General features: G+C 41.9%; 54 protein-coding genes and 1 pseudogene (1 of these 55 running past the window's edge). 27 read left to right on the top strand and 28 right to left on the bottom strand.

Going from position 1 to position 57,671, the window contains the following annotated elements:
• The 6 genes in view from CHJ_RS17040 to CHJ_RS17065 are tightly spaced (at most 7 nt apart) and all read left to right on the top strand, a layout consistent with a single transcriptional unit that may run on beyond the window.
• Nucleotides 1-188, top strand: partial view of an AAA family ATPase gene (locus tag CHJ_RS17040; RefSeq protein ID WP_317918394.1) — the final stretch only. 769 nt of this gene lie to the left of the window's left edge; only the last 188 of its 957 coding nucleotides appear in the window; the start codon falls outside the window, past its left edge; its stop codon occupies nt 186-188.
• A 7-nt stretch (nt 189-195) separates the two neighbouring features.
• Nucleotides 196-1,128, top strand: coding sequence for a DUF58 domain-containing protein (locus CHJ_RS17045; RefSeq protein WP_171754419.1), 933 nt, complete (start codon nt 196-198; stop codon nt 1,126-1,128).
• On the top strand, nt 1,125-1,607 hold the full coding sequence (locus CHJ_RS17050) for a DUF4381 domain-containing protein (RefSeq protein ID WP_171754420.1): 483 nt from the start codon (nt 1,125-1,127) through the stop codon (nt 1,605-1,607). The genes CHJ_RS17045 and CHJ_RS17050 overlap by 4 nt, the downstream gene beginning before the upstream one ends.
• A gap of 1 nt (nt 1,608) precedes the next feature.
• Entirely contained in the window at nt 1,609-2,577 is a 969-nt protein-coding gene (locus tag CHJ_RS17055; protein WP_317919204.1) for a VWA domain-containing protein, read from the top strand.
• Nucleotides 2,570-4,462, top strand: coding sequence for a VWA domain-containing protein (locus CHJ_RS17060; RefSeq protein WP_317918395.1), 1,893 nt, complete (start codon nt 2,570-2,572; stop codon nt 4,460-4,462). The genes CHJ_RS17055 and CHJ_RS17060 overlap by 8 nt, the downstream gene beginning before the upstream one ends.
• A 2-nt stretch (nt 4,463-4,464) precedes the next feature.
• Complete coding sequence (locus CHJ_RS17065; protein WP_317918396.1) at nt 4,465-6,123, top strand: BatD family protein; 1,659 nt, start codon at nt 4,465-4,467, stop codon at nt 6,121-6,123.
• A 102-nt stretch (nt 6,124-6,225) separates the two neighbouring features.
• Here CHJ_RS17065 and CHJ_RS17070 read toward each other — a convergent pair whose 3' ends face one another.
• From CHJ_RS17070 to CHJ_RS17110, 9 genes and pseudogenes are all read right to left on the bottom strand, one after another.
• Entirely contained in the window at nt 6,226-7,488 is a 1,263-nt protein-coding gene (locus CHJ_RS17070; protein WP_317918397.1) for a RidA family protein, read from the bottom strand.
• Nucleotides 7,489-7,546: 58 nt separating this feature from the next.
• Nucleotides 7,547-8,485, bottom strand: a complete 939-nt coding sequence (locus CHJ_RS17075; RefSeq protein ID WP_317918398.1) for a carbamate kinase — start codon at nt 8,483-8,485, stop codon at nt 7,547-7,549.
• Nucleotides 8,486-8,539: 54 nt separating this feature from the next.
• Nucleotides 8,540-9,652 (bottom strand): agmatine deiminase, encoded by a 1,113-nt coding sequence (gene aguA / locus CHJ_RS17080; protein WP_317918399.1) that lies wholly within the window; start codon nt 9,650-9,652, stop codon nt 8,540-8,542.
• A gap of 160 nt (nt 9,653-9,812) precedes the next feature.
• Nucleotides 9,813-10,910, bottom strand: a complete 1,098-nt coding sequence (locus CHJ_RS17085; protein WP_317918400.1) for a putrescine carbamoyltransferase — start codon at nt 10,908-10,910, stop codon at nt 9,813-9,815.
• A 49-nt stretch (nt 10,911-10,959) separates the two neighbouring features.
• Entirely contained in the window at nt 10,960-12,348 is a 1,389-nt protein-coding gene (locus tag CHJ_RS17090) for an APC family permease (protein WP_317918401.1), read from the bottom strand.
• Between the two features lie 62 nt (nt 12,349-12,410).
• Nucleotides 12,411-13,052 carry an ornithine carbamoyltransferase gene (locus CHJ_RS17095; protein WP_411861588.1) on the bottom strand — a complete coding sequence of 214 codons (642 nt, stop codon included), beginning with the start codon at nt 13,050-13,052 and terminating at the stop codon, nt 12,411-12,413.
• Between the two features lie 3 nt (nt 13,053-13,055).
• Nucleotides 13,056-13,423: pseudogene (locus tag CHJ_RS17100) on the bottom strand (ornithine carbamoyltransferase); the annotation flags it as partial.
• A gap of 15 nt (nt 13,424-13,438) precedes the next feature.
• Complete coding sequence (aguA, locus tag CHJ_RS17105) at nt 13,439-14,530, bottom strand: agmatine deiminase (RefSeq protein ID WP_317918404.1); 1,092 nt, start codon at nt 14,528-14,530, stop codon at nt 13,439-13,441.
• 76 nt (nt 14,531-14,606) lie between these two features.
• Entirely contained in the window at nt 14,607-15,209 is a 603-nt protein-coding gene (locus CHJ_RS17110) for a TetR/AcrR family transcriptional regulator (protein ID WP_317918405.1), read from the bottom strand.
• 350 nt (nt 15,210-15,559) lie between these two features.
• Between CHJ_RS17110 and CHJ_RS17115 the strand changes: the two genes are divergently transcribed.
• Entirely contained in the window at nt 15,560-15,943 is a 384-nt protein-coding gene (locus tag CHJ_RS17115; RefSeq protein WP_171754429.1) for a VOC family protein, read from the top strand.
• Here CHJ_RS17115 and CHJ_RS17120 read toward each other — a convergent pair.
• Nucleotides 15,940-16,569 (bottom strand): helix-turn-helix transcriptional regulator, encoded by a 630-nt coding sequence (locus tag CHJ_RS17120; protein ID WP_317918406.1) that lies wholly within the window; start codon nt 16,567-16,569, stop codon nt 15,940-15,942. The genes CHJ_RS17115 and CHJ_RS17120 overlap by 4 nt on opposite strands.
• A 214-nt stretch (nt 16,570-16,783) precedes the next feature.
• On the opposite strand from CHJ_RS17120, the gene CHJ_RS17125 reads away from it, so the two are divergent.
• On the top strand, nt 16,784-17,302 hold the full coding sequence (locus CHJ_RS17125) for an RNA methyltransferase (protein WP_317918407.1): 519 nt from the start codon (nt 16,784-16,786) through the stop codon (nt 17,300-17,302).
• A 119-nt stretch (nt 17,303-17,421) separates the two neighbouring features.
• Here CHJ_RS17125 and CHJ_RS17130 read toward each other — a convergent pair whose 3' ends face one another.
• On the bottom strand, nt 17,422-17,979 hold the full coding sequence (locus tag CHJ_RS17130; protein WP_317918408.1) for a TetR/AcrR family transcriptional regulator: 558 nt from the start codon (nt 17,977-17,979) through the stop codon (nt 17,422-17,424).
• Between the two features lie 206 nt (nt 17,980-18,185).
• Between CHJ_RS17130 and CHJ_RS17135 the strand changes: the two genes are divergently transcribed.
• The 4 genes from CHJ_RS17135 to CHJ_RS17150 all read left to right on the top strand — a co-directional run bounded on the left by CHJ_RS17135 (nt 18,186) and on the right by CHJ_RS17150 (nt 20,692).
• Nucleotides 18,186-18,803 carry a hypothetical protein gene (locus tag CHJ_RS17135; protein ID WP_317918409.1) on the top strand — a complete coding sequence of 206 codons (618 nt, stop codon included), beginning with the start codon at nt 18,186-18,188 and terminating at the stop codon, nt 18,801-18,803.
• A gap of 24 nt (nt 18,804-18,827) precedes the next feature.
• Nucleotides 18,828-19,700 carry an SDR family oxidoreductase gene (locus tag CHJ_RS17140; RefSeq protein WP_317918410.1) on the top strand — a complete coding sequence of 291 codons (873 nt, stop codon included), beginning with the start codon at nt 18,828-18,830 and terminating at the stop codon, nt 19,698-19,700.
• 93 nt (nt 19,701-19,793) lie between these two features.
• Complete coding sequence (locus CHJ_RS17145) at nt 19,794-20,180, top strand: VOC family protein (RefSeq protein WP_317918411.1); 387 nt, start codon at nt 19,794-19,796, stop codon at nt 20,178-20,180.
• A gap of 116 nt (nt 20,181-20,296) precedes the next feature.
• A complete protein-coding gene (locus tag CHJ_RS17150; protein WP_317918412.1) occupies nt 20,297-20,692 on the top strand; it encodes a helix-turn-helix domain-containing protein in 396 nt (131 codons plus the stop codon).
• 19 nt (nt 20,693-20,711) lie between these two features.
• Here CHJ_RS17150 and CHJ_RS17155 read toward each other — a convergent pair whose 3' ends face one another.
• Together CHJ_RS17155 and CHJ_RS17160 are read right to left on the bottom strand one after the other, a co-directional pair.
• Nucleotides 20,712-21,323 (bottom strand): LysE family translocator, encoded by a 612-nt coding sequence (locus CHJ_RS17155; RefSeq protein WP_317918413.1) that lies wholly within the window; start codon nt 21,321-21,323, stop codon nt 20,712-20,714.
• 80 nt (nt 21,324-21,403) lie between these two features.
• Nucleotides 21,404-22,603 (bottom strand): NADH:flavin oxidoreductase/NADH oxidase family protein, encoded by a 1,200-nt coding sequence (locus tag CHJ_RS17160; RefSeq protein ID WP_317918414.1) that lies wholly within the window; start codon nt 22,601-22,603, stop codon nt 21,404-21,406.
• 123 nt (nt 22,604-22,726) lie between these two features.
• Here CHJ_RS17160 and CHJ_RS17165 point away from each other — a divergent pair, with 123 nt between their 5' ends.
• The gene (locus CHJ_RS17165) at nt 22,727-23,644 is read left to right on the top strand and encodes a LysR family transcriptional regulator (protein WP_317918415.1); all 918 of its coding nucleotides are present in this window, start codon (nt 22,727-22,729) and stop codon (nt 23,642-23,644) included.
• Between the two features lie 7 nt (nt 23,645-23,651).
• Here the strand turns inward: CHJ_RS17165 and CHJ_RS17170 are convergent, their stop codons facing one another.
• The gene (locus tag CHJ_RS17170) at nt 23,652-24,320 is read right to left on the bottom strand and encodes a hypothetical protein (protein WP_317918416.1); all 669 of its coding nucleotides are present in this window, start codon (nt 24,318-24,320) and stop codon (nt 23,652-23,654) included.
• Nucleotides 24,321-24,337: 17 nt separating this feature from the next.
• Nucleotides 24,338-25,216 (bottom strand): ArgP/LysG family DNA-binding transcriptional regulator, encoded by an 879-nt coding sequence (locus tag CHJ_RS17175; protein WP_317918417.1) that lies wholly within the window; start codon nt 25,214-25,216, stop codon nt 24,338-24,340.
• Between the two features lie 149 nt (nt 25,217-25,365).
• Here CHJ_RS17175 and CHJ_RS17180 point away from each other — a divergent pair, with 149 nt between their 5' ends.
• Entirely contained in the window at nt 25,366-26,331 is a 966-nt protein-coding gene (locus tag CHJ_RS17180; protein WP_317918418.1) for an agmatinase, read from the top strand.
• Between the two features lie 170 nt (nt 26,332-26,501).
• On the opposite strand, the gene CHJ_RS17185 is transcribed toward CHJ_RS17180, so the two are convergent.
• The 7 genes from CHJ_RS17185 to CHJ_RS17215 form a co-directional block, all read right to left on the bottom strand.
• The gene (locus tag CHJ_RS17185) at nt 26,502-26,846 is read right to left on the bottom strand and encodes a RidA family protein (protein ID WP_171753296.1); all 345 of its coding nucleotides are present in this window, start codon (nt 26,844-26,846) and stop codon (nt 26,502-26,504) included.
• Between the two features lie 130 nt (nt 26,847-26,976).
• Nucleotides 26,977-28,083, bottom strand: coding sequence for a GGDEF domain-containing protein (locus CHJ_RS17190; protein WP_171753297.1), 1,107 nt, complete (start codon nt 28,081-28,083; stop codon nt 26,977-26,979).
• Complete coding sequence (locus CHJ_RS17195; RefSeq protein WP_171753298.1) at nt 28,076-28,543, bottom strand: oxidoreductase; 468 nt, start codon at nt 28,541-28,543, stop codon at nt 28,076-28,078. The genes CHJ_RS17190 and CHJ_RS17195 overlap by 8 nt, the downstream gene beginning before the upstream one ends.
• Nucleotides 28,544-28,707: 164 nt before the next feature.
• On the bottom strand, nt 28,708-30,006 hold the full coding sequence (locus tag CHJ_RS17200; protein ID WP_171753299.1) for a TRAP transporter large permease: 1,299 nt from the start codon (nt 30,004-30,006) through the stop codon (nt 28,708-28,710).
• On the bottom strand, nt 30,003-30,527 hold the full coding sequence (locus CHJ_RS17205; protein ID WP_171753300.1) for a TRAP transporter small permease: 525 nt from the start codon (nt 30,525-30,527) through the stop codon (nt 30,003-30,005). The genes CHJ_RS17200 and CHJ_RS17205 overlap by 4 nt, the downstream gene beginning before the upstream one ends.
• 5 nt (nt 30,528-30,532) lie before the next feature.
• Nucleotides 30,533-31,558 carry a TRAP transporter substrate-binding protein gene (locus CHJ_RS17210; RefSeq protein ID WP_171753301.1) on the bottom strand — a complete coding sequence of 342 codons (1,026 nt, stop codon included), beginning with the start codon at nt 31,556-31,558 and terminating at the stop codon, nt 30,533-30,535.
• 257 nt (nt 31,559-31,815) lie between these two features.
• On the bottom strand, nt 31,816-32,985 hold the full coding sequence (locus tag CHJ_RS17215) for a p-hydroxyphenylacetate 3-hydroxylase oxygenase component (protein ID WP_171753302.1): 1,170 nt from the start codon (nt 32,983-32,985) through the stop codon (nt 31,816-31,818).
• A gap of 236 nt (nt 32,986-33,221) precedes the next feature.
• On the opposite strand from CHJ_RS17215, the gene hpaA reads away from it, so the two are divergent.
• The 10 genes from hpaA (at nt 33,222) to nhaD (ending at nt 45,181) form a co-directional block, all read left to right on the top strand.
• Complete coding sequence (hpaA, locus tag CHJ_RS17220) at nt 33,222-34,112, top strand: 4-hydroxyphenylacetate catabolism regulatory protein HpaA (protein ID WP_411861570.1); 891 nt, start codon at nt 33,222-33,224, stop codon at nt 34,110-34,112.
• 40 nt (nt 34,113-34,152) lie between these two features.
• Nucleotides 34,153-34,578 carry a homoprotocatechuate degradation operon regulator HpaR gene (gene hpaR / locus CHJ_RS17225; RefSeq protein ID WP_171753304.1) on the top strand — a complete coding sequence of 142 codons (426 nt, stop codon included), beginning with the start codon at nt 34,153-34,155 and terminating at the stop codon, nt 34,576-34,578.
• Nucleotides 34,579-35,010: 432 nt separating this feature from the next.
• Nucleotides 35,011-35,721 carry a purine-nucleoside phosphorylase gene (gene deoD, locus CHJ_RS17230; protein ID WP_171753305.1) on the top strand — a complete coding sequence of 237 codons (711 nt, stop codon included), beginning with the start codon at nt 35,011-35,013 and terminating at the stop codon, nt 35,719-35,721.
• A gap of 57 nt (nt 35,722-35,778) precedes the next feature.
• On the top strand, nt 35,779-37,248 hold the full coding sequence (locus CHJ_RS17235; protein WP_317918419.1) for a lactate dehydrogenase: 1,470 nt from the start codon (nt 35,779-35,781) through the stop codon (nt 37,246-37,248).
• A gap of 141 nt (nt 37,249-37,389) precedes the next feature.
• Nucleotides 37,390-38,871, top strand: a complete 1,482-nt coding sequence (locus CHJ_RS17240; RefSeq protein WP_171753307.1) for a hypothetical protein — start codon at nt 37,390-37,392, stop codon at nt 38,869-38,871.
• A complete protein-coding gene (locus CHJ_RS17245) occupies nt 38,864-40,447 on the top strand; it encodes a sensor domain-containing diguanylate cyclase (RefSeq protein ID WP_171753308.1) in 1,584 nt (527 codons plus the stop codon). Before CHJ_RS17240 ends, CHJ_RS17245 begins: the two co-directional genes overlap by 8 nt.
• A gap of 208 nt (nt 40,448-40,655) precedes the next feature.
• Entirely contained in the window at nt 40,656-41,042 is a 387-nt protein-coding gene (locus CHJ_RS17250) for a DUF3302 domain-containing protein (RefSeq protein ID WP_317918420.1), read from the top strand.
• Complete coding sequence (locus tag CHJ_RS17255; RefSeq protein WP_171753310.1) at nt 41,042-42,172, top strand: HlyD family secretion protein; 1,131 nt, start codon at nt 41,042-41,044, stop codon at nt 42,170-42,172. The genes CHJ_RS17250 and CHJ_RS17255 overlap by 1 nt, the downstream gene beginning before the upstream one ends.
• A gap of 234 nt (nt 42,173-42,406) precedes the next feature.
• The gene (locus CHJ_RS17260; protein WP_317918421.1) at nt 42,407-43,429 is read left to right on the top strand and encodes a GGDEF domain-containing protein; all 1,023 of its coding nucleotides are present in this window, start codon (nt 42,407-42,409) and stop codon (nt 43,427-43,429) included.
• 309 nt (nt 43,430-43,738) lie between these two features.
• Nucleotides 43,739-45,181, top strand: coding sequence for a sodium:proton antiporter NhaD (nhaD, locus tag CHJ_RS17265; protein ID WP_171753312.1), 1,443 nt, complete (start codon nt 43,739-43,741; stop codon nt 45,179-45,181).
• A 77-nt stretch (nt 45,182-45,258) separates the two neighbouring features.
• Here nhaD and CHJ_RS17270 read toward each other — a convergent pair whose 3' ends face one another.
• Nucleotides 45,259-45,510, bottom strand: coding sequence for a DUF3081 domain-containing protein (locus tag CHJ_RS17270; protein WP_171753313.1), 252 nt, complete (start codon nt 45,508-45,510; stop codon nt 45,259-45,261).
• A gap of 291 nt (nt 45,511-45,801) precedes the next feature.
• Between CHJ_RS17270 and CHJ_RS17275 the strand changes: the two genes are divergently transcribed.
• Complete coding sequence (locus CHJ_RS17275) at nt 45,802-46,659, top strand: glycerol kinase (RefSeq protein ID WP_317919205.1); 858 nt, start codon at nt 45,802-45,804, stop codon at nt 46,657-46,659.
• Nucleotides 46,660-46,762: 103 nt separating this feature from the next.
• Here CHJ_RS17275 and CHJ_RS17280 read toward each other — a convergent pair whose 3' ends face one another.
• Entirely contained in the window at nt 46,763-47,119 is a 357-nt protein-coding gene (locus tag CHJ_RS17280; RefSeq protein ID WP_171753315.1) for a YibL family ribosome-associated protein, read from the bottom strand.
• 272 nt (nt 47,120-47,391) lie between these two features.
• Between CHJ_RS17280 and CHJ_RS17285 the strand changes: the two genes are divergently transcribed.
• Nucleotides 47,392-49,056 (top strand): methyl-accepting chemotaxis protein, encoded by a 1,665-nt coding sequence (locus tag CHJ_RS17285; RefSeq protein WP_317918422.1) that lies wholly within the window; start codon nt 47,392-47,394, stop codon nt 49,054-49,056.
• A 721-nt stretch (nt 49,057-49,777) separates the two neighbouring features.
• Here CHJ_RS17285 and putP read toward each other — a convergent pair.
• From putP to CHJ_RS17305, 4 genes are all read right to left on the bottom strand, one after another.
• Entirely contained in the window at nt 49,778-51,271 is a 1,494-nt protein-coding gene (gene putP / locus CHJ_RS17290; protein ID WP_171753317.1) for a sodium/proline symporter PutP, read from the bottom strand.
• 65 nt (nt 51,272-51,336) lie between these two features.
• Nucleotides 51,337-52,026: a 1-pyrroline-5-carboxylate dehydrogenase gene (locus CHJ_RS17295; RefSeq protein WP_317918423.1), complete on the bottom strand. Its 690-nt coding sequence runs from the start codon at nt 52,024-52,026 to the stop codon at nt 51,337-51,339.
• Entirely contained in the window at nt 52,026-55,154 is a 3,129-nt protein-coding gene (gene putA, locus CHJ_RS17300) for a bifunctional proline dehydrogenase/L-glutamate gamma-semialdehyde dehydrogenase PutA (RefSeq protein WP_317918424.1), read from the bottom strand. Before putA ends, CHJ_RS17295 begins: the two co-directional genes overlap by 1 nt.
• Before the next feature lie 174 nt (nt 55,155-55,328).
• On the bottom strand, nt 55,329-56,177 hold the full coding sequence (locus CHJ_RS17305; protein WP_411861571.1) for a helix-turn-helix domain-containing protein: 849 nt from the start codon (nt 56,175-56,177) through the stop codon (nt 55,329-55,331).
• Between the two features lie 302 nt (nt 56,178-56,479).
• Here CHJ_RS17305 and CHJ_RS17310 point away from each other — a divergent pair, with 302 nt between their 5' ends.
• A complete protein-coding gene (locus CHJ_RS17310; protein WP_171753320.1) occupies nt 56,480-57,580 on the top strand; it encodes a PEGA domain-containing protein in 1,101 nt (366 codons plus the stop codon).
• Nucleotides 57,581-57,671: the final 91 nt, after the last annotated feature.

A 57,671-nucleotide genomic window follows, 5' to 3' on the forward strand; every position in this document is an offset into this window, starting at 1 on the left:
CGTTAGATAGATGTGCAAGGGCTCATGCCTGGTTAGCGGGTCGAGACTATGTTACCCCTGATGATGTCCAAAAAATGGCCTTTCCTGTACTTCGCCATCGTCTGCTATTGAGTTATCAGGCTCAGGCAGAAAATATCCACCCGAATCAGGTGATTTCTCAACTGATCACAACCGTGGGTAGCGCATAAATCTGTCATGAAGATCGATTTACCTAGCAACGCCAATGGCGTGACACTCTGTCTAGATGAGCTTTTGCCTTATAAGAGTCAAACGGTTCGATGGCTTGCACCCGCTAAAAGTTTATGGTCTCAACTTAACGGTCAACATCAGAGTGGCCAACAGGGACGAGGAATGAACTTTGCCGAGGTGAGAAAATATCAAGCCGGTGACGACATTCGCGCCATCGACTGGCGAGTAACCGCAAGAACCGGGAAAGCCCACACCAAATTATTTACTGAAGAGCGTGAAAAACCCGTCATGCTCTACCTTGATTTCAGTCGAACCATGAGGTTTGGCTCCCAATACCTATTAAAGTCGGTTCAAATGGCACACATGGCCAGTTTAATCAGTTGGTTAGCGGTAGAACAGAAAGATCGTATAGGCGCCGTGTTAGACAGCGGTACAGAGTTATTTGAGCTAAAACCCACCTCACGAAATCGAGGCCCATTACAGTTACTAAGTAAATTGATTGAAATGCATAATGGCGCATTGTATAACCACGCATTACATAGTGCTGAGCAATCATTGCAAAATGGGCTTTATACTTTAAATCGACTGTGCCCAAAAGGAAGTGAAATCGTTATTTGTAGTGACTTTACCCGTTTTGATGAGCAGAGAGACAGAGCCATTATAACCAAGCTTAGGCAGCACAACCGTGTTCAAATGATTCAATTTTTTGATCCACTAGAGCATGGGCAAACCTCATTCAGAGGAACAGAAAAAGTAACCAATGGAAAACAGAGCATCTGGCTAAACTTTTCCAATAAAAAAACCAAACAACAACTGGAAAGCGCTTTTCATATAGAACAGCAGAAAATTAAATCTCTATGCCAATCATTGGCGATTCCATACTATTCACTATCAAGTGCAGAGCCACTTATTAACCAAATTGCCGGGACGCAGTCATGACAGAAACAACAACAAATATAAGTCATCCCCTTTCTCTTCAATCTATTCATTTACCTGAGCCTCCCACATTTTGGCCAGTTGCATGGGGTTGGTGGAGTCTACTTGCCGCCGCCATATTACTCATATTGGTGATTGTTGGGACATGGCGTTGGCGAAAAAACCGACTGCGAGCTAAAAAAGCAGCATTAGCCCTGCTTACTTTAGAGAAAAGCACCCTAACACCGTCTGGTGCCATGGAAATCGTCCGCCAAGCGGTTTTAAGCTATTACCCTCGCTCCCGTGTTGCTCATTTATCTGGAGACAAATGGTTGCAGTTCTTAGATTCTCAAGTTAGCAGTGCCATATTTAGCAGCAATCAGAGTCAGTGGTTAGAAGCCTTGTATCAAAAAGAGAGCCATTTTGACCGAGAAGAGATGATCAAACAGTGTGATCACTGGCTTACTACCGCGTTGCCACCCAAACGAGGCGGTCGTGGATAGTTTGTTTAACATCAGTTTATTATGGTGGTGGATGCTGTTTCTGCTGCCATTGCCCGTTTTAGTCTATTATTTTACACCTGCAGTCAATACCACAGCAGCCGTTACCTTACCCTACTTGCCTCAGCAAGCTGCGGAAACCAAGTCGCGATTCTCTTTAAGCCAAATTATTGCTGGGCTCATCTGGCTGTTACTTGTCACCGCTAGCGCACGACTCGTTTGGTATGGGGAGCCCATCGCACACCAACCTAAACACCGCGATATGATGCTGGTGGTGGATTTGTCCGGTTCAATGGAACAGAAAGATATGCTATCGGGTGACGAGTATATTGACCGACTGTCAGCGGTAAAGCAGGTCCTATCCGACTTTATTTTGCAGCGAACAGGGGACCGTCTTGGCCTGATTCTTTTTGCTGATCACGCTTATTTACAAACACCGCTTACTAGAGATAGACAAACTATTTCAGAGCAACTTAATCGCACAGTGCTTGGGCTGGTTGGCAAAAAAACCGCCATTGGTGAAGGGATAGGACTGGCAACCAAAACATTTATTGATAGTGACGCCCCTCAACGGGTCATAATATTACTTAGCGACGGTTCAAATACCGCTGGCGTGTTAGACCCGATTAAAGCCGCACAGATAGCAAAAAAATATCGCACCACCATTTATACCGTAGGTGTTGGCGCAGGGGAGATGGTCGTGAATGATTTTTTCATGTCACGAAAAGTGAATACCGCGAGAGATCTGGATGAAAAAAGTCTGAGCAAAATTGCAGAAATAACCGGAGGGCAATATTTTAGAGCTAGAGATCAGCAACAGTTACAAAGTATCTATCAAACCATAAATGAGTTAGAGCCTATAGCAACAGATAAACAGATTTTGCGTCCACAAACCGAATGGTTTAAATACCCACTTTCCCTTGCGTTGATTCTATCTGTTGTACTTTTTGTTATGAGAAAAAACCATGGTTGATTTTGTATTTATTGCCCCTTTATGGTTGCTCGCCATTGTGCCTTTGGCACTCCTTCTCATCTATTTTTCTAGAGGAAGTCGCTCCACAAGCTTGATCGCTTCTCATATTGCGACAGGACTACAACTGGCACGGCATAAAAACCATCGCTCTCTCTATTATCTTGTTGGCCTGTTTTGGTTTTTGTCGATTCTCGCACTGGCAGCACCAAGCCTACAAAAGCAGACTTTACCTGTCTATAACAACAGCAATGCACGGGTGCTTATGCTGGATATGTCCCGCTCTCTATATGCTCAAGACATAAAGCCAAATCGATTAACTCAGGTAAAATATAAAGCCCTTGATCTACTCCCCGCATGGCAAGAAGGCACAACAGGGTTAGTCGCTTATGCCGGAGATGCTTATACCATCAGCCCATTAACCAGTGATGCCGCCACATTAGTTAACCAAATCACCAATTTGTCACCGAGTATTATGCCCTACCCCGGAGCGAATGCTGGCGCGGCAGTAAAACTGGCGATATCGATGTTGACACAAGCGGGGTTCCATCAAGGAGACCTTGTTTTAATCAGCGATGACATTGATAACAATGAAAGGAAAACAATAGAGGCGCTACTTGCAGACACGCAATGGCGGTTATCTATTTTAGCAGTGGCCTCTGAAGCGGGTGCACCAATCCCTCTACAAGACGGAACTCTACTAACTAACTCAACGGACACCACTATTATCGCTAAACCGAATATCGATAATATGATTGCACTCAGTCAACGTTCGGCCGGCGTATTTGCCTTGAGCCAAAATGATAACGCTGATGTAGAGCTGATTGCCAGCGCCACCAGCAACGCAATACTAAACAACGTACTAAGCAAAGATCAACAGCTTGAAAAACGGCTAAATAACGGTATTTGGTTACTGCCTTTATTGCTGCCTTTGGCGCTATTGCTCTTTCGTCGTGGCGTACTACTGGGGTTACTGGTGATGGTTGGCAGCCTTAGCCAATCTCAGCCTGCATTTGCTTCCCCTTGGCAAACCGATGATCAACAAGCTTTCGCCGCTTATAAAAAAGGGGATTTCAATGCCGCAGCAGAGCAATTTGTTGATGCCAAATGGCAAGCGGCCGCAGCCTATCAAGCCGGACAATACCAACGAGCTGCGGATCTACTGCAAGAGTATCAAGATGTGGAGTCTCGCTATAATCTTGCCAATGCTTTGGCTCAGAAAGGGGAACTGGCGCAAGCAGAGCAGATTTACCAAGATATCTTAAAAAATAACCCAGATTTTGACGACGCTAAAAAGAACTTAGACATTGTAAAAAACGCAATGAAGCAACAGCAACAGCAACAGCAACAGCAACAGCAACAGCAACAGCAACAGCAACAGCAACAGCAACAGCAACAGCAACAGCAACAGCAACAAAAATCTGACAGCAGTAACAATCAATCTCAACAAGATTTAAAAGGTAAACAGCAAAAAACGTCCAGTAATAACGACTCTTCTACTCAAAAAGAGGGATCAGACCTACAACCTGAAAGCTCAGATAACAAGTTCGAAAATAAGTCCAAAAATAAGTCCGAAAATAAGTCCGAAAATAAAGACTCTCAGTCCACCGAGCCTTCTAAAAATGAGTCGCAAAATAACCAAGAGACTCAACAGAAACAAACGGCACAGAAGCAAGATAACAAGAATGATGACGCAAAAGCTGAGCCTGCCAATACCCCACTCGATAGCGAGATCAACAGCAACGACAATAGTAAAAGTGTCGATGCGGAGTTGAGAAAACTTGAACAGGTTGAAAGTGCTAGAGATGGCAATTTACTACTTAGAAATCAGATGATACTGCAGGCCAGAGAAAAACCTGCCCCTGTTAACAATGGAAAAACGTGGTAACCATGAACACATTTCACTTAACTTATCGTCGTTATATACCTCTATTTCTTGGGCTAATATTAGCGCTAGTAAGTGAGTATTCACTTGCATCATTAACTGCGACGGTTTCTAAAAACAAGGTAGCGAAAGGCGAAGTTTTTCAGCTTAAAGTGGTCGCTGACGAGCGCCTTTCATCCGATGACATTGATTTTTCTGTTCTAGAGCAAGATTTTTTTATTGGCAGACCAAATTTTGCCATGTCAGTTAACTCCTTCAATGGTAAAAGCGCCATCAGAAGTGAATGGAACCTCTCCCTTGCCGCTCTTCGCGCAGGCGTTCTCTCAATACCAAGTTTCACCGTCGGCGGCAACCAGACTGACACGCTTTACATCACCTCTACCGTTGACCCCAATGAAACAACCCAAGACGAATTGATCGAATACCAGAGCCAGCTGAACAAGAGCCAACTGTACCCTGAAGAGATAGCCAAACTCGATACTCGCCTCATTATCAAAACGAACCTAAGGCGATTACAAAATCCGCAAATCACGCCCCCACAAGCAACCCAAGGGATAGATTTAGAAGCCATTGGCGAATCAAAGCAGTACCAAAAGGTCATCGACGGTGTAGAAGTCACCATTGTTGATCAAAGCTACCAAGTAAGTGGCTCTCAGTCAGGTCAATTTGTGATAACAGGCCCTTCATTAACAGGCACCATTATTGAGAGAAACCCACAAAATGGTGCCAATAAGCTGGTCTCCATTAATACCCATGCTAATGAAATAGCCGTGACAATATTAGCAAAACCTGACAACTTTCAAGGCCACTGGTTGCCAAGCACTCGCGTGAACCTAGTACAGACATGGCAAGATGAAGAAGGAAACAGCATTGATGAACAAAATGCCTTCTCCACCCGTGTTGGAGCACCTATTACACGTACAGTTACATTAGAAGTAGCAGGTGTTGCTCCATCTCAACTTCCTGATATTGAGCTAAATTACCCTGACTCTATTCGTCTCTACCCTGAACAGGCAAAATTTCAGCAACTGGATGACCGAGTGGTGATGACGGTTAAACACGTCATTATAGCCAAAACAGAAGGCTCAATAGAGTTACCCGCAATTGCCATTAATTGGTGGAACACCTCGACAAAACAACTCGCCTCCGCTTCCGTTAGTGGCCTAACTCTCCAAGTTGAGCAAGGAGAACAGCAATCAACGGCGTTACTTAGCAACCCGTTAAACCCCCTTCCTCCACAAGATGAGAAGGTGGTGGAAGTTATCGTCACTGATGCAGGGTTATGGCCTTATCTCAGCGCTTTTTTTGCTCTGCTCTGGTTACTATTTATGGCCTTGTGGCTGAAAGCGAAAAAGGCAACCACAACACAACCTGTAAACACGCTTACCGAAAAAGATAACAACATTATTAAACAGTTAGACTCAGTAATTGCACAAAACGATGGTATTAAATTGCAAACTTTAGTCACGCAATGGCTAGCAGAAAATCAAGATATTGATGAGAAAATCAAAGCTGACATTGAACAAGAAATGAAGGCCATTATGAAGGCGATTTATACGCCTGACGGCCAATCATGGGATAAAAAAACGATACGGAAATTACTGAAAAAAGCCAATAAACAGAAAGTGAACAAACCTGATGAATCAGGATTAGCTGAGCTGTAGTGACTTAATGGCTTAGCGGTTTAACTGCAAAAAACACTGGCTAAAATGAAATGATGAGTTGAGATAATTTCGTTATAGCCAGTGTCGATCGTCGAGACTATCCTACAGTTCTGGAGAAGTACCTTCACCGTTTGAAAGAATGGCATCGATCTGTACCGATGCTCCCATTGGAATATCAGCCACTCCGATTACTGTTCTAGCCGGCATATCCCCTTTGAAGTAAGTCGGGTAAATCTCGTCTACAGAATCAAGATCTGCAACATCTTTTAGCTGAATGTTGATCTTAACAATATCATCCATTTCATGGCCGATACTCTCTACAATTAACTGAATATTCTTTAAACACTGCCCTGCCTGTTCTTTTGCACTACCTACAACCACCGTCCCCGTAACGGCATCAACTGGAAGTTGAGCAGAAACATTATTGTAGTGAGAAAAAGCCACAGTCTGGGTTGATAGAGAGTTCTTCGGTGCTGAGTCGGTATTATTGGCTTTAATAACGATACCATGTCTATCTTCAACCGCTTGTGGAGGTGTACCGTCACCATGTGACACCGTGGCATCAATCTGAACCATAGCCCCCATTGGTAAGCCAGACGTAACAACAATTGAACGAGCAGGCATATAACCTGCCGCTCTTGCAATAGATGAGTCTGGAAAGAAACTTGTGTAGGTTTCGTTCACAGCATCTAAATCCTCAAGGTTTTGCAGGTGTATGTTGATTTTCACAATATCATCAAATGGCACATCTACATCTTCCATTATGGCTTTGATATTCTTTAGACATTGAGCCGTCTGTTCCTTAGCTCCTCCCACAACGATATTGCCTGTTCTTGGGTCAACAGGTAACTGAGCTGAAATATGATTATAGTGAGAGAAAGCCACAGAATGGGTAGACACAGAGCATACTGGTGCTCTTTCAGAGTTTCTTACCAGTTTTACGAGATCACAAGGCGGCTGAGTACCAGAACCTTCACCGTTAGAGATAACCGCATCCATTTGTACCAAAGCTCCTTCCATCGGAAGTGCATCAACAGCTAATACAGTACGGGTCGGAAGATAACCAAGAAAGAAAGAGGAGTAAACTTCATTGATAGCATCAATATCCATGATATTTTTCATATAAATATTGATACGAACTACATCAGTCATAGTGTGGTCGATGCTTTCTACTATGGCTTTAATATTTCTTAGACACTGTGTCGCCTGCTCTTTGACGCCACCTTCCACCATAGCACCTATTTTTGGATCAAGCGGAAGTTGCGCTGAGATATTGTTGTAGTGAGAAAACGCAACGGTTTGGGTTGATGCTGAACTTTCTGGGGCATTACCGGTGTTTCTGGAATTCTTTATGATACCACTCATGTCGATATGTCTCCTGATTGATTTTAATTTGATAATTTGATTGTCTGAAACATCATATTTATAGGTAATAAGTTAATTCCGCACGGTCTGTAATATGCGTTCCTGCTTCACCGCGTAGAATTTCGTCTAGCTCAAACAACGAACCTATCGCAGCGCTTCTCGAAGTCTTATCAACAAAATCGCAGACAGCATCAACCTTTGGCCCCATCGAACCCGCAGGGAAATCATAAGTTTTTAGTTCTGTAGAAGAGATCTTCTGGATAGCACGCTGACTTGGTTTTCCAAAATCTTCGTATACCGCACCATCAGTAAGAATGATAAACATATCAGCGTCCAATAGCTTGGACATCAGACAAGCGGTAGAATCCTTATCGATTACGCACTCTACACCTGTAAGTTCTATACCTTTTGAATCATAGGCCACTGGAACACCACCACCACCACCAGCGATCACAATACTTTTCTGCTTAAGTAGTGCTTCAATCTGGTAAAGCTCGATAATATTGTGAGGAGTTGGAGAAGCAACAACACGACGATAATATTCACCGTCAGCCTTAAACATCACACCGGTATCAGCCATGATCTCTTCAGCACGCTCCTTGGAATAAACAGGCCCGACAAATTTAGTAGGATTATTGAACGCTTCATCTTCCTTATTGACGACCGTTTGTGTCAAAAGACTAACCACACCAAGACAGCTATCGACATTAAGCAGTTCTTTTTGCAGCATATAACCAACCATGCCACAAGTTTGCGCACCCAATACATCCATAGGATAAGGTGTCGTCTCTGGTGAAACTTCATTGTAAGCAGCATTTTGTTCCATTAATAGCCCCACCTGAGGACCATTACCATGAACAATCACAAGCTCGTTATTTTTCGCAATCTTAGCGATGCTTGCAGCCGCCTTTTTAATGTTATTCAACTGATTTTCCGCGGTAAGTGCCTCACCACGCTCTAACAGGGCATTTCCACCCAAAGCAAGTACAATTCTCATTATTCGTCTCTTTCTTTTTAAAGGGTCATCTACAACTGTTGATGACCTGATGATTTATTTGGTTTGTTCCGCAGGCTGCTCATGAGTAATACAATGAACAATGCCACCACCGATGGCTATTTCTCGAGCGTTTTCGAGTTGGATAACTTGTCTGTCTGGGAAGCAAGATTGAAGTGTTTCAGCCGCCAAATCATCATTTGGATCGTTATAACTTGGTACAAGAATCACCCCATTACCGATTAAGAAATTGATGTAAGAACCTACTTGTTCAAAACCGTCTTCTATCTCAAGGTTATATTCAGCAAGGTCGTAGTTCTGCGCTTCCTCTTCTGTAATAATAATTGGGTTTTGAGGCGCCATCATTTTCACGATGTCTAACTTACGACCTTTAGCATCTGTTTCTGTTGAAAGGATGTCGTATGAACGACGGACTGTGTCATAGTTTTCACTGCTCTCATCATCCGTCCATTGAAGGATCACTTTGCCAGGCGCTACCCAGCAAGCAAGGTCATCAATATGCCCCCCCGTACAATCGGTTGGTAGACCTTCCGGTAGCCAAATCACTTTCTCAATACCGCAGTACTCTTTAAGGTGGTTTTCTACTTGTTGTTTTGTAAATTGAGGATTACGGTTACTGTTGCAAAGTACTGCCTCGGTTGTCATCAAAGTACCTTCGCCATCAGTATGAATCGCGCCACCTTCAACAACGATTGGAGCCTGATAATAGTCCATCCACTCACTTTCACAGATCTTGCCCGCCACTTGCTCTGTTTTGTCCCACGGGAAATAATGTCCATCTTCTAAGCCACCATAAGCGTTATATCCCCAATCTACACCGCGAACCTCTCCGGTCTTATCGTTAATAACAAAGCTAGGGGCTGAATCTCGTGCCCAGGAATCGTTAATCGACATCTCGATGACACGAACTTGAGGTGGAAGCATATAGCGCGCCGTTTTATATTGCTCACAGCTTGCGATTACCGTCACAGGCTGAAACTCGGAGATTTTGGTACAAATATCCACCCATACACGTTGAGCAGGCTTAGCACCGCTATGCCAGTTATTTGCATGCTCAGGCCAAATCATCCAAAGTTGTTTTTGTGTTTCCCACTCTGCTACAAGACGGAAGCCATCTTTTTTTGGAGTCGTGTTTAATACATTCGCCATTACTATTCCTTACGATTTAATACATCGTATTAAATAAATATTGTGTAGAACTCACATGCAAAGACCCTACACGCAATAAATAGAGTGCATGATAGTGGTATAAATAATTACAATGTGAGTTCTGGTTAATTTAAATATTAATTAAATAGGACAGAGATTATTAATTGAATATTTTATTCATTAGATCTTCAGTTCTTTCTTTATAATATTCGATGTCTTCTTCTTTTGGCTCCACTTTATGTGGATGTGCGTAATAGGTTAATAATGCCATCATCGCACTTAGGCGGTTTTCTGCTTCATCAAATACAACAGAGCGACCACTTTCCATCACTTCTCTAGTCACTTCTTTGTGCTCTTCCCACTGAGTATGTCCTGCGTTTGCAGGTAATACATGCATAAACTTAGTTTCTGCTCCTGCCTTTTTAAGTAGCTCCATCGTAGTAACATAACCGCCTTCACCAAAAATGACATCACGCTTAAGAACCTCTTTTGCATCACGTCCCCAACACCACTCTTCAGCCTGAACAAAGTCTGCACCTTTAATCGCTTCTACATCTGAAGTAATGATAAGTTCACCACCAGAAACCGTATTGTTTTCATTTGCAATATCGATCACTTGTTGAGGCAAATTGTAGCCTTCTGGGCTAATTACTTTCATTGTCATACCCAGCTTTGAAGTCGCATAAGCAAGGGATGCTGTTGGTGTTGACGCATCACCAATAACCACGACCACTGCATCTTCCAGCTTCTTGCCTTCTGGTAAATGCTCTTTTATGGTCAATAAATCGGCTAAACATTGAGTTGGGTGATTACCGCAATCATCACCATACACGTCACAACTCATCGCATTAATAACGGGAACGGTAGAGGCAGCAGCATATTTCTCAATATCTGAATACAGGTCGTCACGAATCATCACCACATCACACATTCGGGCAATAACACGCGATGTATCTTCCAACGTCTCTTTAGTATTTAGGTGAATATCTCTTGGTGACAAAAAGAGTGCATGTCCTCCTAATAATGTCGCTGCTGTTTCAAAAGAAACACGAGTACGCGTAGATGACTGCTGAAAAATCATACCAAGAGATTTATCTTTGAATGTTTGAGGCAAAGCATTTTTTGCTCTGGCATCTTTCAGTACTTCCATTAATTCAATCCAGTTTAAAATTTCTTCTTTGCTGAACTGATTCATATTCATAAAATGCGTTAAATTATTTTTATTTAAATTAGTGGCACTTGAACTAGGAGTTCTCATTTTTATTTTCCTTTAATTTAATAACATCTATTTTCTTAAGTTAAATAACTTAATTTGCTTTTGAATCTACTGTGTAATTAACTTGCTTTTTAAGACAATGATTAACCATACGGGAACCAAAACCAATAACGACTAAACATCCTATCGATATAGAACCAAGATATATTGGATCCACAGGCTCTCCAGGGGGCAGTAATAAGAACCAAATACATGCGCAAATCACAACAAAAGGAGATGTAGCAATTAATCTGACCGTAAAATCGCCACCAGGCACTTTAAATGGTCTCTCTGTTTCACCATCAATACTGCGTAAACGAATAAAAGTGACAAACATAACCAGATACGGCAGGAAAAAGATTATGGTAGAAAACGCAAGTAGAACCCAGAACAACTCTTCGGCATCCTTAGCCATAAATCCATATAGCACAACCTCTGCTATCGCTACTGCACCGCCCAATAACGCCGCACCAATTGGCGCATGAGTTTTAGGGTGTATCTTTGCAAACACGCTAGGGAGCTCACCTTCCTGACCCGCAGCCATCGCGGCTTCATTGGCAGCCATGCACCAAGTTACATTATTAGTAAAGAAAGTGAACATCAGCATACAGCCTAAAGCATAGACAATGAGATCATTATTGCTGCCGAAAATCACTAAGAATGTATCAACAAAGCCATTGATTAATCCCAGCTCTTCGACTGGAACTGAAACCAAAATTCCTGTTGTTGCGAACAAGTACATGACAATCACAACAACACCGGCAATCGCGAAGCTTTTTGGAATGGTTTTAGCTGGATCTTTAATGTGACGAGACATACAAGCGATGGTATCCCAGCCACTTACATTAAACACAACCATAGCAAGAAAGCCAATGCCCGCTCCCCACTGGGGTAACATGGTCTCTCTAGTGATTGTGGTCGCCGACCCTTGAGTCATTGCGACATAAATGCCACCCACAGAGATAACTACGATGAAGAGTAATTTTAAGATAGCACCGATGTTCGGTAACCACTTGGCAAACTTCATATCCATACAAAGAACCATCGTCATCAATACAATAAGGCTAATGCAAATTGAAGCTTGACCGATATACGTCATATCTGGGAAAAATAGCTGTGAGAAGATACCAGAAAATAATAAGAATGCTGTAGGAACAAACAACATCATATTAATCCAATATAACCATGAAACATTAGCGGCTGCTCTTGAACCAAAACCTCGTTTTATCCAGTCGTAAATCCCACCTTCATAAGGATAAGCGGTTGCCAATTCAGTAACGACAAGAATGTAAGGAACAACATAAATGACCGCAATTGCAATCCACCAGAAATAAACTTGAGCGCCAACGCTTGCTGCTGCTGTTAACTGATCAAGAAATAGTAGTGCTGATATAACATAAAGAACTACATCGAATGTACCCATGCTTTTGTTATTAGACATAACTGCCTCCTAAAAGCGTTGAAAAGAATAGGCCACTAAACCGTAATGTGGCCTAACTTAGATTAAATTTCACTCTGCGTGATAAATTCTTTAACGGCGTTTTCTGCATATGCTTTTAACGTCGATTTATCTTCACTTTCGATAAGAGATACCAGCAAAGCCATTTCTGAGTACATACGATTTTCAGCTTGATCAAAAATCACACTACGCTCGTGATCCATAATTCCATCAGTCACTTCGGCATTACGAATGGCTGGCAAGTAATGCATAAATTTCATGTGTTCAGGACCTTTAGCGAAGATCTCTTCATTAACTTGGAAATTAGGAATGAATATTTGCTTACGACGCTCCGCGTCGTCCTCTTGTCCGTGATACCAAAGAGTACCGGTATAAACGAAGTCAGCATTTTTAATCGCTTGTTCAGCATCTTCAGTAACAATAAATTGACCACCGCCTACTTCCGCAGCATTAACTGCGCGATCCAAGTTCTCTCCTGTCAATCGGAACCCTTCAGGTGATACGTGGTACAAGGTAATTCCAAAGCGAGTCAGAAACTGAGCATGATTATTCGCAACACATTCATAATCAGAGGTATCGCCAATCCATGCTACCGTCAGATCTGATAACTTCTTGTCCTTTGGTTTATGTTCAAGGATTGTACAAAGATCAGATAACACCTGACACGGATGAAGTGTCCAGGTCATAGCATTGATTAGAGGGATGTCGATATGTTTTGCAAATTCCAGCATATCATCATGCTCATGCACACGAGCACATACTATGTCACAGAAGCGCGAGATAACTTTTGCTGTGTCATAAAGGGACTCATAGCCAGTTCCCATATGAATTTCACCCGGACGCAAATACAAAGCGTGCCCCCCAGCTTTGTCATCGCTACCTCAAATGAAATACGAGTTCTGGTCGATGACTCTTCAAATATCATCCCTAAAGATTTACCCTTAAGTAATTCAGGGCATGCTCCCATTTTATCAAAACGTTTTAACATCAAGGACAGTTCAGCTAAGTCTAATAATTGCTGATTTGTAAAATCGATTGGATCTATAAAGTTCTTCATTATAAGTTACCTAATTTATTTTGGTTGTTGCTGTGTAATGCAATGAATATTTCCACCGCCAAGAATAATTTCTCTAGCGTAAATACCGATAATTTCTCGTGTTGGAAAATATTCAGAAAGAATTTGTTTGACTACTTCATCATTTTTATCATTAAATGTTGGGTAAACAACGACATTATTACCAATATAAAAATTCAAATAAGTTGCCCCTGTTCTATCACCTGGGCAGCGAGGTTCTGCATATTCATCTAGATCGATACCAAAACACTCTTCTTCTGTATAAATAATAGGTTTTGGCTGTGGAAACTTAACAACCTTTAATTTATTTCCTTTTGCGTCAGTTTCTGATTGTAATATTTCCAGACATCGCTTAGATATTTCATATTGCGGATCACTTTCATCATCTGTCCAAGCCAACGCCACAACACCCGGCGCTAAGAAACAACAAATATTATCTACATGACCATTGGTTTCATCTTCAAATAGCCCTTGTTCAAGCCAAATAACCTTTGTCACGTTCACGTAATCTTTTAAATATTTTTCAACTTCTTCTTTAGTAAGATCAGGATTTCTGTTTGGGTGAAGTAAGCACTCCTCTGTAGTAACCAAAGTACCTTGTCCGTCTACATGAATGCTTCCACCTTCAAGAATAATTGACGGACGGTATCTGTCTGCTCTCTCTACTTCTAATATTTTTTGGGCAGCGAGTTCACAATTGTCCCAAGGGAAATGTAGTCCTTCTTCCAATCCGCCATACGCATTAAATCCCCAGTCTACTCCCCGTAAACCACCTTGATCGTTAACCAAAAAGGTAGGGCCTGCATCTCGTGCCCAAGCGTCCTTGTGGGCTAACTCTACTAGTCGAATTTCCTCTGGCAACTTTGCTCTGGCATTACGATATTGCTGAGATGTGACACACATGGTAACGGGCTCATATTTGACAATTGCACTCGCCACCTCGACAAATTTTTGTTGAACAGGTTTAGCTCCCATTCTCCAATTGTCGGCATTTTCTGGCCAAATTAACCAACACCCAGAATGTGGTTCCCATTCTGCAGGCATACGATATCCATCCTCTACAGGTATAGAGGTTAAAATTCTAGACATTTTAATTTCCTTAATTTCTATAGTTACAGTTATTCCTCAGCACATAATGCGCCGATATAACTTTATTAAATTATTTCTATTCTATTTTTGGTAGATATTCAGGAAGATAATAACTCAAGTATCTTTCTGTTAATATTCTGGCCTCATGTATTATTTCATTAGAAACTGGCTTACCTTCTTCATTATGAGAAAAATATAAGCTATCACCCGCTTCTAAAGCGACAATGAAAATATTAATGTGTGTAGGAAGAGTGGGAAGTTTAAAGTTATTCCTATATAAATTTTCTATTTCTTGACCTAAAATCAAGTCGTTTTTTTTTGCTGCTTCCTGTATAGACAAATAGGGATGTTGAGAATATAAAATCTTTTTAGCTAATGGATGAGAATCACAATACTCAATGAGAGATGATTCTACCTCTCTATTAATATCACGCCAATGCTGAACATCCACTCCACTAAGACAGTTTCTAACAACCGAGATAAAATCACTGAAAACATTTTCCATCATTTCATATAGCAATACTTCAACGTTTGGATAGTGATGATATATCGTTGAAGAGGACATTCGAGCTTCTGAGGCAATATCATAAATAGATAATTTATTAATATTGGAATGTTGAGATAACGAGGTCATTGCATCCTTAATTCTCGCAACAGTCTCTTCTTTCGATTGTCTCATCTTCGCTTACCTACTGTTGTATCTATAACGTCAATACAGCCAATTTACTCCATTGCTGCCTCAGTTTCTTGATATGTATCAATTCTCTAATATGGCCGAACTCAATGATTTAAATACTGGTGCCTAGTCACACAAAAAGTAACTAAACAGGAACAAACTGATACAGATCAATTTTCGTAGTCAACATGAGCTCACTCCTTATCTCCATCACAATATGCCAAGATTAAAGTAATAAACAATCTACCGTAGTAACCATATGTATCTCTGTATTTTTCGTCCCCCTGTCGCATATCTTCAATACAGCTATCTCCTTCTTTCCTATTCTTTGGTCATTTACTAAGGAGACAAAAATGAAGCTTAAATACACCATTTTGTATGTAGACAACGTGGCAGAAACATTGGCATTTTATGAGCAGGCATTTTCCATGAAGGTTGCTACCCTTCATGAAAGCGGCGATTACGGAGAGCTGAATACAGGCACAACATCACTCTCTTTTTCGTCTCTAGAGCTGATGGCACAGTTAGGCAAAGGAGCGGTAGCACCTGTTGCTGGCTCGCCTTGCTTTGAGATTGCTTTTGAAACAAACGATGTGGCTTTAGCGCTGGATAAGGCGCTGGCTGCAGGGGCAAGTCTGGTTCAGGATGTTGAGGAAATGCCATGGGGACAAACCACCGCCTATGTACATGATATCAACGGTTTCCTGATTGAGCTATGCAGCCCTGTCCGGGGTTAATAGGCGGGCCAGAAAAGTTGCTCGGTTAAATCCTCGCGCTTTAACAGTTGCGAGGGTGTAACCCCAAACCAGTGCTTTATTTCACGGCACATATGAGCTTGGTCGGCATAATGATACTGATAAGCGATTTCATTATGTAATCCGCTGTTAACCAACTCTTTGGCACACTGCCTCGCCCTCGCGAGGCGCAGCCAGTATGACGGCGTTCCGGACGTGTGGGCAGAGAGCAAACGTTGCAGGGTTCTGGTGCTGACACCCAGCTGTTTAGCGCAAAACTCTATCGTTTGTCCATTGCTCCGGATACAGGCCAGTGCTTCTGAAACCCTATCGTCGGTATGAGTTGCCCCTTCTATTTGGTCCGTGAGCGCACCAACAGAGCTGATGGACGACAGTAAGCCCGTGCTATCCATATCCTTTACGTTACATCCGGGATGAAGGCGAAATCCCATCATAAAAGTATTCGCTGCCAGCTCGACTTTTATGGTCGTATTGTAAAGTGGGGAGAGATAGACAAAGGGAGCGTCATTTGGTTTCTGAACAAAGATAATATCCTGACAGCCATCAGGGATTACAAAGCTCTCTCTGTGCTCTGTTGGTTCCGATGTCCAGTTCTCAAGGATATTCATATTTAATAGTATCTGTAATGGTTAAAAGTATTCTACCAGTATGACCAAGTTTGTGGGGTGGTTGCAATGTTTCAGGTTTTTAAAACCAATGTTCACTCAATTGGAATCAAACCTTTCAGTATGCAATACAAAAGCAGGTCAACTTTTTATAACAAGTTTGTTAGAATGCCGCCCCTATTTACACCGCTGTATTAATTTGAAAACGAGAAAAGCAATGAAAGCAAACCATGTCACAATTGGTCTAACCAACCCTAAGAGCCCAACAAATGTTGGTGCGGTAATGCGTGCAGCAGGTTGCTTTCAGGTTAATGAAGTAAAGTACACTGGCCTAAGATACGAAAAATCCGCTAAATTTCATACAGATACCAAAAGTGTCACTCGCAAAATTCCTTTGACGGCCGTCGACTCATTTCTTGATGACCTTGATCCTGAAACAGAGATCGTTTGTGTAGAACTCGCCGAGGGCGCAACCCCGCTTCCACGCTTTCAACACCCTAAAAAAGCAATGTATATCTTTGGACCTGAAGACGGTTCGATCAGTCAAGAGGTTGCAGACAAAGCTCATCATGTTGTTTATATACCGACCATTGGTTGTATGAACCTAGCTGCAACCGTCAACGTCTTACTCTATGATCGCTTAGCGAAATCGGGCAGCATGGATGAAAGTGAAGACTTGATCCGAAGCAGTCGTGACAATCGTAATCACCTAAAAGTGAAAACAACAGCCCTTTGAGCTTGAGTTATTTAAAGACCTATGACTGCGTTTATTCATGCTCAGACGCACTACAACTGACACCTTTAGCTTCAGTCATGTCCTTTCAGATTTGGCACCTCAATTAGCGGTGCCATCTTTTAGTTTGAGACTTTCACATCCTGCTCAGAGAGTTGGAGGATCCAAGAAGCTATCTCTTCAATTTTGGTTTGGTTGCCACTGAGTAACCTGGTCATCAAACCACCAAGTAACAACGCATAAGCTTGATTGGCATTCTCTCTGCCTACAATTTTATTTAGTTCTGCTAAGAATTTACTATCGGCCATTTTTAGAAGCTTATCATTGGCTATATCTTGACTGTCCCGATTTTTAACATAGTCCAATAACACCGTCATTTCTCCCTTAAAACGGCTATCCAAGGTCTCTATCAATTGAACTAAGGCTTGCTTGCTGTCTTCTGGTAAAGGTGAATGACTCTCTACGCCATAGAGTGAGTGTGGCTCTAGCACAAACTCTGTACAAGCGGTAAATAACTCTTCTTTGCTTGAAAAGTAATGATAAAGAGCGCTTTTAGATACACCCAGTGCTTCAGCAATGCCTCGCATTCCTAATCCGTTCAGCCCGTGCTCTGAAAAAATATCAACGGCTTTGGCAATTAATTCACTGCGGTATGCTTCTCGATCAACAATTTTTGGCATGGTTTCATCTCTTTAAAGTCCACATGGACTATATTTTCATTTGCTTTAAAAGTCCACTGGACGATCTAAACTGACACTTAATAGACCACTTGGACCAAAAACCATTGACAGACTCAACGTTGATCGGCTAATCTTATTTAGACCAATCGGACTAAATAAGATTGCATTATTGCTTATCGGTAATAATTTCAAATGAAGGGGACAACATGACTACAGATCAATTCACCATAAAAGATGCACCTATTAACTGGCAATGCAACGGCAAGTTCAATTTCACAACAGGCTATGGTGCCACTAAAGCTGAAAGTGTCATTGCAAATTATGCTGCATTCATCGCACCTGTAATCCTATACTTTTTTGCTTGGAAATCGCTTGATTGGAGTGTATTGCAAGTCGTCGTAGCAGCGCTTTTGACCTTAGATATGATTGGTGGAGTGCTAACAAACTCACTTGGGTCAATGAAGCGATACCTTTATACCGACCAAAATCTAGATGTAAATTGGCTGGGAAAACTGGTTGGAAGCAAGTTCCTCTTTCCAGCTATCCATTTTCAATTGTTTGCGATTCCACTCTGTTTTGACATCGCATGGTCTTATGCCTTCTTTTGGTATGGCATGATGATGGTATCAATTGTGATTGTTCATTTTACCCCCTTGTATCTACAACGCCCTATTGCGTTATTGATCGTAATGCTATCGATCATTCTTGCTCAGCTTATCGCTTCCCCTGTGGGTCTGGAGTGGATAGCGCCCATTTTCATGATTAAGTTAGTACTTTCTCATGGCGTGAGAGAAGAACCGTACCGCCGTACACTAGCAGAGTAACTAGCCGTAAAAGGTAAGGAAAATATGATGACATCGAAAAAAGTTCTAGTCGTGGGGGCAACTGGCTACTTAGGCCTGCATATCATTAAACAACTACAAAAACATCGGCTGGATTTTGTTGCACTGGCTCGAAACAGACAAAAGTTATTAGTAAACGGCGTAAATGAAGCACAAATTATTGAGGCGCAGGTGACGAGTCAGCAACAACTTGAAGGCGTTTGCAATAGTGTCGATGTCGTTATCTCTTGCTTAGGTATTACTCGACAACAAGATGGTTTGAAATACATGGATATCGACTACCAAGCCAATCTAAACATTTTGCTAGAGGCAGAAAAAGCAGGCGTTGAGAAATTTATCTATATTTCAGCACTCAATGCAGCAAAATATTCCAATGTTCGCATGTTGAAAGCTAAAGAGAGGTTTTCTACCCGCCTACTCAACTCAAAAAGGCTACAACCATGTGTAATTAGACCCAGTGGCTTCTTCTCTGATTTGGAAGAAATTTATCACATGGCAAGCAAAGGGCATGTCTACTTGTTTGGCTCTTCATCGAAAAAGTTAAACCCAATTCATGGTGAAGACCTCGCTGAATTTTGTATTGAAGCTATTCACTCCAACGTGAAAGAACTAGACATTGGTGGCCCTGAAGTATTAACCACGAGTCAAATTGCACAGTTTGCGTTTGAAGCACAATATAAAGAAGTGAGTATTGTCCGATTACCTGATTGGTTAAGACGTTTAACTTTGTGTTTAATGAAGCAGCTACCTGAAAAGTGGGGGGGAGCTGCTGAGTTTTTCCTAACGGTTATGGGAGATGATTTTACAGCTCCAACCTATGGAAAGCATAAAATTAAAGATTACTACGCAGAAGTGTATAAGGTGATAAACAAGTCATAATGATAAGGAGCTTAAAAAAGCAATCTAGAATAAGTTTTGCTGCCTCGCTTTGACTATCATTTATTTACTCCGAACAAACAAAAGTGATGACGAATGAAAATCTGTATAACAAGTGTTCCTGTTGAGGACCAAGATAAAGCGTTGGATTTCTATACCAATGTTTTAGGTTTTATCAAGAAAACGGAAGTACCTCTTGGTGAATATAAATGGCTAACGGTTGTCTCTCCACAGGAACAATCAGGGGTTGAGTTGTTGCTTGAACCTATGGCGTTCGAGCCGGCTAGGCAGTACCAAACTAGCTTGAAAGAAGCGGGGATACCTTGGACATCATTCTCTGTTGATGACATTAACGAAGAATACGAAAGGCTGTGCAAGCTTGGTGTACAGTTCTCAGTAACTCCTAAGCCAGCTGGAAATGTCATCATTGCAGTATTCGATGACACCTGCGGTAATTACATCCAAATAATGCAGCTACTATAAAAGCCTTGTAACGCAGTCGTGTTTTCAGGTGGCATGAGAAATGATGCCTGAAATATACGCCATTGCTTGTTCAGTGCTAGTATAAAACATATTCATCTAATAACCGCAGGCGTAAAATGCCATCCGCACCAAAAACTTTCTATGAAAAAGAACTTGAGCGTTTGTACAATGATATCTCACTTCCAGATAAACAGTACACGCTTATTCGTCAATCGAAAGCGTATATGGAGAAGAATTACTCTGAACGAGTTGAATTAGATGACTTAGCTAAAGCCGCATTTATGTCTCGATTCCACTACGTCCGAATGTTCAAACAATTATATGGGGTAACACCTAGAAACTACTTGCGAGATATGCGTATATCAAAAGCTAAGGAGCTACTCAAGCGAGGTCACTCCATAACAGACACGTGCTTTGACGTAGGCTATGAAAGCTTGGCTACGTTCTCTACCACATTTAAGAAATGTACCGGTTACTCTCCAAGGGCGTTTCAGAACTATCACAAAGGATAGCGCTATACCCCATCAGCATTTACATCAAAATTGGATTGTTAACGATCAGTCCAAAAGAGACTAAAATCAGACAACCAGCATAAAATAGGTTCAAACCTTTCGCGTAGTTTTCACTACTGCTAATTTTTGACAACCAAAAACCCATCTTCACCCACAGCAAATGCACGGAGATATTCAATATCGCCAGCCAGATGACTAAAACCCAAATACCTTGCTCTCCAAATGCACTCTGAGCTTGTTTGCTAAAAAGAGAGAACATAAGAAAGACCATCAACCAACCTTTGCTGTTAAGAAGCTGAACGAGCAAACCATCGGTAAAACTAAATACTTTCTGTTGCTCTTTTGAAGTGTTAGCTGTGCTTTTTAAAAAGCCAATACCTAAATAAATCAAGTAACTGGCTCCAATTAACTGGACAACATTCATCAAACTTGAGTAGTTCTGCACTGCTTGACCTAAACCAAAGCCGATAATTAATGACTTAATAATAAAAACAAGATCGATTCCAGCCAAAAGTGGTAATGACTTTCTCACCCCAACTCTGGCACCTGAGGCAGCAAAAACGATGTTTGCAGGGCCCGGACTGAATACCAGAGGAAACATCACACCTAACCAAATTAAAAACAGACTCATAGCTAACTCCTAATCAGTACTGGAGAAAGAGTGACTTATTAGTATTAAAGTTTCTTGCACAATATTGCATCCCATCGAAATCATTGATATTTAGCCAGCCACTTGCTAATGCGGGCCTTATCGCGCTTATCGTAAGCCACCATTGCTGACAATAGATCTAGCGGAAATTCGCCTTCGCTGTCATTCGCTATTGCGGTGAGCAGCATGGTGTACCAAGCTGTGACGCCACCTTGAGGCGGTGCGTCAAATTTAGGAAACTCAGGGACAACGTCCTGTCCACTTAGCCAGCTTTTTGCTAAGTCCGGATTGAGTGCCAATGCACGTCCCAACCCAATGAAATCAACTATCCCAGTAGATAAATTCTCCACGGCCTGATCTCGGGTTTTAAATCCCCCCGTAACCACCAGCGGAATGCGAGTTAATGCCTTAGCCTTGTTGGCAAAATCAACGAAATATGGGCCATTTGACGCGCTGTCAGAACTCGGGGTCGCTCCTGGAAAATACGAACCTCCGCTTATCTCAATCAAATCAAGCGATGTTTTATCCAAAATACCAATCACTTCTAAGGCTTCTTCTTGACTTAAGCCACCCTCTAACTGATCAGAAGAGTTGATCTTAATTCCGATAGGAAACGCACAGCCAACCGCACACCGAACTCTCTCAATAATATTTACAATGATTCGGCTACGAGCTTCTATAGAACCACCGTACGGATCATTTCGACGATTAAATAACGGAGACAAAAACTGACTAAGAAGAAAGCCATGGCCGGCATGTATCTGCACACCAGTAAACCCAGCTTGCTTTGCCACTATTGCGGCTTTAGCGTATCTGTCTGTTAACTTAAGTATTTCTCCCACTGACATTTCCGAACATTGAAAGCTGCCGATATTTAACGCCGATGGCCCTGTAGGGTTGCTTAATGGCAAATAAGAGAGTCCACCAGCATGGCCGAGCTGAGGCCATATGTGAGCACCATTGACCGATGCCCGAGAGGTTAATCGCTGCAAATCCTTCAAGTTTGAATGAGCACCTAAAACTAAGTTTCCAGGTTTTTCTGGAAATCTGGGGTCAACTTGTACTTCGCCCACTACCGATAATCCAACTCCTCCTTCTGCCCATCGTTCATAAAGCCGAACCTGAGCATCAGTAGGATTTCCTGCACCATCCGCCAGTGAATCCGACATGGCTGATTTTACCAGTCGATTGTTAATAACAGCACCACATGGAAGCGTTAATGGATAGTCGAGTATCTGAGCGGGAACTTGCTGTTCAATCATATCTACCTCTTAAATATTGATATTTTTACGCGCAGTAACAAAAAGCGGTAGAGACATTATCGTTACTTTTTACTAAACTAAAAACACACTAATGATTTAAATACTATTAAAAATAATTTAATAATGAACATATCTGATCTAAAACTATTCATTCGCATTATAGAAACAGGAAGCATTACAGAAACGGCTAAGCAATTAAGTCTCACTCCTGCGGCAGTAAGCTCTGCCCTCAAAAGACTAGAACACCAGTTAGATGTACAACTGATTATCAGAACAACCAGACAGTTAAGGATCACTCCACAAGGGGAGCAGTTCTTGTTTCATTGTCGCCAAGCGTTAGAGAGTTTGGAGCAAGGTCGAATAGCCGCTCATCAAACTCAAGGAACCGTCAGTGGAAAACTGCGTTTATCAGTGTCGTCCGACTTAGGGCGCAATACGCTTCTGCCTTGGATCGAAGAGTTGCTCGATCTGCATCCTTTACTGTCAATCGAGTTAACTGTTGGTGATTCCCTCTCTGACTTTTTTTTAGATCAAGTTGATATGGCGTTGCGCTATGGAAAGCCTGAAGACTCAACCATGATTTCATTTCATATTGCAACGATGAGTAGAATCACCTGTGCGTCCCCCGCCTATCTCTCTAAGTTCGGAGCACCTACACACCCTGAAGACTTAGTAGAACACAACTGCTTACTTCACCGATTAGCAGGGCGTTTATTTAACCATTGGCAGTACATGGATAGTTCAGAAACATACAAGATTAAAGTGGAGAGCAATCGAGTATGTAATGATACCGATATTGTTAGACGCTGGGCGGTTAATGGAAAAGGGATTGCGTACCGATCTCAGATAGACGTCTTTTCAGATCTAGCTAGCGGCAAACTGGTGCAAATTTTACCAGACTATCAATCCCCTCCTGTTGAGCTGCATTTAATTTGCCCGAGCAGAGAGCAAGTTAGCCCAGCAGTGATAGCATTTCGGGAGCTATTAAGGGAAAAAACCGCACAAATCGTGTCAAGTGAGAATAACGGCCTACCAATATGACTGGCAATTAATGATCAGCCATGGTTAAGCTCGTTGCAGTCACCTTAATAAACTGGTCAACGGTTTTATTCGCCCGCTCAGCCATACTCTGCCCTTCGCCATGCTCCAGATATCGCAAAGACAAACGAGAAGAGACATCAAAAGGTTCATCCGTTGCTAATGATTCAATGATAACTCTGTCACCGATAAATAGAGTGTCTAGCTGCTCCATACGCCATTGCTTGGTATTGAGATTAAACAGCCCCAAATAGTAGAAAACACCACTTCCCTGATTAGACACAGTAAAGGGCACCACAAACACCATCTGGTCATCACGGTTGCTCAAATTAAGTGGGGTTATTTTGCTATAGTCCACAGCGACCTGACCAACCTCTTCTCCATCTCGATAGTTTCCAATCGCCACAGGCGGCGCACTATCCTGACGAATATCCATTAAAGTAACCGCCACTTGAGATTGCGCTTGATAAGAATGCGGCAGCGTAATTCGCCATTGATTGTCTGTTTCGACACCAAATAACGTCAGCATCACCTTTTTATTATCAATGGCATCATACTTCACCACTTGACCGTCTGATTGCTCAACATAGATATCGTCATTGGTTACATTAAATCGATAAATGCCAGCGAGCACGACCGTTATCAATAATAGCAATACCAGCAAACCGAGCTTCTTCATAACACACCTTTATTTTTCTACGCTAGCAACTTTTCGGCTGCAACAGACAACAAAACATTCTCAACATCAGCAATAATATCAGACACTTGATCCCATGTGTTCCAATATAAATCAACATATAAAGGGGACTCTTCCATGACCACCAGTGAGCTACTATGTTTATTAAGTAGCCCACGAGGCAACATTGTCCAACCCAACCCCTTTATTGCCGCGTCCATCAACACATGAGAACTCGGGATATAGTGCGTTTTTTCAGGCTGAGCATCAATATTCCGCGAGGCAAGATAACGTTCAATTAAATGGTCGTCTCTATCATAAACCACCACAGGGGCCTTACTATATTGCGCCTTAGCCATACTTGAGTTGAAATAACGTTGATAGAACGAACGCGAGCAGACTGCCACATATTCCAGTTTACCCAGATAGCGCGTTTTGCATCCCGCTACTTGGCTATTACACGAGGTTATAGCGGCAACGACATCACCATTTTTTAACTGTTTTTGTGTATCCACCGTGTTAGACGTACGAACATCAAAAGAGAGGTGGGTGTTATCTTTCAGCCTATTTATTACCTCCAAAAACCAACAACTTAAAGAGTCATGGTTAACGGCGATGGTTAGCGGCAACGTACCTTCTTGCGCGTGGTGATGCAGAGCGATATCCATTTCGTTATGAATTAACAGCAAACGACGTGCGTAACTCAATACTTGCAAGCCTGTCGTCGTAGGCTTAGGAGGCGTACTCCGAATCAATACCGCACTGCCGATGCGGTTTTCTAATGATTTTATCCGTTGCGATACGGCCCCAGCAGAGACATTTAACTGACGAGCGGCATGGTCAAAACTCTGGCCATCAACAATTGCGACCAAGGTTTCCAGCTCTTTATGATCAAACATTTTCAATCCATGTTTAGTTTACCTAAAGATAGTTTAGTTTTTTTAGTTTTATTTAACAGCATTAGTTTCTTACTCTTTGAACCACTTCTTATTGCAACCATGGCTTCAACCTCTGCAAATCCACTACAACTATATTATTAGGATCAGATATGAGTAACCCTTTAACCCAAGCCCCGACAACAACTCCTCAAACATTTCTTAACTTTCCATTACTGGACAACGTCGACAATCTGTCTGCTGACATCGCGATTTTAGGTGTGCCTTTTGGTATGTCTTATAGTGTTGATGGCCAAGCTAACGATCAAAGCACTGCACCTGATCATATAAGAAACTGGTCCACTTTCAGTGAAATAGAGATGACGCTCAATCATTACGATTTTGATTTGGGAGGCACTCTGCTAGACGGCAAAGAAATTCGAGTTGTTGATTGTGGCAATGTTAAAGCTAATTTGGCCAATCCAGAACAACATTATGATGATGCGGAGAAAATCGCTCGGTCTGTCTTTGCTTCCAACGCGACCTTAATTACCTTAGGAGGCGATCACGGTGTTCCCATTCCAATAATGAAAGCCCTAGACGTTCTACAAAAAGATATTGTGCTTATTCACATAGATGCCCACTTAGATTGGCGGGACAGTATCAACGGCGAGAAGAATGGCTACTCAAGTGTCATACGTCGAGCCTCAGAGCTTGATCACATCACTGCTATTCATCAAATTGGTTTACGCGGTATTGGCAGCGCCAAAACGGAAGAAGTAAATGATGCGATTGCGCACGGCTGTTCGATTACAACGGCTTATCAGCTACATGATCTCGGGATGAACGAAGTTCTTAAATCCATACCTGATAACGCAACCTACTATCTCACGATTGATGCGGACGGTATTGACCCTACCATCATGCCTGCGGTTCTCGCGCAAACTCCGGGAGGTCTTAACTGGATTCAGCTGCACAAGTTAATACATGGCTTGGTAAACAAAGGACGTGTCGTCGGTATGGATCTGGTTGAAATCACCCCGAGCTGCGACGTTGGGAATATCTCGATGATTCATGCAGAGCGACTTCTGTGTAACTTTATCGGAGCCACCATTCGCGCTGGCTATTACCAAAAGTAACAGATACTTGCTTAATGGTACTCAAAAAGGCCGTTGTTGATTTAATTAGCAATTAGCACGACAGGACTTAAATAAACAACCCGCTATAAAAAAGCCTATCCAGTTATGGGATAGGCTCATTAAGCTTAGCACTGAGGAGTTATCCCCCAAGGCTGTTCTTGCTGTTTAATTTAAACCGCAGCAACGACTGAAATTTCGACTAACAGCTCTTCTCTCGCCATTTGTGCTTGTACACAAGCACGAGCAGGAGCGTGACCTTCTGGAACCCAGTTGTCCCACACTTCATTCATACCTGCAAAATCATCCATTGTTTTTACATAGATGGTTGCAGACAATAGTTTTTCGCGAGATGAACCAACACTTTCAAGTAGCTCGTCTACTTTCTCAAGCATGGTTTCAGTCTGCTCTTTAATGCCTTTGGTAGAATCTTTTGCAACCTGACCGCAAAAATAAACAGTGTTGTTATGAATAACAGCACGGCTCATGCGCTGTTTTGTTTCTCTTCTTTCAATCATTTTACTATTCCGTATTATCATGCACCTATTGATGCACTAAGGATCAAAGTGGCAAGCCACTGGTTTTGGCGGAATTTTAACGGTTAAGTCGCGTGGTTACCAGCATACTTTTGTGTGTTAATCGCTATTTTTAAGCTTGTTGAGATTCACGTTTCATTTGGTACATTCTTCTATCCGCTATCTGCACTAAATCATCGATGTTTTTGCTGTCTTGAGGGAAGTTTGCACAACCGATACTGGCAGAAAAAGAGAGGTCAACATCATTGTGGTTAAATGACAGGCCAAACTGGTTGAGCACGTCGCAGCAAAACTGGTCAATTTCTCCTTGCTGGCACACCGACTTTTTCAATACAAGTGCAAACTCATCACCGCCGATTCTAAACACCAAACACTGCTGCTGAAAATGGGACTGTAACCGACGAGCAACTTCAATAAGCACGGCATCACCCGCTTGATGACCAAAGTCATCATTGATCTGTTTAAAGCCATTAAGATCAAGTAAACATAGGGTGTAATCCTGAGCGTCGTTGTCATAGTTTTCTAGTAAGCTAAACAGTGCCAGTCGATTAAATAAGCCTGTAAGCGGGTCGGTAAGTGCTAACTTCTTTATGTAAACAGACTCTTTATAGAGCACATAAAACAGTAAGCATATGCACACCACAATACCCAACACTAAATAGAAGTCTGCGGTTGCTAATGCCCGCGCTTTTTTCCTCTGCTCTTCATACAATGGGCTGGCTACACGAAAGTTTTGATTAATATAATCGATCATTGAGATGTGCAAAGCATCTGCTCGTTGGTAAAATTCTTGAATCACTTGTTGGTTGCCATTAGCCACTTGCTCCATCATGGGTTCTAACTCTTGAAACTGAGTAAACAACTGACTAAAAAATTGTTTTGCATCGGCAATTTTCATAAAACTATCCGACTCTCGGTTATTTACCAACAGATCGAATCGACTCCACGTTAACTCATACTTGAGCAGCACTTCATTAATATGGCTAGCGTCTTCATCCATATGATCCGAATGAGCCACCAGCTCAGAAAACTCCTTACTTAATTGAAATAGAAACCAAGTCGCTTGATTTTGTTGCTCTGTATAGGTTTTGGCGAGGCGATCCGTTTGAAAGTAGAGCATGATATCCAACACAAATAACACCACTGCAAATATCAACAGCAATGTTTTGGAGACTCTCAGATAAGGATGAGTCAGTTTGATTTTCTCAATATCAGTCATTATCAACTATTTTTATTGTCTCTATCTGCCATACCATTTGAGAATGATAATTGCTGTTATCAATAGATGGATGATCCTTTAATGAGTAAATCAACCAGTAGGGGCCTTTATCCCGAATTTTCATTCGTTTACCATCTTTTAAGTAGGCCAGTATAGGTTGATAAACCGTAATATCTTCCCCCTTAATATCGATGGCATAGTCGTTGAGTGCCCTAACGTTAACAGTCTTAGGCATACCTTGATTATGGTAACTCAAGATCAAGCTCTCTAAGCTCACCCCAGTAAACGTCTCTTCGCCAGTAAACCATGGCAAATGTGTCTTTACCGACTTACTCGGCAATGAGGAAATATACTCGAATGAGAGCTCATTTCGCTCTCCATTGGGCAATTCAATGACTAAGTTGCTGCCATAACAAAAAGTGGAAAACAGGGCAAACAACACCAAGAGGTAACGTCTCATCTACTCTCTCTACTTCAAATGTTAAATTATTGTTAATTTACATAAGTATAGTAAATATTTATATCCACGTCATAGTAAGGGATATAAAAAATGAGAGAGCAAAAACAAAAAAAGCTTTGGACCGAAGTCCAAAGCAACACTCAAACACGAACAAAGGGAATCATTTAATACATAAGACTCGGTAACAATAACGCCACCGCGGGGAATAGAACGACAATGGCTAAGCGCACCATATCCGCAACCCAAAATGGCAAGATACCTTTAAAAATAGTCCCTGTACTAATGTCCTTAACAAGTCCAGACAATACAAATACATTTAAGCCTACTGGCGGGGTAATCAAACTGATCTCTGTTACTACCACCACCACAATACCAAACCAAATCGGGTCAAAACCGAGTTCAACCACAACAGGGAAAAAGATTGGCACGGTTAATAGCATCATAGACATACTTTCAAATACACATCCTAAAATGATGTAAATAAGAAGAATAATGCCCATTGCCATCATAGGCGAAATATCACCAACTTGAATCAGTTCAATCAGTGCGGTTGGCAACCCTGCACGGTTAACAAAGTTCGACAGGATTAACGCACATATTACAACGGCAAATAGTGAAGCGGAGGTCTTCGCCGTATCGACTAAAATATCGCGTAACACATCGTAATTGAGTTTTCTTCGATATAAAGCGAGGAAAAATGCACCAGACGCGCCGATACCGGCCGCTTCTGTTGGTGTAAATACACCAGCATAGATACCACCCATCACCAAAACAAACAGCATTAATGTAGAGAAGATACCTTTTAGAGCAACAAAGCGCTCTTTCCAGTCCGCTCTCTCTCCCGGAGGCGCACTCTCAGGTGAACGAAATACAACCCAGCGAACCGTCAACAGATACAAGGTAATACCAAGTAATCCCGGTAAAAATCCAGCAGCGAACAGTTCACGAATACTGCTCTCGGTGAGTAGACCGTAAATTACCAGCATAACGCTTGGCGGAATTAAGATACCTAATGTTCCTCCCGCTGCAATGGAAGCGGCAGCCAGACCATCAGAATAACCATATTTACGCATCGGCGGCATAGCCACTTTTGACATGGTCGCTGATGTCGCCAAGCTAGATCCACAGATAGCGGAAAAACCACCACAGGCTAAAATAGTCGACATTGATAGACCACCCCGACGGTGCCCCACAAACGCATTACACGCCCTATATAGCTCCGCGGATAAACCTGCTCTGGTAACAAAGTTACCCATCAAAATAAACAGTGGAATAACTGACAAACCATAGTCTTGTCCGGTATCTATAATTCGACGCGCAGCCATAGACATGGCCGCAGTCCAGTTATAATCATTGATATACCAAAACCCGACAAAGCCGACTACACCCATAGCAAACGCGAGTGGTAGTCGTAAGAACACCATTATGATCAGGACAGTAAAACCAATTATTGATTCAATCATTTACTACCCCTTTCTTCTGAAATTGGTGTTGCAGCGCGAAAAATTGGCAATCTTGCGCAATACACTATGGCGTTCATCAAGGTTAAGAAACCACCGGCAAAACCAGTAATAGAAATTAGATAGGTGACATAACCTAACGGAATTTCGAGGATCTCAGACACTTCTTCATATTCAAGTGAGCGGCCAGCTAACTTCCAGTTCATCATGGCCACTAAAACTAATGATACAGCACAAATAAGGTTGATAACTGCTTGGCGGAGGTCTATCCAACGATCAGGAAAATAGGCATCGAGTAAGTCTACGCAGATGTTTTCTTCTTTCCACGATACTAAAGGAAAAGCCATAAACACCATGACAGCAAGGAGAACCTCTATCATCTCTGTTGAACCATCAATCGGTGAATTTAGAAAATAGCGTCCGAAAACATCGATAAATGTAATACCCATCATTAAAAACAAGCTGAGCGCAGCAAGGGTCTCCAACCCTCGCCTCACAGCTATCGAAACATTCTCAGCTATCATAATAATTACAAGCCTTTATTGATTTGCTCTTGGTAATAATCAAACGCAGCAGGACCATCGACTTTGCGCTTCTTCGCTGTTTTATACCAATCTTCGATAATGCCCTTTGTCATTCCCTTCACTTCTGCAACTAACTCTGGAGAAGCATCGGTAAATACGTGACCATTCGCTTTTGCTTTGTTGTAAGCGTTGGTATCGTAATCATCCATCATTTTTCCGAATAGACGAGATAGTTTCTCACCAGATACGGCTTTAATCGCTTCTTGGTCTTTCTTAGAAAGGTCAGCTAGTGCGTCGCGGTTCATTACAATCGCGAAGCTTCCGCGGTACAGACCACCAGGGAACATTAAGGTGTTGTTGGCCACTTCAGCTAAACGGAAGCTACTTAGTGATTCAACGGGTAAGTAAGTTCCTTCTACTACCCCTTGCGACAGTGATTCGTACACTTTAGGCGTAGAAATAAACACAGGCGTTACTTTCATCCCTTTAGCGATATCAGAAATAACACCACCACCTACACGAATTTTTGTGCCTTTAACGTCACTTAACGTTTCAACTTTCTTTTTTGTTATCAACTGACCAGGACCATGCACACCAACCGCCATCACTTCAACGCCGCGGTGCTCTTTACCTTGTTTTAGGTATTTTTCGTAGGTATTCCAGTACGCTTTTGAAGCTAACTCAGAGCTTACACCACCCTGGAATGTCGGGATTTCAGGCAGTTGAGTTAATTTAAAACGACCCGCTTTATGACCATGGAAAATCCAAGTAACATCGCCAATGCCATCAGTAACAACATCTATCTGAGATGGAGGTGGTGCCAAATCGTACTCAATTTTCACTTCAACACGACCTTCGGTGGCTTCTTTTATCCACTCACCCCACGTCGGCCATACAACTTTGTTAATACCGTGGTTTGGTGAAGCCCATGAGCTGATTTTTAGAACCTTCTCTGGCGCGGCATTAGCACTAGTGGAAGCAAGGAGAAGCAACCCGGCGCTAACAACCATAGAGATTTTTGATTTAATCATGACACATCCTTGTATTGCTGGTTTAATAATTGTTTATTTTGTTATGTTCCAGTTAAAACCGATAACATATTAACAATCTACCATTATCAATTTAGTTAATATGTTAAGAAGATCAAGTTTGTAACAATTCCATTACTTTTCTTTATTAGACATTAGTCTATAACCATGTCCATCGATGCAGTTAACCTATTAAAAAAGCTCTACTTTTTTAAAGAAGAGCTTTTCATGTTACCGCAAATAAATTGCTGTTCGCCCTACTAAACCATCGTTGGGTCAGGTTCTAATCCCATTAGACTACGGCCTAAAATCTGCTTACAAATATCATAATCGGTATAAGCATGAGCACCCGTCATGTGGGAATCACGGAACAGTCGTTGAGCTTCGTTGGTAGAGAACCAGCAATTTCCGCCAATGGCGTCAAACAGACGATCAACAGAGTCAATACACATCTTCACTGCATACGCTTGATTGGTTCGCCAGTAAGCCAATGTTTCCGCTGTTGGGTACTCTTTACGCTCGCCGTGCTCTTTATGATCTTGCCATGTTTTCTCTAACATCGCTCTGGCGGCAAATACCTGATGGGTTGATTCAGCCAGTCGCATCAATGCGGGTGTCGCAGCGCCAACGCGTGCGCCGGTATAAGCACGAACACGGTTTTGAGTAATAGTTTTGTATACCTCAAGCATGCGCTCAGCGATACCCAAACCAATAGCCGCGAAACCACAGGCGAAATAAGGGCGATAAGGTGTGTAAAAAATATCGCTGTCTGGATAGAGACCAAAACCAGCGGATTTACCTTCCATCATGCCTTTTGCTGTTTCAATACGGTGTTCTGGAATGAAAACATCTTTAATTGATAGGGTTTTTGTACCACTCGATTTCATACCAGCGGCATACCAATCATCAACAATTGTGTATTCATCTCTTGATACCACGCCAAAACAGTAGGTTTTGTTTCCATCTGCATCTTCGCGGTTGAATCCAAGAATGGCCCAGTCTCCATGGTCGCATCCACTACTCCATCGCATATCTCCGTTAAAGATAACGCCGCCTTCAGTCTCTTCTGTTTTTCCGAATGGTGCGATACTGCTGCTTGCTGTTGCATCTGGATTGTCTCCCCAAAATTCTTCTTGAGCTTGTTCTGAGAACATTGCCATTTGGTGACTATGAGTGGCCAACAGGCTTGCACCCCATGCTGTCCCCCCGCAAGCTCCTGCTAGTGCAGCAACACAGTCTGTAAATTCAGGTAGTGAAATCTCTAGACCACCATATTTTTTTGGTTGGAAAGCACGAAAGAATTTAATCTCTCTTAATAAACGGATATTTTCTTCAGGTGGCATTCTATCGATTTCAGCTTGTGCAGCATTAGCAGCAATCGTAGGCAAAATTTCCTGTAACTTTTCTAATAGAGGGTTTGCTTGTTTCATGGTTACTTCCTTTTAATCATACGATCCTAGCCCTTATTGTTAACAGTATTGCTGGGGCTACCGAATGATTGTTATTATCATGTTAACATTCGGGCAATTAAATGGATTAAGCACGAGAACAATTGCACTTTTCACAGGATTCGTTAATATGTTAACTGTTTTGTGAAAATATTGTGAAGTTAGGCATATTTTTACATTAATGTTAACAAACCTGTGTAAAACAAGGAGCAATGCGGGTGGTTACGAAAATTCCAAACATCAATATTGGTCAAGTGTACGATCAGCGCTATGCTAATTCTGAGCTGCATTTTGAATACTTGGACAATCTAGCGAATTTTTTTGGTCGAAATATGCCAGTGCATTACCATGATCGATTTTATCAGATACATATAATACTTGATGGTAGCACTCACGTTCACTTAGATGAAAAACACTATACTAATGAAGGAATTACACTGTTCTTCACCCCTCCAGCAGTGCCTCACTCATTTGTCACTGAATCGAGCTCGTCAGGTTATGTGTTAACGATTCAGCAACAACTTGTTTGGCGATTATTGGACATGGAGTGCGGATTAAATAATATAATGGTCGATCAAATGAAGCCATTTTGTACTCAATTAGTACAAGATTGCCCTATTCTTTCATTAATACAGCACCTAAAAAGGGAGCTAGATTCGAGCGGTATGATGCAAGAAAAGGCAACCCAATCATTGCTGCAACTGGTGCTCATTGAAGTGATGCGATTAGGGATTCGAAATAAGTCGGAAAAAACCAATCGCAGTGTGGATATCACTCTTTTTCACAATTTCAACCACTTAGTGGAAACGCACTATATCGAGCACTGGGCATTAGGAGAATACGCGGAGAAGATAGGTATTTCTGTTTCACGACTGAATGATATATGCCGCAGGGTCAGTGGCCTATCATCGAAAAAGATCATAATAGATCGACAAATGCAGGAAGCACGCCGCTCACTTCAGTTTACCTCTAAGAGTGTCTCTGAAATCGGCTATGACCTTGGCTTTAGAGATCCTGCGTATTTTGCTCGATTTTTTAGAAAGTATTCAGACATGACAGCATCAGAATACCGAAGTAAAGTCACCAAAAATGTAGAAAATAATTATTGATTTATCTCATCGCAAAAAGGAAAGGAAGGCGAAGGTATTTATGACGAAATTTAAAGACTCACTACCATTACAACTCATTAAAGCTAGAGACGTCACTCTTGATTTCTTTCGTCCAGTATTATCAGAATATGAAGTGACGGTACAACAATGGCGAGTAATGAGACTAATCCATGCTTATGATGAAATCGATTTTACAACGCTTTCCAAAGAGAGCTGCATCTTAAGCCCTAGCTTAACGGGCATAATTAACCGCCTAGAGAAACAAGATTATGTCTGCAAAATTAAATCTGACGTTGATCAACGACGAGTCAATATTCGGCTAACGGAGAAAGCAGAACTGCTGGTAAAAGAGATGCGTGTTGATATTGATAAACAGTACGAAAAACTAAAAGCAAGGTTTGGTGAAGATCGATACAACCAGTTATCCGAGTTACTTGAAGAATTAATCGATATTCGAGATTTATAACTGCCAACACCTCTACTATACCCAAGTGACCTCAAAATCTTGATCCTGCATCTTGAGGTCACTTGAGTATACACACCTCTAATTAAGATTTTTTGCCCGTTAGAATCTTTATTTATTAAAAACATTTCGTTCGAGAGGTAAATTTATGTGATTTACCTCTCTTTTTTTGTGTCACTATTTTTTATTTCTTAGCAAAATATTTAACGCAATCTATTGCGTACATTTGGCAAATCGATTGCTTTCTCCGTTTAAACAGAAACAGTTATTAACAATTCCATAAAACAAGATCCAGAGTAATTTTGTGATCTTGATCTCTTAGCAAGCGCAAAATAGCGACTAATATTGCCATTAAGCCCATATAACCACATCAACATAATTGGTTATCGTTAGGCGTATACTTATCAAATTTGATACAACATTGGAGATATCAAAATGGCAACCCCTCATATTAATGCTCAACCAGGTGACTTCGCTGAAACTGTTTTAATGCCAGGTGACCCACTACGTGCTAAATATATTGCTGAGACATTCTTAGATGACGTTAAGCAAGTGTGTGATGTGAGAAATATGTTCGGTTACACAGGTACTTATAAAGGTAAAAAAGTATCCGTTATGGGCCACGGCATGGGTATCCCTTCTTGTTGTATCTATGTACATGAGCTTATTGCTGAGTACGGCGTTAAGAACGTTATCCGTGTTGGTAGCTGTGGCGCAGTACGTGACGACGTAAAACTAATGGACGTTGTTATTGGCATGGGTGCATCGACTGACTCTAAAGTAAACCGTATCCGCTTTAATGATCATGATTTCGCTGCTATCGCCGATTACGGCCTTCTTGAAGAAGCGGTTAAACAAGCTCGCATTCAAGATGTTCCTGTAAAAGTAGGTAACGTATTCTCTGCAGATCTTTTCTACACTCCTGAAGCTGACATTTTCGAAAAAATGGAAAAACTAGGCATTTTAGGTGTTGATATGGAAGCGGCTGGTATCTATGGCGTAGCGGCAGACCTAGGTGCTAAAGCACTGACTATCTTAACGGTATCTGACCACATCATTCGTGGTGAGAAACTGAGTTCAGAAGACCGTCAAAAATCATTCAATGACATGATGAAAGTTTCTTTAGAAACGGCTATTAACTTATAAGATTTTTGCAGCCAATAGCGATATTGGCTGCTCATATAAATTCCCGAGGGGGCGATCGTGTCAAATGGCAAATTGCCGAAGGACGTAGATGGATTACAACTCAACTTTTGTAAAACATTGGCGTGTGACAACTTTGGATTGAGCGATGCAGAACGTTATGTTCTTCAACACGTAAACCCTAAGCGTCCAGCGATGGTCTGCCGAGAGTGTGGTGCTTTCCCCCCCTTACTTAACAACCAAGAAGTTATAAACGAACTACATCGTTTACGTCGCGTCCATAGCGACGGTCTACCAACTTGTCGCAATACTGAGTGTGACAATTTTGGCCTATCGGTTCATACCCATAAAAACCTATACCATGCATTTGGTTACAGTGGTGATCGCCAGAGATATCGCTGCAAAAAATGCCAATCCACCTTTGTGGATAAATGGTCTGGTGCGAACAAAAAACTCAACTTTCAAGAAAACCTATTAGGATTGCTTTTTATGAGCTTCTCGGTACGAGAAGTGTGTCGAAAACTAGAGATCAATCCCAAGACGTTTTACGATCACGTCGATCATATCGCCAGTCGCTGCCGTCGTAAGCTTGCCATGTTTGATGCCCGCTGGGTTAACCATGCTCATCATTATCATTTGGCTTCACACTTTATGCCGCTGCAGCCAAAAAGTAATAACGGGGTGCTATGGTTCGCTACTGGTGAAGCAAACTCCGGCTATATCTTGTCGCAACATATCAATTACTCTATTGATGAAGAGGCGCAAGGTTCTCTCGATCATGACCCCTACCAAACCCCATCACGCTATGTTTCACGTCATTATCAGCCTGAAGCAAACAATGATATTTCGGTACAATCGTCCGATTTAAGAGAAAGAATTGACGAGAAATACCAAGTTATTCTCGCCAGAGGAAATGTTGAAGATCCTATGGGTAATATGACCAGCTTTAATTACCCATCTAAAGGCGCATTGATCCGAGCACCTTATACCTCATACGCCCATTTTCTGCATGTACTAGAAATGTGCGATATTGATAAACAGGTATCCATCTATTTACCTCAAGATCCCGTCTTACGTTCAGCGGCTTTAACTATCTGCTTGCCTAGAATTAAACGTCAAAATATTGACCTAATGTATGTCGAAGAAGATGCGGGTTGGGACAATAGTCAATTACCTGAAAAAGTTGATATTGTTCATATGGGATGGTGGAAAGATCGTTGGGCTATTTCTGAGCAACAAAATGTCAGCAAAGGCATCTGCTATCTAGCAGGCAATAACTCTTCTACAAAGCAGTGGTTACAGCAGGCAAGCGTACAAAACACCAAATTCTACCAAGATCGTTTTCAGCTCCTTTTCGGCAGCTTTATTAACGAACCTCGCCGAAAACTCAGACCAAGCGGAATCCTTCCTATGTTGGATATATTTCGAGCTTGGCACAATTTATGCTACCAAGATAAAGATGGGCTTACTCCGGCGCAGAGCTTAGGGTTAACAGACCAACCACTTACGCTAAAACAGCTATTGTCATAACGGATAATCCCACAGACTTTGTGAGTCGACACTAACTTTTATTGCTCTATATTCAATTTAGCTAATTATAGTTGGTGCTCTCAACGAAACTATTCATATAATGAATTGTTTGTTTATATGTCAACATCATGGACTTAGCCTTTGGACAAAGCTCACACATTACTCGAAAATGAATTAGAGCAGCTCGCTTCCCGTTATGAAGTGGAGCCTGAAACTGTTTTGGTTATTGCCAAGCAATGTTTAGGTAAAGCCGACCAAATACTTTATCCCGAAGGCGGAATTAAAGCCTGCATTATTATGTCTCGCTGTTACTGGCATATGATGGATTACTCTCAAGGGTTAAAATCCATCAAAGAAGCTCTAATTCGCCTCAACCGGTTAGACACCGATCTTTTTCTTCCTGAGATTTTGCATGTTCATGCGATGCAGTTTTGGGGACAAGCAAAATACTATTCCGCACAACAATTTTGGATCAATGCCCTTGAACAAGCTGCGCTTGTTGGCGAAACCATTATTGAAATTGAATGTTTGATTGGCCTTGGTAATGTTTGGCGTGTCACTCAGCAGCACAAATTGGCGATGTCCACACACAGCTTGGCCGTCAATGTTGCCAATAATGCCCGTATCGATTGGCTAGAAGGTAAAGCGAGTATCTACCTTGCTAAAGACTATTATCTTCTCAATAACTACATTGAAATGTACTCCACGTTAGACAGCGCAGAAGAAGTACTAAAACATAATTCCCATAAACAGTGGAAAGCGGAGATATGGGATCTTCGAGGTTTAGCATTACTCGGTTTAGAGCGTCTAGATGACGCTGAGATTGCCACCGTTAAAGCGTATAACCTGGCGATTGATAACGACCTGACTTGGATTAAGACACAAGCATTTATTAGCCGAGCTCGGTTAGAGCTTATCCGCAACAACCTTGATAATGCCAAACAATTTTTAAGTGATGCGGAAGCTGCGGCAAAGACATTTAACGATGATGACCTACTGTCTCAAATCTGTTTCCAACAGTCAGCAGTGGCAGAAAAACAGGGCAACTTTGAAGGCGCACTCAAAGCCTTTAAAAAATACCGTCATCATTCGATTACCCAATTGAAAGAACAGACTAACAGATTAAGCCTAGATAAAGCACGAGCTTCAAAACGTCAACTTGATCAACGCGCCCGTAAGCTGATTAACCGCATTCGTCGCCAAGTAGAATTTCATCACGGCGATATTGGTTACTCTAACCTTGTTTCTGAAACCTATTGGTGGGAACAGTTGGTTCTGTTCAAGAGTGAATTAACGGCATCTACACATGCTGTTATCTTGATTAAACATGCCAATCCAGCCTATTTAGAGGTCTGTTTGGAGCTCTCTCAATGCTTATGTAATAGGGAAGATTTAATTTCGCGTATAAGTGAAGATAGAGTGGGACTGTTGGTGGCGGTTAAAGATGAAAAAGCCAAACAGTTATACCAATTTATCAATCAAACGCTTAACAACTACCCATGGGAAAGACGTGGCTTAGCACAAGATAGACCGCTGGTTGAACTGCACGATATTCTTACTTTCCCATTTACTCTAGAGCAACTCGATGAGTTAAATCAACACGTGGATAGCGAACATGGATAAACTTCTCAGTAAAGTATCTGATGCGGGTCTCGACCCTTCTTCGGTTTCTGGAGAAGAAGCCATTATATTCTGGGATCACATACTGCAACACATTGCCACTTCACAGCGTGAGAAGGCATATTGTTACCTCATCAGTGCCGAATACCGCAGCCAACTAAACCAAAACAGCCAGTCCATCGATGAACTTAAAAAAGCGTTGGATTTACTTATACTGCCGGACAACGTAGAAGAGATTATTACTATACGTAGTAGCTTAAGCGCCCGACTGGTGGAGTCAGGACTCTACACCGAGGCGCTACAAGAGTTCGTTGATCTCTCTTCTTTAGCGGTAGAGTACAGCTTAATTGATGAATACGCCCAAGCGGTACTAGGTATGGGGAGTCTTTGCGATGCCTACGGTGACCATGCGAAAGCACTGCGCTACTATCAAAAAATTGACGGTATTGATCACGCTTTAACCAGCCGTTCTCTACGTCTCAACTACAAGTTAAATATGGTGGCGTGTCTCATCTCTTTAAATAGAGTGAATGCAGCCAGAGAACTGTTAGCTGAGTGCGAAGAGTTGAGTATTCTGGTCAGTGACAAAATTCTGGCAGGACAAATTGTTCTCTATCAAGCGCAGTTAGAACGACGAGAGAAAAATTACCATCAAGCATTAGTGACCCTGACCAAAACCCACTATTTGGTCAACCGCCACCACGCTTATTGGCTTGCAAATATGCTGCGCTTAGAGCAAGCAAGAAACCTAACTGAAATTGGTAAAGTTGAGCTCGCCAGTATTATTTTGCAGAGCACGACTAAGAAAATCCGTACCACTTCATCACCACTGCTGTTACAAAAACTGTACGACTCATTAAGCCGTGTGTTTATGAATCAAGGTCAGTTTCAGCAGGCTCTTACCTTTGAAAAAATGGGTTACAGAGTCTCAACGGATCTGATCAAGAGCATTCCTATTAGTGACCTCGGCGCTCATCAATTACGTAGGCTTTCTAGATTTGAGTTACAACTTAAACTCATTATGTCTGAGCAAGAGAACAAAGAGCTAAAAGAGACCACAGAAAATCAAAAAGATACCGTGGCCAAACTGCAACAAGATGTCTTCACCGATCCTTTAACCTCACTACACAACCGTCGTTGGATGGAGGTGAAGCTAAAAGATCTGCTGCTGCATGATACGCCTTTTGCTTTCTTGGTTATCGATATTGACCACTTTAAATCCATCAATGACGAGCTTAGCCACTTGGTAGGAGATAAGGCGATTGTTAATGTCTCCCAAGAGCTGAAATCTCACTTCAAATTCAAAGGCGCATCCTGTGTCCGATTTGGTGGGGAAGAGTTCTTAGTGATACTGGAAAATGCCAACCTCGATCGAGCTCAAATGCACGCCGAACACTATCGGGAACGTATTTATCAATATGGCTGGAAAGAGGTGCTTGGTGAACGTGGATTAACCGTAAGTATTGGCGTAACAATGCATATGGACGGTGAAAATACTCAGCGTACTTTCTACCGGGCAGATAAAGCCTTATATCGCGCCAAAGCCAACGGACGAAATCAAGTCTGCGTTGAAGAGTAACGTTTCCCTATTCAGCTAAACAGCATTGAAAAGAACAACCGACACCACTCGTGCGGCAGACGACTTTATACCACTTGGCTATATTGTTTGCTAAACTGAAAATCATGGTTCGATTTAACGTGCTGTTTTAACATCACTCTTTCACCTTTATTTGTGAAATTGTCTTTGCTTTAGCGCACGCCCATCTACTTTAAGCAAGGATATGCTTATGTTTCTAGATTACGTTGCGCTTGGCCTTCTCATCTTTGTCGCACTGGTTATGTTTTATGGCATCATTGTTATACATGACATCCCATATGAAATATCTAAAGAACGCAATCACCCTCACCAAGACGCCATTCATGTTGCTGGATGGGTCAGCTTATTTACTTTACATGTATTGTGGCCATTTCTTTGGATTTGGGCGACTCTTTGGCGTTCAGACAGAGGTTGGGGGTTTCATAAGTTAGAAGAAGAACAGCTGGATACAAACCATAAAATCACACTACTTTCAGAGCAAGTTTTGCAGTTGGAAAAAGAGGTGAACGCGTTAAAGTATCAGGTCAGCAAGCCATCAGATAACCATGCTGAACCTTCAACAGAAGGAGACGCATAATGGAAACATTACTTGTCTTAACCTACACCGCGTTTTGTGTCGCCATTTTCAAAGTTTTTAAGATACCACTAAACAAATGGACGGTTCCTACCGCCGTACTTGGGGGAGTAGCTCTGGTTGGCTCAATGGTGCTTGTGATGAACTATAACCACCCTTTTACCCATATTGGTGGACAGATCTTTAACACCACTCCTATCGTCAGTAGTGTTAGGGGGAAAGTGGTTGAGGTTAATGTCGTTGCTAACCAGCCTTTAAAAAAGGGAGAGGTACTTTTCAAAATAGATCCCACCCCATTCGAAGCAGAAGTGGTCAACAGAACAGCGGCACTGGTTGCCTCGCAACAAAATGTATTACAGCTTGAGTCCGTTTATAAAGCCGCACAAGCTACCGCAATTAAAGCAACCGCGGAGAGAGACAAAGCTCAGCGAGAATATCAAAGGTACCAAAAAGGCTTTTCTAGAGGGGCATTTACTGAACAACAAGTCGATACCAAACAACAAAGTTACAAAGCCGCACAAGCCTCTTTGGAAGCAGCGCTTGCTAATCAAAATCAAGCTGAATTGGCGTATACATCAGAAATTAATGGTGAAAACACCTCTGTTGCTCGTGCCAAAGCGGCACTTACACAAGCGCAGTTCAACTTAGACGAAACTACCGTTTATGCGCCTACAGACGGTTACGTTTCTCAATTGGCTTTAAGACCTGGGATGATGGCGGTTCCTTTGCCTTTGGCCCCAGTGATGACCTTTGTTCATACCGAAGACAAGTACTATGTGGGCGCATTTAGACAAAATGCCTCCCAGCGACTTAAACCTGGATTTGAGGCGGATTTCATCTTTCGTGCATTACCCGGTAAAACGTTTAAAGGAGAAGTGGTCGAGTTAATTCCAGCCATCGCAGAAGGACAAATACAAGCACGAGGAACCTTATTAGGAACCAACGCGCTTAACACTCAAGGTCGACTGATGGTTAAGTTACGCATCCTCGATGATATCTCATCATTTAACTTACCACTGGGTAGCGCAGCTGAAATCGCAGTGTACTCTCCGCATTTTGAACATGTTTCTGTCATGAGAAAAATACTTATTCGAATGAAAAGCTGGCAAAACTACCTTTATGTCGATCATTAATGCGACTAAGTAGTGAGCGAAAATGATGTTTCTAACGGCAGCCATGGCTGCCGTTGTTTAAAGCACCAGCAATCGGCTGCAAAAAAGGTCGCGAAAGGCCAACAGACCCTAGCAGTACCGAGCCAAATCAAAAAATATGCAAATTAATTGAAAACTAATAGGAAACTCTAGAATAAATTCGCTACCATTAAACAAGCACATAAAAAAACCATACACATAGACTCTGGTTACGTAATGACAAACGAAGATTTTCAGAAAGCAGCAGAAAACTTACGCAAAGCTGTTCCCCTAATGATAAAAAATCAGGTGCCAACGACGCCTGAAAATTATGCATTGTGGTACACCTACGTTGCAGAAACTCAACCTGAACTGAATCAAGAACTCAACAATATTATCGAAGAGTATGGTTTGTGCCTGCCTAGTCATAGCGAAGGTTTATACAAAACCTACATAGCAAGCCAAACCGAAGCAGATGTTCAGGAACTACGAAATAATCTCGAGATCCTGATAAACGAAATTTTCATGTCAATGAAAGACACGTTGGCAGACACAAGTACTTTTCAGAACAATATTGAAAAAAGTCTCACCAATTTAGAAGCCATGGAAGAAGAAGGCATCACGTTTGATGAGCTGCTTTCACTGGTAAGAGGCTTTGTTGCACAATCAAAAGAGATTAAACACTCAACACAGTATTTTAATAACCAGCTAAGTACCGCCAGTGAAGAGATTTCAACGCTGAAGAAAGAGTTGGAAAAAGTGCAGCGTGATGCTCTGTACGATAGTTTATCTAGCTTATTAAACCGAGGAGCTTTTGATAGAGATATCGCTTCGTTTTGCAGCTCTGGTGAGTCCCACCCACTCTGTTTGATTTTAATTGATATCGATAGATTTAAAAATTTAAATGATCAGTATGGCCATGTATTTGGAGATATGGTGATCAAAGCTATCGCAAGAAGACTTCAGTTACACTGCCGAGATGGCATCGCAGCCTATCGTTACGGTGGCGAAGAGTTTGCATTGTTGGTTCCCAATAAATCACTTCGTATTGCTCGCCAATTTGCCGAAACAGTACGTCGCTCCATTGAAAAAATTTCCGTTAAAGATAAGCGCTCAGGAAAACAGGTAGAAAATATTTCAGCCTCTTTGGGTGTCGCTGAGTTTGTTGAGGAACAGAACCCTATTGCTCTTATTGATAGTGCCGATAAGCAACTATATAAAGCGAAGAGCTTAGGTCGAAATCGCGTCATGCCTTTATAGAACAACGCAACTTGATAGTTAATTAACGAGCGGCCTGCCGCTCGTTTTTATTTTCCCTTTCGTTTTTTTTGCGTCAGATGCCCCATAAACCGATCATCAATTTTACAAATTATCAACAAATCTGCTCTACTATTAGCCAACAAGATAATAATGACCCGTTTAAAATGCGCCCACCGAGCGTCAATGCCGCTGTCTGTTTACTAACATTTAAGCAAAGATATTAGCGTTACTTGGTGTAGTTCACACAACTTATAAATCGGGTTTACTAAAATAATGTTAAACGTCTATTTTCGAAGGATTGAAAATTACATGAAACTAACACGCTGTTTTTTAGCAATATTACTCAGTTTATTCTCTACTACCGTTTTTTCCTCAACCATTGACAATCTGCCCATCCCCGGACTGACTCAATCTACTATTGGTTACGCTTCTTTATTGGTCTTTACCCTGGCATACGGACTCGTTATGGCAGAAGAGTACCTCCAGTTAAGAAAGTCCAAACCGGTACTATTGGCTGCCGGCATTATTTGGATAATGATTGGCTATGTATACCAGCAACATGGTCAGACAGAAGTCGCCAAACAAGCTATCGAACACAATTTATTAGAATATGCAGAACTGTTGCTCTTCTTGCTGGTGGCAATGACTTACATCAGTGCTATGGAAGAGAGGCGAATCTTCGACTGTCTTAGAGCTTGGATGGTCGGTAAAGGGTTTAACCTTCGTTCACTATTTTGGATTACCGGCATTCTTTCATTTTTTATCTCTCCTATTGCTGACAATCTAACCACGGCACTATTGATGTGTGCGGTAGTTCTCAAGGTAGGAGGCAATAACGCCAAGTTTATTAATTTAGCCTGCATCAATATTGTTGTAGCGGCAAATGCGGGTGGGGCTTTCAGTCCATTTGGAGATATTACAACGCTAATGGTTTGGCAGGCAGGCTTAGTCTCATTTTCTCAATTTCTCTCCCTATTCGTGCCCTCTGTTGCTAACTATATTGTGCCAGCGATTATTATGTCGTTCTTTGTACCAAAAACTCAGCCAGAAGCCATACATGAGTACGTAGAAATGAAACGCGGTGGTAAGCGCATTATAGGGTTGTTTTTGTTAACCATCGCCACAGCGGTCTGTTTCCACGGCTACCTGCACTTCCCACCGGTTATCGGCATGATGATGGGATTGGCCTACTTGCAGTTTTTCGGCTTTTTCTTGCGCAAAACATTACCCGCATCTATTGCTCGCAAAAGAGCAAAAGCTGTTGCCGCACACGATGAAGCGGCACTAAAACGATTAGGGTCTATCATACCTTTTGATGTGTTTAGACGAGTCTCTCACGCGGAGTGGGATACCTTACTGTTCTTCTACGGCGTCGTTATGTGCGTAGGGGGGTTGAGTTTACTTGGCTATTTAAATCTAGTCTCTGAAGTGATGTACACACAATGGGATCCTATCTGGGCGAATATCGTTGTTGGTGTCCTTTCTGCCATTGTCGATAACATTCCGGTGATGTTTGCGGTACTCACTATGCAACCAGAGATGTCATTAGGTAACTGGCTACTGGTGACCTTAACGGCAGGTGTAGGGGGTAGCTTGCTCTCTATCGGTTCAGCCGCCGGAGTGGCATTGATGGGCGCAGCTCACGGCAAATACACCTTCTTTGGCCACCTAAAATGGATGCCAGTGATTGCGCTAGGTTACGCGCTCAGTATCGTTGTCCATCTGCTATTGAATCAGACGGCTTTTTTGTAGCGACAGTTCTTCCTTTCACAACGGAACATAAGTACTCATTCAATTAAGCTGGTACAGCCATAAAAAGTAGAGGTCGGTTATTTACTTAACGCCTCTACTTTTTTTAGAAAGCTATCCCGCAGATGTTCTTGGTCATACTCAAGGTGATAGGTGTTATGAAAACCCACCGTTAGCTCCACACCATTGCCACGCATAAACACATTGTAGCCATCATAATCTGAGCACGCTTCTACACCTTCGTAGATCTTACCAAACTCTGTCGGTGTACCGTTATCCATCACCATTTCATAGGCTTTAAGGACTTTGCTTGGATCCAGTTCATTCTTCATAATAGGTACCTTAGATGTATACTCTCACTATAAGTATGGTAACTATTAGCCAGTTGGCAAATGTAGCCTGACCATTGTTAAACGGAAAATGGTTAAGTTACTCAAGTAGCATCAAGGATGCGTGCTCAGGGAAGATTGCGAAATTCAATATAATCTGTGCTAGATTGGCGGTTAGGGTCAAATGCTCATACCGCTAGCACACTTGTTCAGAGTCCCTTACAAGCAACGTTTGTGAATGAATAGTCACCATATGCAATAGACTTCCGTATGAATAACAAAGAGCAAAACTCAATGACGGACAAAATTTCCACCACAGCATTAGCAAAGCAGAAAAACACCGATTCAAAATCTCTGTTTAATCAACTCAATCAGTTGGGCTACATTGTTCGTCATAATGATAAGTGGCAACTGACCAATACAGGACTACGCTTTGGTGGTGAATATGTCGACCACAAAGAGTTTGGCTCCTTTATTGTTTGGCCAAGTAATTTGTTAATTGATACAAGCATCAGCGCAGGAGTGCGGTTAACTGCAACTCAAATTGGCGATAAATTGGGGTTAAATGCTAAAAAAATCAATCAAATACTCAATGAACTGGGGTGGATGAATAAAGAAGAGGATGGCTGGCACTTAACAGATCTTGGCGTACAGGCAGGGGGAGAACCAAGAGAGCCCAAAAACGCCTCAAGCCAGTTTATTGTTTGGCATGACACCATTTTGCGTGACAAAAATTTTCGTCGTTCAGTCAGCGAATTTCTTGGTACAGATTCAGACACTGTATCCACAGATAAGTCATTTTCTAGTTTCCAGCAAAAATTCTCAGCGAAGCACCGAACTTCAGATGGTCATTATGTTTGTACTAAAGAAGAGATGCTCATCGATAACTGGTTATATATGGCGGGGTTAGTGCATGCTTACCAACGAAAACTCCCCATTGAAGAAGAGTTATACTGTAATTTTTATTTACCCTCTGGCCGTGTCTACATTCAACTATGGGACAAAACACAAACAGAGATAAGTAGAGAAGCGGTTTTAGCCATCTATCATCGCTATAACTTCAATATTATTGAACTAGAAAAGCATGATACAGACAACCTAGATAATATATTACCGAGCGCACTACGAACGTTTGGTGTTAAGGCATATTAATAAAAACTGAGCTGAGAGAGGGCTTCCTGCCCTATTTCACCTATTCGCCAGTGTCTCTCATCACGCTTATTGGTTTAGATTACCCAAGCTAAGATAAATAGAGTTAAAACGATTTTTCCGCGAAGCCTGTTACCACTTCTATCCGCAGTTCTTTACCCAGTTTAGTTAAAGGGTGAACCACAACCAATCCTTTTACTCTCTTTTTCAACTTACCTAAATCTGCTTGCTCTTCTTTAGTTAACGCTCTTTGGAACGCCATATCGGACAAGTTTTTGCGATCTTTATTTAGCTCATACTGCTGTTTGTGCTTTAGCTGATTGCGCTTTTTGGTTAGAGACTCAATCTCTTTTTCAAACTGACTAATAATAGCTCTGTCGTTTCTCGACATTGCTGCCGCCAACTTGCGCTGGTACTTGTCCAGACGATTATTAATCTGTTGAATCTCTTTGCTTATACTCATTATTTTTCACCTTATCAATTTGCCCCACATATCTACCATCAATTGCCAATAATTAACACTAATAATTGCAAATAACTGCAATAGCCATTGAATAAATTGCAAAATCGCTCAGCGCACTCGATTCCGACCTCCACTCACAAAAACAGTAAAGATCTTATTGAAAATGCCGATACATATACATGCGATTAGTATAATGTACTAATTTTATAATCATTGTTTATTTATTGACTAAACTGATAATAAGATAACAAGTTAACTGTAGGTAAGATGTAATGAATTTAACAATAAAAGCAAGGCTCTATATTTTAGCCATACTCCCCCTACTGATTATTGCTGTAGGTACTATGTATTTCACTAATGCCGAGTTAAAAAGCTTAAACAATGCGCATATGAACTCGTCTCGTGACGGTATGATGCAGTCCAAGAAAGACGAGCTTAAATCTTATCTTGATATCGTTGATACTGTATTAACTCCTTTAAAAGCATCGAACGCTTCAAAAGAGAAAGTGATTGCTGAACTGGCAAACATCAAGTTTGGTGCCAACGGTTATATCTTTGGGTATGACTCACAAGGGGTTCGTGTATTGCTGGGGCAAAGTGATAGTGGTATCGGCAACAATTATTGGACACTTAAAGATGTAAACGGCTTTCTGTTGATTCAAGATATTGTTAAACAAGGTAAAAATGGCGGCGGCTATACTACCTATTACTTCCCTAAACCGGGCGAGGATGAGCCTTCACCTAAACTTGCTTACTCCATCTATTTGTCTCAATGGGATATTGTTGTCGGTACCGGTTTTTATATCGATGATGTAGAAACCACCCTATCAGCGATGGAAGCGGAATCGCGCTCTCTTGCAGATGGTGCGTTAGTTACTATCGCCATTGCTACCTTAGTTATTGTTATTATTGTTGCGATCTTTGCGGTAATCGTTAACCAAAGCATTATTCGTCCATTGAACGCTTTTGACCGCTCAATCGCTTCATTCGCTTCCGGTGATGCCGATCTAACTGCGCGTATGGAGGAGTTTTCTGTTCCTGAATTTACTAAGCTGGGGCACAACTTTAATCAGTTTGTAGCCAGCCTACAGTCTATTATCAAGAACGTCTCTCAAGTGAGTAGCGAAGTGGCCAATGAGACCACCAATATGTCAAGTAGAGCAGGTCAAGTAGACGGATTAGCATCTCAGCAACGAGAAGAGACTGAGCAAGTTGCGACAGCGATGACAGAGATGACCACCACTGCGCATGAGATATCTAGCAATGCCACTCAAGCCGCAGAATCTGCCAAAGATGCTGAAGACAACTCTTCGGACGCTATGCGAATTGTTAACGCCGCGGCAAGCTCTGTTGAAGCACTTGCCGGTGATGTAGAGCAAGCCAACGAAGTGGTGTCACAGCTAGAAGGTGATGTTCAAAACATTTCCACCTCTCTTGAAGTGATTCAAGACATTGCAGAGCAAACCAACTTACTTGCTTTGAATGCAGCGATTGAAGCCGCTCGTGCCGGAGAGCAAGGGCGTGGATTTGCCGTTGTAGCAGATGAAGTTCGTAAACTGGCCAGCCGGACTCAAGAGAGCACTCTTGAAATTCATAAGATGATCGAACAGTTGAAAGCGGCGTCAGACGCGGCGGTAAGCACAATGGATAAGAGTAAGTCCCGTAGTGTTCAAACCGTAGAAGAAGCAAACGCAGCAGCAACCGCTCTGGTTCAAATTCAAGAATCAATTAACGTGATTATGGATATGAACTCACTCATCGCAACCGCAACAGAAGAACAAAGCCAAGTAGGCAAAGAGATATCTGAAAGAATTGTGGTTATTTCTGATAAGAGTAGCGAATCTGCTGAGTTGGCAAATGAGAACCGTAATGGCAGTCAACAACTGAACAGTAAAGCTCAAGAGTTATCTGAGCTGGTAGGTCGCTTTACAGTGTAAACCCGTATTAAGGAGTGTCTGAAAAGGCACTCCTTACATTCTCTTTTGCCGTTTCGACCCTTCAGCTCTTTTCCCTTTACTTCACTAAATCTCACATCGTCATTGGCTATTAGGCTGGCACGCTTATTCTATCTAACACATCTATCCGTCTCTATTCGACCATTAACAATGGATTAGCAGTAATACGTTTTTGATAGCCTAAATGTAAAAAATCCAGATATAAATATCTGGATTTTAAAAGAGAGAATAATAAATAATAGTGTTTTTAAACGACGCCGATCTGAGTAGAGGTCGTCATTGGTTTCACGGGAGCTTCCTGCTTTATGTTCTGAGAGTTGCAACCTCGGCAAAAATACCTAGGTTCCATATCATAGTAATGATTCCCTTTGGCCACGTGACTGAAAAACTGACTGAATTTTTGCACAATTGAACTAGGAACGTCTTGGCGTCGGCACATAAGTGACTTATGTGGTGTCATCTTTTTACAATTGTCGCAAAATATATCTGGCATAAGAAATCCCTTATCACTCACTACACTATTTAGACGATTTGTCGAAAATCTGGCCAATAATAATATGATTTACATAAAAGTCTGCTATCGATCCCAAATAACCCAATAAAACTTTAACACTATTTTTCAAATATCCGAGTAACCTCACAAAAAAAGGGTGCGGCTTGCGCCAACACCCTAATTTATAAGACAGTTTCTTTGACAGAACTATCAGTCTAATTCAACAAGCAGTTTCTCATACTTCTTATGTTGTTCTGCCACTTTAGTATCAACATCTTTAGAAAGTAAGCTAATGCCAACAATTGCAATGGTAGAGAAAATGATTCCCGGTACGATTTCGTAAACGTCGAACCAACCACCAGAGAGTTGTTTCCAAACAACAATGGTAATACCACCGACCACAATACCCGCTAAAGCACCGTTACGGGTCATACGTGACCAGTACAGACTCAACAGGATTGCAGGGCCAAATGCCGCACCAAACCCAGCCCATGCATAAGAAACCAATCCTAGAACTGAACTGTCAGGATTAATCGCTAGTACCAAGGCAAAAATAGAGATCAGTACCACACCGATACGACCAATCTTAACCACCTCTTCTGATGATGCATCAGGTCTAAAGACTTGTTTATAGAAATCCTCAGCCAACGCAGACGAAGAGACCAGAAGCTGAGAATCAGCCGTACTCATGATTGCAGCCAGAATCGCCGCTAACAAGATACCGGCGATAACTGGGTGGAACATCGCGTTAACCAGCACCATAAAGATCTTCTCACCATCAGCAAGTTGACCACCTTGAGTATTGGTTACGTAAACTAAACCGACCAAACCGACTAGCATCGCACCTGCCATAGAAAGTGCAGACCAGATTACCGCGATACGACGTGCGGTTGCTAAATCTTTGTTGCTTCTTGACGCTTTAAAACGAGCCAATATATGAGGTTGACCAAAATAGCCTAGTCCCCACGCCACTAAAGAGATAATGGCAATAGCAGACAATGGTTCACCTTTTGAATCATCCCAAAATGTCATCAAATCAGGGTTGATAGCAATAAGATCAGATTCTAGTTGGCTAAAGCCTCCATTCATAGCAGCAATTGGTACTATCATTAGCGCCGCAGCCATTAATAGACCTTGCACTAAATCCGTCCAAGATACCGCTAAAAAGCCACCAAATAAGGTATAGGAAACCACACATACTGCGCCAATAATCACCGCAATGCTGTAGTCTAAGCCAAACACTGTTTCGAACAATTTACCGCCTGCAACTAGACCAGAACTGGTATAGAAAAGGAAGAACAACAATATGAAGAAAGCAGAGATTGTTTGAATTAGCTTAGAGTTGTCATTAAATCGACGAGCTAAAAATTCAGGAATGGTTAGCGAGTCTGTAGCGATACTGTACGTTCTTAAACGCTTAGCACTAAATAACCAGTTAGCCCATGTTCCAATTAGCAATCCACCAGCTAACCAAAATGCTTCAATACCTGCCGCATAAGCGTAACCAGGAAGTCCAAGTAATAGCCAACCACTCATATCCGACGCACCAGCAGATAACGCTGAAGGCCATGGACCTAGTGAACGGCCACCAAGAAAATAATCACTAGAACTCGACGTCCTTAAAAATGCGACATATCCAATTGCCAGCATCATGATTAGATAAGCAACAAACGTTGCTGTAATAGCAAAGCTATTCTCGATCATTAAAAATATCCTCTATATTTATCATTTTCCTTTCCCCAAATCCTTTGAGGAAAGGAATATATGGCTTAGTGCCCATCACTACCCAATTCGAGCAGAGTGGCATTTCCACCTACCGCAGTAATATTAATGGTGCGGGTACGTTCCGTAATAAAACGAAGCACCAACTTAGGGTCTTGAGATTGCGGTAATGCCTCAAGATCCGTTTCAGAAACCAGCGCAGTAATTGCACCAGAACGTAATGCAAGCTTCTTGTTATAACCAAGAACATCTTGCTCACTACCAACAAAGGCAAAGTTACGAATATCTTCTTCCAGCAAATCATTTCCGCATTCTAAAGAAACACATTGCACTAAGTTAGTTGGTAAATTTGCTTGATCTAATGCCGTCGACAGAGTCTCAAGTAAAGAGGGGTTGTCGCAGCAAACAATAGTACTGTTTCCCGCGGCCAACATCGCAGCAAGCAGAGCGCCGACCGCTTTCTCACTATTTTCGTGCTCAGAATCAACAACCAATACCGCAACGCCTCGACCTGCGGTATACAGTTCATTTGTCTCCCCGGTAGGACCGGGCAAGTTATGTACATAACCTACTGTTTGCTTACTGCACACCATCTGATATTGAAATGCATCTTGAAAGCCACCTTTCAATTTGGATTCCAGAGAAAGTAAATACTCACTTTTTTCATCAAATGACAAAAGATTCCACTCTTCCCATACAGAAAAAGCGTTAGAGAAATAAGGTTTAGTCATGCTCATTACGCTTGTCCTCTTTGATAACTAGCTTGAGTAAATCTATACAGATAGTGTGGTCCGCCTGCTTTTGGCCCGGTACCAGATAAACCCTGTCCACCGAATGGTTGAACACCTACAACAGCACCAACTTGGTCTCGGTTGATATAGCAGTTACCAACTCGGGCTGTTTTTTCGATCTGACGGTAGGTCGTTTCGTTTCGGCTATGAACGCCCATTGTTAACCCATAACCAGTGCGATTAATTTGCTCGATCACATCAGGTAATTGTGAAGCTTTGAATCTCACGATGTGCAATACCGGCCCAAAATGCTCTTGCTCAAGAACCGAAATATCACTTATTTCAAATGCCGTTGGTGGAACAAAGTCCCCCTTCTGACACTCTTCATCTAGCGGCAATGTTTTTATTAATGTCTGACTTGAACTCATCTGTTCAATATGAGCCAGCAACCTCTGCTTTGCAGCCTTGTCAATGACTGGCCCAACATCGGTTTTATGCAAATAAGGTAAACCAACCGATAACTCACTCATTGCCCCATCAATTAAAGCGATAATTCTTTCTGCAATGTCTTCTTGTACAAAAAGAACTCGAAGAGCAGAACATCGTTGGCCGGCAGAGGCAAATGCAGAGCGAATAACATCTCGAACAACCTGTTCAGGTAAGGCAGTGCTGTCAACAATCATGGCGTTTTGCCCGCCTGTTTCAGCAATAAATGGCACAGGAGCTGCGTTACGCTCAGCGAGAGATCGATTTACTCGATGAGCAGTCTCGGTTGAGCCGGTAAATGCCACACCAGCAATGGAAGGATGAGAAGTTAATGCCGCGCCAATCTCTGCTCCTTTACCCGGCAGCAATTGCACTACACCGTCAGGGAATTTCGCTTGCTTAATTAGCTCGAACACTCGAGCGGCAATTAAACAGGTCTGTTCAGCAGGTTTAGCGATAACCGTATTGCCAGCCATCAATGCTGCACTTATCTGTCCAAGGAAAATCGCCAATGGGAAGTTCCAAGGGCTAATGCAAACAAAGACACCTCTGCCCTGTCGCGTAACACGGTAAGAACCACCAGAAAAGCCTTGAATATCTTGGCTGGCAAATAGCTCGCTCTGGCTAGCGTAGTATCGACAAAAGTCCACCGCTTCTCGAACTTCGTCAATACCATCATGAATTGTTTTTCCAGCCTCTTTATGGCAAATCGCCACAAATTCCGCCAGATTTTCCTCCAGTAAGTCGGCCAAAGTGTTGAGATAATGACTTCTCTCATCAGCCGGCAGCCCTTGCCAGTCACCGAAAGCATGCTCTGCGACGTCAATTGCTTCGGAAACATGATCAAGGCGAGCAAACATGACATTTCCCACCTCGATGCTTCTGTCATACGGAGCAGTAATGCGTTCGGCTGTCTGCTCTTGCTTGATCATGCTTTGGTAGAGTGGCTGACCATTTATTACAGGGCCAGCGGTCCAGATACGCTCTAAGTGAGTGTTTACTTCTGTTTCAAAGCTTTCTAACTCACTATCTATATCGACATTGATGCCATAGGAGTTTTTTCGGTCTGAAAAGATATCAAGAGGTAACGGGATCTTATTATTATGCAGCGATTCACAATTGAGCAGCATGTCAACTGGGTGCTCAGTTAGAGTCTCGACAGGACATCTAGCATCCACCAATCGATGGACAAACGAGCTGTTTGCACCATTCTCAAGTAATCGACGCACAAGATACGGAAGCAAATCTTTATGGTTACCAACCGGCGCATAGATACGAACATTGGCTTTATAGGCTTCCATGGCATGGTTATATAAAGACTCTCCCATACCATGTAGACGCTGGAACTCGAAATCATTATGGCTGCTCATTACCGCGATGGAGGTAACGGTTTGAGCATTGTGGCTAGCAAATTGAGGATAGATGTTGCCACGAACCGACTGGCTTAATAGAAACCTTGCACAAGCAAGATAAGCGACATCTGTCGCCTCTTTACGAGTAAAGACCGAATAGTTGTGGTAACCGCTCTGTTGCGCCCACTTGATTTCACTATCCCAGTAAGCGCCTTTCACTAAGCGTAAAGGGATCAAATCCCCCTGCTGTTTCGCTAATGCCGTCAGCCATACCAACACAGGTAATGCTCGTTTTGAATACGACTGCACTACCAAACCAAATTTTCCCCAGCCTTTTATTTCTGGGCTTTGATAAAGCTTTTTAAATAGACGTAAAGAGAGTTCAAGTCTATCCATCTCTTCGGCATCTATAGTAATCGCAACATCTAACTCTCTTGCTCTCTTGGCTAGACCAATCAAAGTGGCATACAGCTCAGACATCACTCTCTGCTCATTCGCCACTTCATACCGAGGATGCAATGCGGAGAGTTTTATTGAAATCGACGAGGTCGCAAGATCTTTGTCGCGATTCTGGCTGCCTATCGCTTCAATAGCAGTAAGGTAGTCGCGATAGTATTTTTTTGCATCAGCCGTCGTCAGCGCCGCTTCACCCAACATATCAAAAGAGTAGTCATAGCCTTTTTCTTGCTGAGAACTGCCGTTCTTCTGTGCTTCTTCAATGGTGCGTCCGAGAACAAACTGGTGCCCCATTATTTTCATCGCTTGGTGCATCGCTTGACGAATAACTGGCTCGGACATCTTATTTACTAAGCGAGACACCGCTTGGTTAGGGGTGGGTTTTTCTTGATCTGAAAGACCGACAACTTTCCCCGTTAACATTAATCCCCACGTAGAGGCATTGACAAAAACAGAGTCTGAATTTTTTAAATGAGATTTCCAATCCGCGACACTTAACTTATCTCGAATAAGCGCGTCGGCAGTTGCACTATCAGGAATACGCATTAACGCTTCAGCTAAGCACATTAACAAGATACCTTCTTGAGTATCTAGGCTATATTCCAGAAGCAAGGCATCTATCATTTGGATAGATTTTTTATCTGCTCGAATAGATTGAATTAGACTGGTGGTCTTTTTTTCAATTTCAGTCTTTTCCATTACCGAAGGTGTAGCTAATGGAATAAGTTGATTTAACCATTTCGATTCATCGACCATATACAATGGCGAGATCAGTGACCAAAGCTCATTGAGAGGCTTCTCAATAAAGTCTGGTCTAAGCACATCTGATGCTGTGAACATGCGTTTTCCTCAATCTCAATTCCTGATCAATTCAGGATTCCCTTACAATGGCGAGCAGTGTATTTTGAGCCTGAGAAGGATAGTTGTCAAAAACTCCTGTTTTTTTGTGAAAAACTTGGTTTTGTAACAATTTTCAAACAATATCACGCAATAGTTTTAATATGGATTAACGTTTTATTTCGAAAAATAACGTTTTTTATACTGAGAAGGGGATAAACCTTGAAGGCGAGAAAAAGCGTGGGTAAACGTACTTTGACCTGTAAATCCGGTTAAATCGGCGATATGGCTTAAACTCAATTTACCTTGTTCGATGAGCGTTTTCGCCATATCAATTCTTTTGGTCAATACATACTGATGGGGCGTAATACCCGATTGTTCTTTAAATAGAGTATGAAACTGGCTCTCACCCAAGAAAACACTTCCCGCCAGTTGTAAAACGGAAATCTTCTTACTGATGTGGGTTTCAATATAACGGTCAATAACGTCCAAATCGATTCTCTGCTCTCGACAATCAGAAGAGAATGAAGAGATATGGCGGTGCAGTAACGCCAAAATAGTGTCATTACAGGCACGACTAAGCAGCAGATCATCAGGACTGGTTTGCATCTCCATCACTAACATCTGAATTAACTGACGAATTTGAGAATCTAACTGAAAATAGATATCGGTATGAGCGAGCTCATTTAATTTGGTTAACAGCAATGGACTATCATCGGTCACTTGTGGCAGGTTCAGTACCAAAATGTCTGAAGAACCAATCACACCACCAAAAGCGTGATCGGTAAAGGCAGTCACAACACAACCTTGCCCCGGTCCAATCAAGTTCCCTACACCACTTACATCAAACTCAGCTTGCCCTTTTAAACCAATCACAATTTGTGTGTAACTGTGATCATGACAATCCATATGTGATGGCAAAGTAATCAACTCAGCGGGTTTGGGTAGCAATACGCCATTTATCGTCGATTGTTTTGTTGCAGCCATAAGCGGTGATAAACCATAGTTTAGGAAAAACAGAACCATTTTACTTCTGCTTGTCTATTGGAGTCAAAAAGCGGCTAAGGTGTTAAAAGTAAACGGAACAATGATCAAGTGCACATAAATTACGGTCAATGCTTGCCCAATTACCTCGATAAGCGTTAATTGGTATCTTAATGAAATTTGTTTCTCTACAGCTCAAAATGAGATATTTTTTTCAAACTTAAATGGTGAATGATGGTATGCTCACTGTTTAAAATTTTTGTCACTCTATCTTTTTACTGAGTGATTCACGGATTATTAATATAATTCTTTGAGTATCAAATAAAATATTATTGCAGGGACCTATGATCACAAGCCGTATCCCAGCGCTTTTGCTTGCGCTAACTCCCTTTTGGTCGACTGCATCATTTGCAACTGAGGAAGTACAACAGATCGATCCTGTTGTTGCAATTGATGAGAAGATTGATCAAAAGAAGGCCGATATAGACGCAGTGAATCAAGAATATGATTCTGAATCGGCGAATCTAAAACAGCTTCAACTGGACGCAACTAACTTAACAAGGCAAGGGGCGGAATTGGAAGCAAAACGCAACCGTTCTAAAGCGGCTCTTGATAAGCAGTTTTCTCGTCTTCTTGATGATCCAGAAACCGATTTATCCAGCTTTCAAGATGAATATCGTTCATCGTGGGAGTCCGTTAAAGAGAACCAAGCGAACCAGTTAAGCATTAGTCAGCAAATTACCGAGAGTGAAGTTCGTCTCTCACAGACTAAGCAAAAGAAAGCACGTTTTTCTAATGAGTATGAGAACTTAAAAGAGTCTCATATTGAAGCAAGAGTGAAACGTATTGCTGCGGAGCTTCGTGAAAGTAGCGTACTAGAAACCAGTTACACCACAACATGTTCGACAACCATGACGTTGGGTGAGTGTGCTAACCAAGGCAAATATCTCACCAAACAGAAAGCGGTTAAAACCTTTAAAGGTAATCTGTTGTCTAGCTTAACTGAAGCGACATTGGCAAAACAGAACTTGGACGGTGTTCAACTGAACATTCACGTACAAGAAAGCCAGCTTATTAAGAGTGGCTTCTCTGGTAGCAATGCATTCCACACACAAATGCAAGCACAATTACAAGCCAAACCCGAAGCGGTTGCCGCATGTAAATTGCTAAGTGTTGAATCTCGCTACTGCTTAAAAGGCAAATCGACTGCAAAATCGAAAAATGATAAGCAGTGGGCAAACGTCACTGTTCGCTCGGATCAATATAATGACTCAGTCACTATCAATGGTGTTAAGTACGGAAGTACACCGGTAGAAATCGTTCTTCCTGCAGGTCGTCACCAAGTAACTGTTTCAAAAGAAGGTTATGAAACCTATAACCGAGTTATCTCAATTAACGGTAACGATACAGTTTGGGTGAAACTTCTTCCAAGCAAAGAAAGCTAAGAAATCACTCAGAAACGCTTTGAATTTTCTGATTGATTTCACAAAGCTGATTGTTAAGCGCCATTTTGTCGACTATCACACAATGATAACT

The sequence above is a fragment of the Vibrio sp. MACH09 genome (assembly GCF_033238805.1).
Taxonomy (GTDB): Bacteria; Pseudomonadota; Gammaproteobacteria; order Enterobacterales; family Vibrionaceae; genus Vibrio.

Excerpts from the sequence above, each read along its gene's own strand:
- CHJ_RS17045 (WP_171754419.1), top strand. The coding sequence starts at position 196 with ATGAAGATCGATTTACCTAGCAACGCCAATGGCGTGACACTCTGTCTA.
- CHJ_RS17050 (WP_171754420.1), top strand. The coding sequence starts at position 1,125 with ATGACAGAAACAACAACAAATATAAGTCATCCCCTTTCTCTTCAATCT.
- CHJ_RS17060 (WP_317918395.1), top strand. The coding sequence starts at position 2,570 with ATGGTTGATTTTGTATTTATTGCCCCTTTATGGTTGCTCGCCATTGTG.
- CHJ_RS17065 (WP_317918396.1), top strand. The coding sequence starts at position 4,465 with ATGAACACATTTCACTTAACTTATCGTCGTTATATACCTCTATTTCTT.
- CHJ_RS17070 (WP_317918397.1), bottom strand. The coding sequence starts at position 7,488 with ATGAGTGGTATCATAAAGAATTCCAGAAACACCGGTAATGCCCCAGAA.
- CHJ_RS17075 (WP_317918398.1), bottom strand. The coding sequence starts at position 8,485 with ATGAGAATTGTACTTGCTTTGGGTGGAAATGCCCTGTTAGAGCGTGGT.
- aguA (WP_317918399.1), bottom strand. The coding sequence starts at position 9,652 with ATGGCGAATGTATTAAACACGACTCCAAAAAAAGATGGCTTCCGTCTT.
- CHJ_RS17085 (WP_317918400.1), bottom strand. The coding sequence starts at position 10,910 with ATGAGAACTCCTAGTTCAAGTGCCACTAATTTAAATAAAAATAATTTA.
- CHJ_RS17090 (WP_317918401.1), bottom strand. The coding sequence starts at position 12,348 with ATGTCTAATAACAAAAGCATGGGTACATTCGATGTAGTTCTTTATGTT.
- CHJ_RS17095 (WP_411861588.1), bottom strand. The coding sequence starts at position 13,052 with ATGACCTGGACACTTCATCCGTGTCAGGTGTTATCTGATCTTTGTACA.
- aguA (WP_317918404.1), bottom strand. The coding sequence starts at position 14,530 with ATGTCTAGAATTTTAACCTCTATACCTGTAGAGGATGGATATCGTATG.
- CHJ_RS17110 (WP_317918405.1), bottom strand. The coding sequence starts at position 15,209 with ATGAGACAATCGAAAGAAGAGACTGTTGCGAGAATTAAGGATGCAATG.
- CHJ_RS17115 (WP_171754429.1), top strand. The coding sequence starts at position 15,560 with ATGAAGCTTAAATACACCATTTTGTATGTAGACAACGTGGCAGAAACA.
- CHJ_RS17120 (WP_317918406.1), bottom strand. The coding sequence starts at position 16,569 with ATGAATATCCTTGAGAACTGGACATCGGAACCAACAGAGCACAGAGAG.
- CHJ_RS17125 (WP_317918407.1), top strand. The coding sequence starts at position 16,784 with ATGAAAGCAAACCATGTCACAATTGGTCTAACCAACCCTAAGAGCCCA.
- CHJ_RS17130 (WP_317918408.1), bottom strand. The coding sequence starts at position 17,979 with ATGCCAAAAATTGTTGATCGAGAAGCATACCGCAGTGAATTAATTGCC.
- CHJ_RS17135 (WP_317918409.1), top strand. The coding sequence starts at position 18,186 with ATGACTACAGATCAATTCACCATAAAAGATGCACCTATTAACTGGCAA.
- CHJ_RS17140 (WP_317918410.1), top strand. The coding sequence starts at position 18,828 with ATGATGACATCGAAAAAAGTTCTAGTCGTGGGGGCAACTGGCTACTTA.
- CHJ_RS17145 (WP_317918411.1), top strand. The coding sequence starts at position 19,794 with ATGAAAATCTGTATAACAAGTGTTCCTGTTGAGGACCAAGATAAAGCG.
- CHJ_RS17150 (WP_317918412.1), top strand. The coding sequence starts at position 20,297 with ATGCCATCCGCACCAAAAACTTTCTATGAAAAAGAACTTGAGCGTTTG.
- CHJ_RS17155 (WP_317918413.1), bottom strand. The coding sequence starts at position 21,323 with ATGAGTCTGTTTTTAATTTGGTTAGGTGTGATGTTTCCTCTGGTATTC.
- CHJ_RS17160 (WP_317918414.1), bottom strand. The coding sequence starts at position 22,603 with ATGATTGAACAGCAAGTTCCCGCTCAGATACTCGACTATCCATTAACG.
- CHJ_RS17165 (WP_317918415.1), top strand. The coding sequence starts at position 22,727 with ATGAACATATCTGATCTAAAACTATTCATTCGCATTATAGAAACAGGA.
- CHJ_RS17170 (WP_317918416.1), bottom strand. The coding sequence starts at position 24,320 with ATGAAGAAGCTCGGTTTGCTGGTATTGCTATTATTGATAACGGTCGTG.
- CHJ_RS17175 (WP_317918417.1), bottom strand. The coding sequence starts at position 25,216 with ATGTTTGATCATAAAGAGCTGGAAACCTTGGTCGCAATTGTTGATGGC.
- CHJ_RS17180 (WP_317918418.1), top strand. The coding sequence starts at position 25,366 with ATGAGTAACCCTTTAACCCAAGCCCCGACAACAACTCCTCAAACATTT.
- CHJ_RS17185 (WP_171753296.1), bottom strand. The coding sequence starts at position 26,846 with ATGATTGAAAGAAGAGAAACAAAACAGCGCATGAGCCGTGCTGTTATT.
- CHJ_RS17190 (WP_171753297.1), bottom strand. The coding sequence starts at position 28,083 with ATGACTGATATTGAGAAAATCAAACTGACTCATCCTTATCTGAGAGTC.
- CHJ_RS17195 (WP_171753298.1), bottom strand. The coding sequence starts at position 28,543 with ATGAGACGTTACCTCTTGGTGTTGTTTGCCCTGTTTTCCACTTTTTGT.
- CHJ_RS17200 (WP_171753299.1), bottom strand. The coding sequence starts at position 30,006 with ATGATTGAATCAATAATTGGTTTTACTGTCCTGATCATAATGGTGTTC.
- CHJ_RS17205 (WP_171753300.1), bottom strand. The coding sequence starts at position 30,527 with ATGATAGCTGAGAATGTTTCGATAGCTGTGAGGCGAGGGTTGGAGACC.
- CHJ_RS17210 (WP_171753301.1), bottom strand. The coding sequence starts at position 31,558 with ATGATTAAATCAAAAATCTCTATGGTTGTTAGCGCCGGGTTGCTTCTC.
- CHJ_RS17215 (WP_171753302.1), bottom strand. The coding sequence starts at position 32,985 with ATGAAACAAGCAAACCCTCTATTAGAAAAGTTACAGGAAATTTTGCCT.
- hpaR (WP_171753304.1), top strand. The coding sequence starts at position 34,153 with ATGACGAAATTTAAAGACTCACTACCATTACAACTCATTAAAGCTAGA.
- deoD (WP_171753305.1), top strand. The coding sequence starts at position 35,011 with ATGGCAACCCCTCATATTAATGCTCAACCAGGTGACTTCGCTGAAACT.
- CHJ_RS17245 (WP_171753308.1), top strand. The coding sequence starts at position 38,864 with ATGGATAAACTTCTCAGTAAAGTATCTGATGCGGGTCTCGACCCTTCT.
- CHJ_RS17250 (WP_317918420.1), top strand. The coding sequence starts at position 40,656 with ATGTTTCTAGATTACGTTGCGCTTGGCCTTCTCATCTTTGTCGCACTG.
- CHJ_RS17255 (WP_171753310.1), top strand. The coding sequence starts at position 41,042 with ATGGAAACATTACTTGTCTTAACCTACACCGCGTTTTGTGTCGCCATT.
- CHJ_RS17260 (WP_317918421.1), top strand. The coding sequence starts at position 42,407 with ATGACAAACGAAGATTTTCAGAAAGCAGCAGAAAACTTACGCAAAGCT.
- nhaD (WP_171753312.1), top strand. The coding sequence starts at position 43,739 with ATGAAACTAACACGCTGTTTTTTAGCAATATTACTCAGTTTATTCTCT.
- CHJ_RS17270 (WP_171753313.1), bottom strand. The coding sequence starts at position 45,510 with ATGAAGAATGAACTGGATCCAAGCAAAGTCCTTAAAGCCTATGAAATG.
- CHJ_RS17275 (WP_317919205.1), top strand. The coding sequence starts at position 45,802 with ATGACGGACAAAATTTCCACCACAGCATTAGCAAAGCAGAAAAACACC.
- CHJ_RS17280 (WP_171753315.1), bottom strand. The coding sequence starts at position 47,119 with ATGAGTATAAGCAAAGAGATTCAACAGATTAATAATCGTCTGGACAAG.
- CHJ_RS17285 (WP_317918422.1), top strand. The coding sequence starts at position 47,392 with ATGAATTTAACAATAAAAGCAAGGCTCTATATTTTAGCCATACTCCCC.
- putP (WP_171753317.1), bottom strand. The coding sequence starts at position 51,271 with ATGATCGAGAATAGCTTTGCTATTACAGCAACGTTTGTTGCTTATCTA.
- CHJ_RS17295 (WP_317918423.1), bottom strand. The coding sequence starts at position 52,026 with ATGAGCATGACTAAACCTTATTTCTCTAACGCTTTTTCTGTATGGGAA.
- putA (WP_317918424.1), bottom strand. The coding sequence starts at position 55,154 with ATGTTCACAGCATCAGATGTGCTTAGACCAGACTTTATTGAGAAGCCT.
- CHJ_RS17305 (WP_411861571.1), bottom strand. The coding sequence starts at position 56,177 with ATGGTTCTGTTTTTCCTAAACTATGGTTTATCACCGCTTATGGCTGCA.
- CHJ_RS17310 (WP_171753320.1), top strand. The coding sequence starts at position 56,480 with ATGATCACAAGCCGTATCCCAGCGCTTTTGCTTGCGCTAACTCCCTTT.